At 51.2% G+C, this 57,671-nt stretch carries 49 protein-coding genes and 1 other RNA gene (2 of these 50 only partly in view); 33 read left to right on the top strand and 17 right to left on the bottom strand.

The features are described 5' to 3' along the window. The 3 genes from ACJJI6_RS21985 to ACJJI6_RS21995 form a co-directional block, all read right to left on the bottom strand. Positions 1–175, bottom strand: the 5' end (the start) of a protein-coding gene (locus ACJJI6_RS21985) for a nuclear transport factor 2 family protein (protein WP_445362327.1). 254 nt of this gene lie to the left of the window's left edge; 175 of the gene's 429 nt are visible here — the first part of the coding sequence; its start codon is at positions 173–175; its stop codon lies beyond the left edge, outside the window. Positions 176–195: 20 nt separating this feature from the next. Beyond that, complete coding sequence (locus ACJJI6_RS21990) at positions 196–1,338, bottom strand: trypsin-like peptidase domain-containing protein (RefSeq protein ID WP_444925710.1); 1,143 nt, start codon at positions 1,336–1,338, stop codon at positions 196–198. Between the two features lie 270 nt (positions 1,339–1,608). Further along, on the bottom strand, positions 1,609–4,290 hold the full coding sequence (locus ACJJI6_RS21995) for a hypothetical protein (protein ID WP_475712055.1): 2,682 nt from the start codon (positions 4,288–4,290) through the stop codon (positions 1,609–1,611). 407 nt (positions 4,291–4,697) lie between these two features. Here ACJJI6_RS21995 and sat point away from each other — a divergent pair, with 407 nt between their 5' ends. Continuing rightward, complete coding sequence (gene sat, locus ACJJI6_RS22000) at positions 4,698–5,888, top strand: sulfate adenylyltransferase (protein ID WP_444925708.1); 1,191 nt, start codon at positions 4,698–4,700, stop codon at positions 5,886–5,888. Positions 5,889–5,974: 86 nt separating this feature from the next. Here sat and ACJJI6_RS22005 read toward each other — a convergent pair whose 3' ends face one another. Beyond that, positions 5,975–6,415, bottom strand: a complete 441-nt coding sequence (locus ACJJI6_RS22005) for a Z-ring associated ZapG family protein (protein ID WP_157954137.1) — start codon at positions 6,413–6,415, stop codon at positions 5,975–5,977. A gap of 350 nt (positions 6,416–6,765) precedes the next feature. Here ACJJI6_RS22005 and zapE point away from each other — a divergent pair, with 350 nt between their 5' ends. The 9 genes from zapE to ACJJI6_RS22050 all read left to right on the top strand — a co-directional run bounded on the left by zapE (position 6,766) and on the right by ACJJI6_RS22050 (position 15,183). Further along, positions 6,766–7,890, top strand: a complete 1,125-nt coding sequence (gene zapE / locus ACJJI6_RS22010; protein ID WP_475712056.1) for a cell division protein ZapE — start codon at positions 6,766–6,768, stop codon at positions 7,888–7,890. A 114-nt stretch (positions 7,891–8,004) separates the two neighbouring features. Continuing rightward, positions 8,005–8,433, top strand: a complete 429-nt coding sequence (rplM, locus tag ACJJI6_RS22015) for a 50S ribosomal protein L13 (RefSeq protein WP_108734214.1) — start codon at positions 8,005–8,007, stop codon at positions 8,431–8,433. A gap of 15 nt (positions 8,434–8,448) precedes the next feature. Next, positions 8,449–8,841: a 30S ribosomal protein S9 gene (gene rpsI, locus ACJJI6_RS22020; RefSeq protein ID WP_413663030.1), complete on the top strand. Its 393-nt coding sequence runs from the start codon at positions 8,449–8,451 to the stop codon at positions 8,839–8,841. Between the two features lie 303 nt (positions 8,842–9,144). After that, positions 9,145–9,744: a ubiquinol-cytochrome c reductase iron-sulfur subunit gene (gene petA, locus ACJJI6_RS22025; RefSeq protein ID WP_413663029.1), complete on the top strand. Its 600-nt coding sequence runs from the start codon at positions 9,145–9,147 to the stop codon at positions 9,742–9,744. Beyond that, positions 9,741–11,975 (top strand): ubiquinol-cytochrome c reductase, encoded by a 2,235-nt coding sequence (locus tag ACJJI6_RS22030; protein ID WP_444893022.1) that lies wholly within the window; start codon positions 9,741–9,743, stop codon positions 11,973–11,975. Before petA ends, ACJJI6_RS22030 begins: the two co-directional genes overlap by 4 nt. Before the next feature lie 107 nt (positions 11,976–12,082). Continuing rightward, a complete protein-coding gene (locus ACJJI6_RS22035; protein WP_108734210.1) occupies positions 12,083–12,709 on the top strand; it encodes a glutathione S-transferase N-terminal domain-containing protein in 627 nt (208 codons plus the stop codon). 25 nt (positions 12,710–12,734) lie between these two features. Next, positions 12,735–13,130 carry a ClpXP protease specificity-enhancing factor gene (locus ACJJI6_RS22040; RefSeq protein ID WP_108735312.1) on the top strand — a complete coding sequence of 132 codons (396 nt, stop codon included), beginning with the start codon at positions 12,735–12,737 and terminating at the stop codon, positions 13,128–13,130. Between the two features lie 134 nt (positions 13,131–13,264). Then, complete coding sequence (locus ACJJI6_RS22045) at positions 13,265–14,452, top strand: GGDEF domain-containing protein (RefSeq protein ID WP_475712057.1); 1,188 nt, start codon at positions 13,265–13,267, stop codon at positions 14,450–14,452. A gap of 107 nt (positions 14,453–14,559) precedes the next feature. Beyond that, positions 14,560–15,183, top strand: coding sequence for a Yip1 family protein (locus ACJJI6_RS22050; protein WP_413663026.1), 624 nt, complete (start codon positions 14,560–14,562; stop codon positions 15,181–15,183). A 38-nt stretch (positions 15,184–15,221) separates the two neighbouring features. On the opposite strand, the gene ACJJI6_RS22055 is transcribed toward ACJJI6_RS22050, so the two are convergent. Both ACJJI6_RS22055 and ACJJI6_RS22060 read right to left on the bottom strand, forming a co-directional pair. Continuing rightward, on the bottom strand, positions 15,222–17,129 hold the full coding sequence (locus ACJJI6_RS22055; protein WP_475712058.1) for a M48 family metallopeptidase: 1,908 nt from the start codon (positions 17,127–17,129) through the stop codon (positions 15,222–15,224). Between the two features lie 2 nt (positions 17,130–17,131). Then, positions 17,132–17,728, bottom strand: coding sequence for a LemA family protein (locus tag ACJJI6_RS22060; RefSeq protein WP_475712059.1), 597 nt, complete (start codon positions 17,726–17,728; stop codon positions 17,132–17,134). A gap of 174 nt (positions 17,729–17,902) precedes the next feature. On the opposite strand from ACJJI6_RS22060, the gene ACJJI6_RS22065 reads away from it, so the two are divergent. Further along, a complete protein-coding gene (locus ACJJI6_RS22065; protein ID WP_475712060.1) occupies positions 17,903–19,093 on the top strand; it encodes an acetyl-CoA C-acyltransferase in 1,191 nt (396 codons plus the stop codon). A gap of 70 nt (positions 19,094–19,163) precedes the next feature. Here the strand turns inward: ACJJI6_RS22065 and ACJJI6_RS22070 are convergent, their stop codons facing one another. From ACJJI6_RS22070 to ACJJI6_RS22085, 4 genes are all read right to left on the bottom strand, one after another. Further along, a complete protein-coding gene (locus ACJJI6_RS22070) occupies positions 19,164–19,754 on the bottom strand; it encodes a BON domain-containing protein (RefSeq protein ID WP_475712061.1) in 591 nt (196 codons plus the stop codon). 3 nt (positions 19,755–19,757) lie between these two features. Then, complete coding sequence (locus ACJJI6_RS22075) at positions 19,758–20,348, bottom strand: SIS domain-containing protein (RefSeq protein WP_108734203.1); 591 nt, start codon at positions 20,346–20,348, stop codon at positions 19,758–19,760. Between the two features lie 64 nt (positions 20,349–20,412). Then, positions 20,413–20,775 (bottom strand): YraN family protein, encoded by a 363-nt coding sequence (locus ACJJI6_RS22080; protein ID WP_413663021.1) that lies wholly within the window; start codon positions 20,773–20,775, stop codon positions 20,413–20,415. Continuing rightward, positions 20,762–22,675: a penicillin-binding protein activator gene (locus ACJJI6_RS22085; protein ID WP_475712062.1), complete on the bottom strand. Its 1,914-nt coding sequence runs from the start codon at positions 22,673–22,675 to the stop codon at positions 20,762–20,764. Before ACJJI6_RS22085 ends, ACJJI6_RS22080 begins: the two co-directional genes overlap by 14 nt. Positions 22,676–22,714: 39 nt before the next feature. Here ACJJI6_RS22085 and rsmI point away from each other — a divergent pair, with 39 nt between their 5' ends. The 21 genes from rsmI to mutT all read left to right on the top strand — a co-directional run bounded on the left by rsmI (position 22,715) and on the right by mutT (position 47,888). Further along, positions 22,715–23,557 carry a 16S rRNA (cytidine(1402)-2'-O)-methyltransferase gene (gene rsmI / locus ACJJI6_RS22090; protein WP_444911383.1) on the top strand — a complete coding sequence of 281 codons (843 nt, stop codon included), beginning with the start codon at positions 22,715–22,717 and terminating at the stop codon, positions 23,555–23,557. Positions 23,558–23,616: 59 nt separating this feature from the next. After that, positions 23,617–23,973, top strand: an RNA gene (rnpB, locus tag ACJJI6_RS22095) — RNase P RNA component class A. Between the two features lie 455 nt (positions 23,974–24,428). After that, positions 24,429–24,872 carry a division/cell wall cluster transcriptional repressor MraZ gene (gene mraZ / locus ACJJI6_RS22100; RefSeq protein WP_282933875.1) on the top strand — a complete coding sequence of 148 codons (444 nt, stop codon included), beginning with the start codon at positions 24,429–24,431 and terminating at the stop codon, positions 24,870–24,872. A 12-nt stretch (positions 24,873–24,884) separates the two neighbouring features. Further along, complete coding sequence (rsmH, locus tag ACJJI6_RS22105; protein ID WP_475712063.1) at positions 24,885–25,817, top strand: 16S rRNA (cytosine(1402)-N(4))-methyltransferase RsmH; 933 nt, start codon at positions 24,885–24,887, stop codon at positions 25,815–25,817. A gap of 4 nt (positions 25,818–25,821) precedes the next feature. Beyond that, positions 25,822–26,097, top strand: a complete 276-nt coding sequence (gene ftsL, locus ACJJI6_RS22110) for a cell division protein FtsL (protein WP_445362315.1) — start codon at positions 25,822–25,824, stop codon at positions 26,095–26,097. A gap of 188 nt (positions 26,098–26,285) precedes the next feature. Beyond that, a complete protein-coding gene (locus ACJJI6_RS22115) occupies positions 26,286–28,043 on the top strand; it encodes a peptidoglycan D,D-transpeptidase FtsI family protein (protein ID WP_475712064.1) in 1,758 nt (585 codons plus the stop codon). After that, positions 28,040–29,572 (top strand): UDP-N-acetylmuramoyl-L-alanyl-D-glutamate--2,6-diaminopimelate ligase, encoded by a 1,533-nt coding sequence (locus tag ACJJI6_RS22120; protein ID WP_475712065.1) that lies wholly within the window; start codon positions 28,040–28,042, stop codon positions 29,570–29,572. Before ACJJI6_RS22115 ends, ACJJI6_RS22120 begins: the two co-directional genes overlap by 4 nt. Then, positions 29,565–30,944 (top strand): UDP-N-acetylmuramoyl-tripeptide--D-alanyl-D-alanine ligase, encoded by a 1,380-nt coding sequence (locus tag ACJJI6_RS22125; protein ID WP_444915749.1) that lies wholly within the window; start codon positions 29,565–29,567, stop codon positions 30,942–30,944. The genes ACJJI6_RS22120 and ACJJI6_RS22125 overlap by 8 nt, the downstream gene beginning before the upstream one ends. Continuing rightward, a complete protein-coding gene (mraY, locus tag ACJJI6_RS22130) occupies positions 30,944–32,029 on the top strand; it encodes a phospho-N-acetylmuramoyl-pentapeptide-transferase (protein WP_444893034.1) in 1,086 nt (361 codons plus the stop codon). Before ACJJI6_RS22125 ends, mraY begins: the two co-directional genes overlap by 1 nt. Before the next feature lie 8 nt (positions 32,030–32,037). Beyond that, the gene (gene murD / locus ACJJI6_RS22135; RefSeq protein WP_475712066.1) at positions 32,038–33,420 is read left to right on the top strand and encodes a UDP-N-acetylmuramoyl-L-alanine--D-glutamate ligase; all 1,383 of its coding nucleotides are present in this window, start codon (positions 32,038–32,040) and stop codon (positions 33,418–33,420) included. Beyond that, positions 33,417–34,640, top strand: coding sequence for a putative lipid II flippase FtsW (ftsW, locus tag ACJJI6_RS22140; RefSeq protein ID WP_475712067.1), 1,224 nt, complete (start codon positions 33,417–33,419; stop codon positions 34,638–34,640). The genes murD and ftsW overlap by 4 nt, the downstream gene beginning before the upstream one ends. Beyond that, positions 34,640–35,737, top strand: coding sequence for an undecaprenyldiphospho-muramoylpentapeptide beta-N-acetylglucosaminyltransferase (gene murG, locus ACJJI6_RS22145; RefSeq protein WP_475712068.1), 1,098 nt, complete (start codon positions 34,640–34,642; stop codon positions 35,735–35,737). Before ftsW ends, murG begins: the two co-directional genes overlap by 1 nt. Positions 35,738–35,766: 29 nt before the next feature. Then, complete coding sequence (murC, locus tag ACJJI6_RS22150) at positions 35,767–37,230, top strand: UDP-N-acetylmuramate--L-alanine ligase (RefSeq protein WP_475712069.1); 1,464 nt, start codon at positions 35,767–35,769, stop codon at positions 37,228–37,230. A gap of 132 nt (positions 37,231–37,362) precedes the next feature. Further along, the gene (locus tag ACJJI6_RS22155) at positions 37,363–38,049 is read left to right on the top strand and encodes a cell division protein FtsQ/DivIB (protein ID WP_475713475.1); all 687 of its coding nucleotides are present in this window, start codon (positions 37,363–37,365) and stop codon (positions 38,047–38,049) included. Positions 38,050–38,164: 115 nt separating this feature from the next. After that, on the top strand, positions 38,165–39,400 hold the full coding sequence (gene ftsA, locus ACJJI6_RS22160) for a cell division protein FtsA (RefSeq protein ID WP_282933862.1): 1,236 nt from the start codon (positions 38,165–38,167) through the stop codon (positions 39,398–39,400). 88 nt (positions 39,401–39,488) lie between these two features. Continuing rightward, positions 39,489–40,730: a cell division protein FtsZ gene (gene ftsZ / locus ACJJI6_RS22165; protein WP_444915754.1), complete on the top strand. Its 1,242-nt coding sequence runs from the start codon at positions 39,489–39,491 to the stop codon at positions 40,728–40,730. A gap of 394 nt (positions 40,731–41,124) precedes the next feature. After that, on the top strand, positions 41,125–42,039 hold the full coding sequence (gene lpxC / locus ACJJI6_RS22170; RefSeq protein WP_282933860.1) for a UDP-3-O-acyl-N-acetylglucosamine deacetylase: 915 nt from the start codon (positions 41,125–41,127) through the stop codon (positions 42,037–42,039). Between the two features lie 157 nt (positions 42,040–42,196). Further along, positions 42,197–43,132 carry a M23 family metallopeptidase gene (locus tag ACJJI6_RS22175; protein WP_413663007.1) on the top strand — a complete coding sequence of 312 codons (936 nt, stop codon included), beginning with the start codon at positions 42,197–42,199 and terminating at the stop codon, positions 43,130–43,132. Positions 43,133–43,295: 163 nt separating this feature from the next. Beyond that, positions 43,296–46,046, top strand: a complete 2,751-nt coding sequence (secA, locus tag ACJJI6_RS22180) for a preprotein translocase subunit SecA (protein ID WP_444896374.1) — start codon at positions 43,296–43,298, stop codon at positions 46,044–46,046. Between the two features lie 231 nt (positions 46,047–46,277). Beyond that, the gene (gene argJ, locus ACJJI6_RS22185) at positions 46,278–47,480 is read left to right on the top strand and encodes a bifunctional glutamate N-acetyltransferase/amino-acid acetyltransferase ArgJ (RefSeq protein WP_475712070.1); all 1,203 of its coding nucleotides are present in this window, start codon (positions 46,278–46,280) and stop codon (positions 47,478–47,480) included. Between the two features lie 9 nt (positions 47,481–47,489). After that, positions 47,490–47,888, top strand: a complete 399-nt coding sequence (gene mutT / locus ACJJI6_RS22190) for an 8-oxo-dGTP diphosphatase MutT (protein ID WP_475712071.1) — start codon at positions 47,490–47,492, stop codon at positions 47,886–47,888. A 53-nt stretch (positions 47,889–47,941) separates the two neighbouring features. Here the strand turns inward: mutT and yacG are convergent, their stop codons facing one another. The 5 genes from yacG to pilB form a co-directional block, all read right to left on the bottom strand. Next, positions 47,942–48,157 (bottom strand): DNA gyrase inhibitor YacG, encoded by a 216-nt coding sequence (yacG, locus tag ACJJI6_RS22195; protein ID WP_108734183.1) that lies wholly within the window; start codon positions 48,155–48,157, stop codon positions 47,942–47,944. Positions 48,158–48,209: 52 nt separating this feature from the next. Then, the gene (gene coaE, locus ACJJI6_RS22200; protein ID WP_475712072.1) at positions 48,210–48,818 is read right to left on the bottom strand and encodes a dephospho-CoA kinase; all 609 of its coding nucleotides are present in this window, start codon (positions 48,816–48,818) and stop codon (positions 48,210–48,212) included. A 110-nt stretch (positions 48,819–48,928) separates the two neighbouring features. Continuing rightward, a complete protein-coding gene (locus ACJJI6_RS22205) occupies positions 48,929–49,813 on the bottom strand; it encodes a prepilin peptidase (protein ID WP_475712073.1) in 885 nt (294 codons plus the stop codon). A 3-nt stretch (positions 49,814–49,816) separates the two neighbouring features. Next, positions 49,817–51,031, bottom strand: coding sequence for a type II secretion system F family protein (locus ACJJI6_RS22210; protein ID WP_475712074.1), 1,215 nt, complete (start codon positions 51,029–51,031; stop codon positions 49,817–49,819). A 200-nt stretch (positions 51,032–51,231) separates the two neighbouring features. Next, positions 51,232–52,944, bottom strand: coding sequence for a type IV-A pilus assembly ATPase PilB (pilB, locus tag ACJJI6_RS22215; RefSeq protein WP_475712075.1), 1,713 nt, complete (start codon positions 52,942–52,944; stop codon positions 51,232–51,234). Between the two features lie 391 nt (positions 52,945–53,335). On the opposite strand from pilB, the gene ACJJI6_RS22220 reads away from it, so the two are divergent. Beyond that, on the top strand, positions 53,336–53,806 hold the full coding sequence (locus ACJJI6_RS22220; RefSeq protein ID WP_475712076.1) for a pilin: 471 nt from the start codon (positions 53,336–53,338) through the stop codon (positions 53,804–53,806). A gap of 183 nt (positions 53,807–53,989) precedes the next feature. Here the strand turns inward: ACJJI6_RS22220 and ACJJI6_RS22225 are convergent, their stop codons facing one another. Both ACJJI6_RS22225 and ACJJI6_RS22230 read right to left on the bottom strand, forming a co-directional pair. Continuing rightward, positions 53,990–57,148: an error-prone DNA polymerase gene (locus ACJJI6_RS22225; RefSeq protein WP_475712077.1), complete on the bottom strand. Its 3,159-nt coding sequence runs from the start codon at positions 57,146–57,148 to the stop codon at positions 53,990–53,992. A gap of 82 nt (positions 57,149–57,230) precedes the next feature. Then, positions 57,231–57,671: the 3' portion of a Y-family DNA polymerase gene (locus ACJJI6_RS22230; protein WP_475712078.1), read on the bottom strand. It continues 1,065 nt past the right edge of the window; only the last 441 of its 1,506 coding nucleotides appear in the window; the start codon falls outside the window, past its right edge — the gene reads right to left on this strand; the stop codon is at positions 57,231–57,233.

The following is a 57,671-nucleotide window of genomic DNA, read 5'->3' on the forward strand; positions in this document are numbered from 1 at the left end:
TTCCTCCGGAGCTGGTATATACCAGATCCTCGGCCCAGAAACGTTGATGGGCCTGGGAATCAGTGGCGGCCTTGCCGATAAAGTTTGTCAGCAATTGGTGTAAGTCCTCTCTATCCCCAGCCATTGCGGGCGCAGTAGAGGTAATAAAGAGTAAGGCTAATACCAGTGAGCGCATAGAGACACTTCCTTATGAATTTACTCTATCGTCGTTTTTGTTTGGGGTTCTTCTGAAACAGTTGCTTCAACTGTGTGGGATGCCCCATCACGAATAAAGGTGATGGAGATGGTGTCGCCGGGACGCAGGGTGGCCATAGTTGCTTCTCCTTGCTTGCCATCGCCGATGGGCAAGCCATCCAGGTGCGTGATGACATCCCCTGGTTGAAGGCCAGCAATATGTGCGGGGCCTTCATTGTAGATGGCTGTCACCAATACACCACCCATGGAATTTAAATTGAACTCTTTGGCCATTTGGGGACTAATGCCGGTGGCTTCAATACCCAGCCAGCCGGGCACGACGCGACCGTAAGCGATAATATCCTGCATTACTTTAAAGGCAATATTGGCTGGAATGGCGAAGCTAATACCGCCGGAATAACCGGATTGATTGAGTATTGAGGTATTGATGCCGAGCAGGCGTCCACGGGAATCAACCAGGGCGCCTCCTGAGTTCCCCGGATTGACTGCAGCATCTGTCTGCAAAAAGTTCTGTAAGTAGCTGCCGGTACCTGAGTTTTCAAGGTGACGGCCTTTCGCACTGATAATACCTTGGGTCACAGTTTGTCCAACACCAAAAGGGTTGCCGATTGCGAGGACGACGTCGCCCACTTGCGCCCTGTCGGGCTCACCAACAGAAATAGAAGTCAGCCCGTCTAGATCAATCTTGAGGACGGCTAAGTCAAAATCGGTATCGCTTCCGACAAGCCTTGCTTGTGCTTCCCGTCCATCAGCTAAAAGAATAACAATGGCATCAGCCTGATCGACGACGTGATGATTGGTTAAAATGTAACCGTTGTCGCTGGCAATGACACCTGATCCAAGGTTGGACTGCATCCTCTGCCTTTGTGGCACGTCCATATTGTCGAATAAACGCCTAAAAAGGGGGTCGTTAAATAGAGGGTGCTGGCGTTTAGGCATGGCCATGCGGGTATAGATATTCACAACAGCGGGACCTGCCACATTGACGGCATGGGCATAGGAAACCGGGCCTTGGATACTGCTTACATCTGTCTTGGGGGCGACACCACGCAGTTGAGGGAATATAACCAAGAGCAGGGCGGCCATGGCAAGGCCTATCAGGGCAGGTAGGGCCCAATCTTGTAGAAATCGGTTCTGGGACACTCGTGACTCCTCTTTGCCCTGATTATACACACGTCCTTAGGGAGAATCGCTGTGGACAGCATGAAGAGAGGGAAAATCTTGTCCTCTCTTGTAGAGCTGATGTCACGATGTAATGGGCAATCTAGAGCTCTGTATTGCTTACAGGTTTCCAATTGCTATGTTTCAAGGAATAAGCCTCCTCTAGTTGGTATCTCGTTTGAAGCTTTTGTGTCGGAGGAACCGCCACTAGCGCCTCATGCAAATTGGTGGCGGTTGTCGTTATATCTGTTTCTAGTGGCTATGCGAGGTGTCAAGGCACTGGACGGTCATATTTCTAGCGTATTCAACAGCGATAGGTAAGGCGTAAAGCATGTAGGCGTTGCGAGAAGGCTCTATATGATATTCGGCTTCACGTGCCGTGTCCGTGCCTATATCGTGGTTGTCTTGTAAGTATTGTGATTTAAAGGCAAACCATCCTGATGTGTTGTTCTCGGTCGGCATATCATCAATTCTGCTTTTGAAGTCGACATTATGATCCTTCATTTCCTGAAAGAGCGCGTCTGCCACACTTAAGTTCCACTCTAAAGCAGCTTTACTTTCCTGATTGCAAGTAGCTTGGTAGCCGATGCCATTAAACATGGGGGCCAAACTTTGCGAGACGAAAACGCCTTTGGCAAAGGTGGCATCTGACTCGGGGGTTAGATATACATTGGCTAATTGTTGAGGCAGTAATGACAAGTTAAGGTTATCGCTCGATGCAGGTTCAGTATGAAAGTAGTAGTGTGCATCGAGAAGGGCAGACAGCTTGCGGTCAAGTTTGTAGTGTACCTTTAGGTTGTTGTGGCCTGGATAGTTTTCTTGCCAGTAATCGGGTGATAAAGCAAAGGCTTCATGCTGACTGTAAAAGTGAGGCAGAAACTCCTCTAAAGCATCCCTTATCTTGGTTTCGTGAACTACTTGCCCATTCTCTATTCTGCCTGTGAGGGCTTTGTGGGTACTAAGCATCGCAGACATTGAAGGAAAAGGTGTACTGGTAAAGTAATATTTCTTTATGTGATCCCGCTGTTCTACTGGTGAGGCGTTTGTGGGGTATGGGTATCTATTCATATGGTAGTAGATGAAATCCTGATAACCTTTCAATGTGTCGAAACTGGCAAGGTCATCAAAAAGAAAATACTCATACATAATTGAGGAAAGGTCCTCCCCATCACTTATCTGTTGCATGACGTCTAGTGCAGGTTTTGTCCAATAAAAAGGAAAGCGTGAGTCCTTACCGCCCAGGTATTGACCTGTAAAGTGGGGGGCGTTGGATATATTTGTTTCGAGTTTGTGAGAAAAGTGGAAGTCCCGGGTGTGTCGATTCGCTTTGCGGGCAAAATCTATATATTTTCGGTCTCCAGAGCGGGCCCAGCTGAAGATACTATTGCGAACAATGTGGTAGTGAGAAATGGTTTGCCGATACCAGTTTGGGTAAATATCAAAGTTGCCCTCAGAATTTTGTGATGGATTTTTCATAAACCGGTTGTAAGGTACTCTCCCATAATCGTACCAGCCGCTAAGTGGATACCATTCACTTTGTGCTAAATAATGATCAAACCATTGTGAACGCAAATTCTCGAGATTTTTGTTGTAATCGACCCCTTGGAGGTAGGTAGCCATTACTGGAAATACAGCGTTATCAACATGCGTAATGTATTCGGGGTCAATGTAAGCCAGGTGTGGTGAAATTAGGGTTTGAAGGAGATAGTTTTCTATGATGGTGTTGTCGGAATCTTGGGGGGGGAAGGATATCCGTAATTTGTGAGTGCGGGCAGTGCCTAAATGAAAGGGTTTTTCTTCATAGTGATTGACCACATCCTCAGGGCTGTTGAAGTCTTCCATCTCCGAGATTGTTTGAACATATGTCTTAGGGAAGCTATCAAGAATGGATCTTAGTTTGTAGTCAACGTGTTGAATGTACTCTTCATCTTCAGTGGACCAAAATATGAAAGGGGATGGGGGTGTAGTTAGGCTGCTGTTTTCGGTGGTTAACGTGTTTTCAGCCCGCTCCTGGCTAGATGCAAAGAGCTCAAACTGATCAGTAGGCTCTAACATTATTCCTAGCTCTCTATATTGAATTTTCTCCTTGATGTTAAATAAAGTGTGTTCAATATCGATGATGTCAGAGTTGTGTTTTAGTGTAAATCTGACTTGAGCCTCGGCTAATATTGTATCGCTCTCTGTTACGTAATTCGCTCTTCCGGTGATGATTATTCGTAGAGGACTATCACGTTCAACCTTCCAGTGAACGTTGTCGATTAACTTGGATGTTGTGGTGCAGTCACTTGAATCGCAGTCTGAGCTATCTTTCAAATAAAAGTGAGGAAGTATTGAGGTGCTTAAAATGGGCTCGGGAATTTGACTGCTGGACTGCTCGATGTTCTGAGGAAATAGAGAGGTATTGTTAAATGCTAGTCGAATTTTTCCTGTGTTAATAGTTATGGAATTATCTTCCATATTTTCAATGGTGATCCCACCTTGAAAGGTATTTTCTCTTGGGTTTTGCTGGGGGGCGAGATTGAGCTCACACCCAGAATATTCAGGAGACCACTGGTATTCAACCCAGGCCCAGCGAACACTTCCATCGCTCCAAACATTTTTTACCTCTTGGTGAGAGGGAGCATCTTCTTCCTGTTCCGCCTGAGTACAAGTTACCCGAGTGTTGAGTAAGTCGGATTGACTCATGACACCTTTTCTAAATGGGATGCCAAAGCCGAGTATCGCTGGGAAATTGTTATCACCTCCCCCAAAGCGTTGGTCGGGCAAGGCTACTTCAATGTTAATCTTGCTGGGAAGAGGAGGTGGTTCAGATGTGGCAATAGCATTACCGCTAAAGGTGAGTGAGGCTAGTAGCGCCATCCCTGTAGTTGCGATTGTTTTATGTCTTATAGGCAGCACTTTTACATTCATTGGATTCAAGTTGGTGATCTCCATATTGAGTGTTATCTCAAGATCTAGGTGGCCCCCTTAAAAGTTGGCTAGTCGCCTCTGGGTGCTAGGGGGATTTACCGTGATAGCTGATTACCTCTTGCATCAATTATTGGCACTTACGGGTGTCACTAATTGATAAATAAATAGTAATAATTTGATTAATGAGTTTGGAGTACTGCTGGATTACTGATCATTACACGTCAAAATTGGGGGCATACTAAGTAGGTGGGATTTTCTAGTGCTTAGTGGGCGCTTTGCCCTGCTCTTGGGTGCTGGGGCCTAAAGCTTCTCTATCTGTGCGTATAATATGGCCCATGTATCCTTTTGACATTGGTCGCTTACGATAGGTGCGTATAATGGCCAATCGAAATTTTAAGACTAACCGGTAACTACTGTTTTTGGAGACCTAAATGTCCCTAGTTCGCCCCCATGGCAGCGTTGAACTTCAGCCACGCTTTGTATATGACAGTGAGAGGCATCACCAGCTGATGCATGAGGCGGAGTCCCTGCCGTCAATCGTGGTCAGTTCGGCAGCCGCCGCTAATGCGGTAATGCTCGGGGCAGGATACTTCAATCCGTTGCACGGCTACATGAATCTGGCAGATGCTATGAGTGTTGCTGAAACCTTGCGCACAGTAGATGGCCTGTTCTGGCCGGTGCCAGTTGTCAATGTTGTTAAAGACGCCAGTGAAATTGAGGGCGCCTCCCGTATTGCCCTGCGCGACCCGAATGTCGAGGGTAACCCGGTTCTCGCCGTAATGGATGTTGAGGCGATCGAAACCATTTCAGAAGAGCAAATGGATACCATGGCTGAGCAGGTGTTTGGCACTCTGGATGAGAAACACCCCGGTGTCGCAACCTTTAAATCTGCGGGTCGAACCCTGATATCGGGCCCGATCGAAGTGCTGAACTTTAGCTACTTCCAGAATGACTTCCCAGATACTTTCCGCACTGCGGTAGAGATTCGCAATGAGTTCAAGGAGCGTGGCTGGAATAAGGTTGTAGCCTTCCAGACTCGCAACCCGATGCACCGCGCGCACGAAGAGCTGTGCAAGATGGCCCTAGATGGGGTGGAAGCCGATGGTGTGCTGATTCATATGCTGCTTGGCCAGCTGAAGCCCGGTGATATCCCTGCTCCGGTGCGCGATGCTTCCATTCGCAAGATGGTAGAGCTGTACTTCCCGGCGAATACTGTGATGGTAACCGGCTACGGCTTCGATATGCTGTATGCTGGCCCGCGCGAAGCGGTATTGCATGCGGTATTCCGCCAGAACTGTGGCTGTAGCCACCTGATTGTCGGTCGTGATCACGCCGGCGTTGGCGATTACTACGGCGCTTTCGATGCTCAGACAATCTTCGATGAAAAGGTGCCCGAAGGCGCTCTTGAGATTGAGATTTTCCGTGCCGACCACACCGCTTATTCCAAAAAGTTGAATAAGGTGGTGATGATGCGTGATGTTCCTGATCACACGAAAGAAGACTTTATTCTGCTTTCAGGTACTAAAGTGCGTGAAATGTTGGGTGATGGTATTGCGCCGCCCCCAGAGTTTTCTCGCCCTGAAGTGGCGCAGATTTTGATGGATTACTATCAAAGCCTGTAAGTACTGAATAAAAAAGGCGGGTGATTACCCGCCTTTTTTATTTCTTGGAAATCTGCGTTTCATCATCTCGTACAGCTTGTTAATTATTAGCTGCTCTCATGGGCTTCTTTTTCGAGTCCGTAGTCCTCAGCAAGCGTGCCTTTGGCGCCAGGTTCCTTGGGGGCCCAGTCGCGAGGTGGCTCTATATCCTGTAATTTCTCATCGTTGTCTTTTAATTTTCCACTGCCGGCTTTTAGCATCTGGCGGCCAATATCCTGGCTGGATAAACGCAGCGCACTATTGGATAGGTATTCGTGAACCTCTTTATAGCTCTCGGTGAGGTTGTGAACAAGTTGTGACGTTTGGTCAAAGTGATCGTTGACCTGCAACTGGAAATCTTCGAGTTTGTTGTTGGCTTCGCGGAGTCTCTGCTCCAGTTCCTCTGAGCGCTCCACACTGGTGCGCCCGCGCACAGCCAGGAATGCGAGGAATGCACCCAGGGTCATACCGAGGACGCCAACTAGAATTAATACCGATGTAGAGTGCACTTACTACCTCCTCAACTTGCTTTTTTATTGTACAGATCGCCTCGCGGAGAGATGAGGCTGCCAATTTTGGCCCAGCCGGTTTCTGCACTTTGGGTAGCCCGCGTTCGTGGCTATTGCCCCTCATAATAGAGAGGCCAGTATACGCGATTATTACGCTGACAATTAATGTTGTCGGTCAATTGCGACAGAATGGTTAGTGCCTGGTTCCAGTTTGCGGGGAGGGCTGGCTATTTCGGGTGGTTGCACTGTTGTAAAGGATGCCAGCCCCGTCGCTCTGCGGTCTATGCGTAGATTGGTTGAATTTGATAGAGTGCGCGCCAGTTATTCAGTAGTCGAAGAAATTTTCCTCTATGTTGCCCGCCAAACCACTATTTTCTTCCCCTCTTGAGCGTTATGAGAGTGATCTTCAGCGCCCTGACTTTGTTGAGGATCAATCCCAGCGTCAGGCAGTCGAGGAGTTGCAAGATCTCCATCGGCGTCTGGTGGCCCGGTCTGAGCGCGGTGCGATCGTCAGTTTCTTGTCCCGTATTCGCAGTCGCGCTAATGAGCCCGAGAAGGGCCTCTACTTTTGGGGTGGGGTAGGCCGCGGAAAAACCTACCTAATGGATGCGTTTTTTGAGTCCCTGCCGTTCGCGGAAAAACAGCGCACCCATTTCCATCGCTTTATGCGTCGAGTTCATCAGGATCTAAAGGAGTACGCAGGGGAGAAGAATCCTCTGGAGAAGGTGGCGGATAAGATTGCCCGCCGCGCTCGGGTGCTCTGCTTTGATGAGTTTTTCGTCTCAGATATTGCCGATGCCATGATATTGGCAGGTCTGTTGGATGCGTTGTTCCGTCGGGGAGTAGCCCTGGTGGCGACCTCGAATATTGTGCCCAAAGGCTTATATAAAGATGGGTTGCAGAGGGTACGGTTCCTTCCGGCCATCGATCTGCTGGAGAAGTACACCAAGGTGGTTAATGTCGATAGCGGTACCGATTACCGGCTGCGCACCCTGGAGATATTGGAGTTATATCATTCTCCGCTGGGACCTGAGGCGGATAGCAGTCTGGAGCAGAGTTTTTCGCAGCTGAGTGTTAGCGGCTGCGAAGCTCGTAGCGAAGTTCAGCTGCAAGTGGAGGGGCGCCCAATTCGAGCCTTGAAAGTAGCGGATGATGTTGCGTGGTTTGATTTTGTGGATCTATGCGATGGGCCGCGATCGCAAAATGACTATATCGAGCTGGCCAGGGAGTTCCATACGGTGCTTCTGGGGTCGGTGGTCAAGTTTGATGAGCGTATGGATGCCCAGGCGCGTCGCTTCATTAATCTAGTGGATGAATTTTACGACCGGTGCGTGAAGTTGGTGATTTCTGCGGAGGTTCCAGCTGAGGAGCTGTACGTCGGCCGGAATCTTAAGTTTGAGTTTGAGCGCACGGTGAGCCGGCTTTTGGAGATGCAGTCCCGCGAATATCTGGAGCGACCCCATCGCCCCGAATAAGTCTGTCGAGTCGGGGTAAATTCCGCTTGAAAAGCATACACTCCTTTTGTACTATCCGCGCTCTTTTGTGGGACGGCCCCTAATTCTGGGGGTCATATTACAGGTGTTTATAACATGAAGACTTACAGTGCCAAGCCAGAGGCGGTAAAACGCGACTGGTACATTGTTGACGCTGCGGACAAGACCCTCGGCCGTATTGCTGCCGAGATCGCAACCCGCCTGCGCGGCAAGCACAAGCCTGAATACACGCCCCACGTGGACACTGGCGATTACATCATTGTAATCAACGCAGAAAAGGTTCGCGTGACCGGTAACAAGGCCAAAGACAAGATCTACCACAGCCACTCCGGCTACCCTGGTGGTCTTAAATCCATCAGCTTCGAAAAGCTGATCGAAAAAGCGCCCGAGCGCACCGTTCAAAGCGCCGTTAAAGGCATGCTGCCGAAAGGTCCTTTGGGTCGTGCCATGTTCAAGAAGCTGAAAGTATACAGCGGCAGTGAACATCCTCATGTGGCTCAACAGCCGATTGAACTGGCGATCTAAACGGGAATAAATCTGATGGCAACTACTCAATACTACGGTACCGGCCGCCGCAAGACCTCTACTGCTCGTGTATTCCTCACAGCAGGCGAAGGTAAGATCACCGTAAACGGTCGCACTCTGGACGAATACTTCGGCCGTGAAGTGGCTCGCATGATCGTGCGTCAGCCGCTGGAAAAGGTTGAAATGGTCGAGAAATTCGACATCACTGTTACTGTTAAAGGTGGCGGTTCCTTTGGTCAGGCGGGTGCTATCCGTCACGGCCTGACCCGTGCCCTGATGCAGTACGACGAAGCGCTGCGTCAACCGCTGCGCGCCGCTGGTTATGTTACCCGCGACGCCCGTGAGGTTGAGCGTAAGAAAGTGGGTCTGCGCAAAGCGCGTAAGAAGCCGCAGTTCTCCAAGCGTTAAGCTTTCTTTTTTGGCCCGGCTTTTGCCGGGCTTTTTTATATTCCCGTATCTGTGGTTATCCAGCGCTCTTATGACTTTTGCTGGATTTATCGCGGTTTCGCCGCGTGATTCCCGACGTTCCCCATAGCATTGCCTTGTATCAAATTGGCATTTTCTTTAACATTGCGCCGATTTGTATCCGCTTGATTTGTGGGGTTTATTCGCGCGGGCAATCTGCCGGGGCGGGACTTCTTTCAAGACTTTTTGGGTTTGGGCCAGCGAATCTCCGGGCTATCGGGGTCGCTGTGATGGGAGAACTACGTCATGAGTGATGACGGTGTAAATGTAGGACGGCGCCGTTTTCTAACCGCTGCCACCTCAGTTGTTGGTGGCGCGGGTGCGGTGGGGGTTGCCGTTCCCTTCGTCGCTTCCTGGAAGCCGAGTGCCAAGGCGAAAGCTGCGGGCGCTCCGGTTAAATACAACATTAGCAAAGTTGAACCGGGCCAAATGGTCACTGTAGAGTGGCGAGGTAAGCCGGTCTATGTTGTGCGCCGTACCGATGAAATACTGCAAGACCTGGAGAAAGTGGAGCCTCTACTGCGCGACCCTAACTCCGAGGAATCTATCCAGCCAGCTTATGTAGATCCGGAAAACCGCTCTATCAAGCCAAAGCTGTTGGTGTTGGTTGGTCTGTGTACGCACCTTGGCTGCGCGCCTATGTACCGCCCGGAAGTGGGTGCTGCCGATCTGGGTGGCGATGAGTGGATGGGTGGCTTCTTCTGTCCCTGTCACGGTTCCAAATACGATATGGCTGGCCGTGTTTATACCGGTGTTCCCGCGCCTACCAACCTGGAGGTGCCGCCTTATTCCTATGAAAACGACGATGTAATCGTGATTGGCGTAGACCAGGAGGGCACCGCATGAAATGGCTCGCAGATTTCGGTGATTGGGTAGATCAGAGACTACCCATTTACCAGGCCTGGGATAAGCACATGGGCAAGTACTACGCGCCCAAAAACTTTAACCTGTGGTATTTCTTCGGCGTTTTCTCCCTATTGGTCCTGGTCAACCAGCTGTTGACCGGTATTTGGCTCGTTATGAGCTACAACCCCTCTGCCGAGGAGGCATTTGCCTCGGTTGAGTACATCATGCGCGATGTGGAGTGGGGTTGGCTGATACGATATCTTCACTCCACAGGTGCGTCTGCCTTCTTCGTGGTGGTGTACCTGCATATGTTCCGCGGTTTGATGTACGGCTCTTATAAGCCGCCCCGCGAGCTGGTGTGGATCTTCGGTATGTGTATCTACCTGGTGCTGATGGCAGAAGCCTTTATGGGTTACGTATTGCCCTGGGGCCAGATGTCCTACTGGGGTGCCCAGGTAATTGTTTCCCTGTTTGGAGCAATTCCCGGTATTGGCGATAGCCTGGTTGAGTGGATTCGCGGAGACTACCTGATCTCTGGTATTACCCTGACTCGCTTCTTCTCCCTGCACGTTATTGCACTGCCGCTGGTGCTGGTATTGCTGGTAGTTCTGCATATCCTGGCGTTGCACGAAGTGGGTTCCAACAACCCAGACGGCATCGAGATCAAGAAGAACAAGGATGAGAATGGCATCCCCAAAGACGGTATTGCTTTCCACCCTTACTACTCTGTTCACGATCTGGTAGGTATTGCGGTATTCCTGTTTATCTTCGCAACTGTTGTGTTCTTCTTCCCGGAAATGGGCGGCTTCTTCCTGGAGCACGCTAATTTCGAAGAGGCGAACCCTCTGAAGACGCCACCGCATATCGCACCGGTTTGGTACTTTACGCCGTTCTACGCAATCTTGCGTGCCGTAACTATCGATATTGGTCCTCTGCCGGCTAAGTTCCTGGGTACTGTTGCAATGGGTGCTGCTATTGCAATTCTGTTTGTACTGCCTTGGTTGGATAAGAGCCCGGTTCGCTCGATCCGCTACAAAGGGTGGTTGCCCAAGGGCTTGCTGCTCCTGTTTGCCGCAGTGTTTATTATCCTCGGTTACCTGGGTGTTAAATCTCCAACTCCGGGGCGTAACTTCCTGTCTCAGGTGGGAACCCTGTTCTACTTTGCTTTCTTCATGACCATGCCTATTTGGTCTAATCCGAAGGCACGCAAAGGGCTGGGATCGTGGATTGTTAGTGGGGCTTTTGCAGTACTGTTCCTGTGGATGGCATTCGCAAACTTTACTTTTGGCAATGAAGATGCGAGTAAGAACGGTTTTGTGAATACCTTTGTGGGTATTGCAGCCCTGTTGCTGGCTGGATTCTTTGCAATACTGCCTTGGTTGACTAGCCGCGATGAGGTTTACCCAGAGCCCGAGCGTGTAACCAGCCCGTCTGGTGGTAAAACTTTCGGCATCCTGTTTATCGGTATTATCGTTGTTGGCCTGCTGACCTTTATCCCGATTAAAGCGGTAGGTGCAGAATCTGAGGTGGAGCTGGATCACATCAACATCGACCTGCGGGACAAACCGTCCCTGCAGCGCGGTGCCAAGTACTTCGTCAACTACTGCATGGGTTGTCACAGTGCTAATTACTCCCGTTGGGAGCGTGTGGCCACTGACCTGGATATCCCGGTTGAGTTGATGATGGAGAACCTGGTTTTGGGTGACGACAAAATCGGCAGCCTGATGACGATCTCCATGCGTCCAGATGATTCCAAAGTATGGTTCGGCGCCGCGCCGCCGGACCTGACGCTGGTTGCTCGTTCTCGCTCACCGGAATGGCTCTACACTTACCTCCGCAGCTTCTATAAGGACGACAGTCGTGCTACCGGGGTAAATAACAAGGTCTTCCCGAGTGTGGCCATGCCCCACGTTCTGATGGAGCTGCAAGGTTTGCAGGAGTGTGCCCCTGGTCCCAAGCGCGACCACGGCAAAGTTGTCCGCGATGAGCTGGGCAACCCGATTATGGATGCCGCCTGTGGTAGCCTGGAAGTCGGTAAGGTGAAAGGCTCTATGACACCGGAAGAGTTTGATGGGGCAATGTATGACCTCGTCAACTTTATGGAGTACATTGCTGAGCCGATGGCTGAAGATCGCAAACGTGTAGGCTTCTATGTGCTGGCGTTTATTTTTGTGTTCTTTATCTTCGCCTGGTTGCTGAACCGCGAATACTGGAAAGACGTGCACCACTAAAGCCGTCGCTAGTTTGTCTCTAATGGGTGGTGGGTTTACTCACTGCCCTTTTATATTTTGAATAAAAGGTCGGCTCTAGCCGGCTTAAAGTTTGAGGTAGTTTGAACATGGGTGTGCCTACCAACAAGCGCTCCTCGATGACCTTCTTCTCCGATGGTCGCAGCCACTATAGCCACCGAGTACGTATCGTACTTGCAGAGAAAGGGGTTTCCGTCGATATCACCGATGTGGACGCCGATGATAAACCAGCTGAACTCGCTGACCTCAATCCTTACAACTCCCTGCCAACCCTGGTAGATCGCGACTTGGTTCTGTTCGAGACCAAAGTGATGATGGAGTATCTGGACGAGCGTTTTCCGCATCCGCCGCTGCTGCCGGTTTACCCGGTTGCCCGCGCGCAGAGCCGCCAGATCATGCATCGTATCGAGCGCGACTGGTGTCCTTTGGTGGACAAGATCCTTGCCGGTGGTAAGGACGCGGCCTCCGCTCGCAAAGAACTGCGCGACAACCTGGTTGGCATCGCTCCGATGTTTACCGACCTGCCGTACTTCTTTAATGAAGAGTTTTCTCTGGTAGATTGCTGCATGGCTCCGCTGTTGTGGCGCCTCGAGCAGTTTGAAATCAGCCTCCCGAAAACAAAGCAGGTTAAGCCGTTGCTGGACTATATGGACCGCCTGTTTGCCCGCGAGGCATTCCAGCAGAGTCTGACCGAATACGAACGGGAAATGCGTTGAGGGGATACTGGTGAGCAAGCCGGCCATGACATCCAATCGTCCCTATATTCTGCGGGCGTTTTACGAGTGGATAACCGATAACCGGTGCACTCCTTATATTCTGGTTGATACGCACCTCCCCGGTGTTTTGGTGCCGCAACAACATGTGAACGACGATGGTCAGATAGTGCTGAACATCTCGGAATCAGCGGTTGCCAGTCTGACTATGGATAATTACGCCATCAGGTTTAACGCCCGTTTTGGCGGGGTTCCGACAGATATCCAAGTTCCAGTGGGGTCTGTGGTCGGAATCTACGCGCGGGAAAACGGGCAGGGGATGGTATTTGAGGCCGAGGAAACTCCAGAGCCGCCCGAACCGACGCCACCCACCAGTTTGGGTAAAAAATCGGTGAAAAAACCGGCTCTGCGTGTCGTTAAATAGTGCTCCTTTTCGCTGGTAGGGCAGATTTCTGAAGCCCTGCCAGTTCCCTTCCTCCACTTTTGTGACCCGGTTCTGGGTATACGCTTGTCCCAAGTCCGTATAATGTCGCGTTATCTTTTATTGCCGCGAATGTCATGCCGCCGTACCTTCAATGGCTGCGCTTTATTTGGCTGCCAGGGATGCTTCTGGTGCTTCTCGTTGCGCAGTATCTTCCCTGGATCGATCTGACCCACTTATACAGTCCGCAGCTGCCTGTGTTGCTATTGGCTATGGCAGCATTGCTCAGTTTTGGTTTTCGCTCAAGCCGGGTTGCGCTTTCAGCGCTGCTTATCATGACCCTATACATCGCGGCTCACTCCCAGTTGCTCCCCAGCTTGCACAGGGATCTCCCGCTATATCTCTCACTGGTTGCGGTAAATCTTGTTTTGTTTACTTGCAGTCGCGATCGCAGTGTCTTCAGTATTTTTGGGCTGCTGTGGGGCCTGTTTTTGCTGGCTGAGGGGGTGGGTTTTGTCTTGCTCTACGATTGCTGCGCGCCGCTGAAGCTGGCATTTCCGGTCGAGAATTTGCCCAGGGGGTTGTCCGGGTTTTTACCCGACGCATTTTCGTTGCCACAATTGATTGGCAGTGTCTCCGCTCTCGGTGCTTTTGCCTTACTTTTTCTCTACCCTGGCCCCACCGCTATGGGTCTGTTTAGTTGTTCTATTTTGCTGCTGTGTAGTGTTTGGTTGAGCCTTCCTCTCGAGTTTACCGGGTCTGTAGCGGGAATATTGTTGGTCGCTTCGCTGCTTGGGGCCAGTTATGAATTGGCGTTTCGCGATGAACTGACTGGGCTTCATTCCAGGCGGGCCTTCCGCTATCAGATGCTGACGCCAGCATGGAATTACAGTCTTGCCATGGTTGATATCGATCATTTTAAGAAGCTGAATGATCGCTATGGGCACCAAGTGGGTGATCAGGCTTTGCAAATGGTTGCGGCTCAACTCGCGCGCCACTCTCACGGTACCGTGTTTCGCTATGGCGGCGAGGAGTTTGTTATTTATCTTCCGGGCCGCAGTCGCGAGGCGAAAGAAGCTTTATTGGAAAAAATCAGGGAGAAAATCTCAAGCTACCCACTGCGCCTAAGGTCATCGGGGCGTCTTGCCGCAGGGGCCTCGCTCAGGGGGAAGGGTGGAGGGAAGCCAGTAAAAGTTACTGTGAGTATTGGCGTTGCCCACCGCAATAAAAAACTAAAGAAACCCGAGAGTATCCTTAAAGCGGCTGATCAAGCGCTTTATAAAGCAAAGCGCAGCGGGCGAAATTGCCTGTCTGTCCACAGCTGATATAAATCAAGTAAATTTGAAAGTGACGCTTAATTCCCTTTTGGCATTGGTCAATCTGTTGTGCGCCACCGATACTGCAAAGCAGGGTATTGGAAGGGAGATTTGGTGTGCGGATACTCAGTCATACAATAGGTATTCTTACCAACCCGGAAAAAGAGTGGAAAGCGATACGCGCTGATCGACATTCTTTTTTTGAGGTGTTTGTAACTCATGTGCCGCTTCTGGCGTTGATTCCTACCGTGGCCGGTTACTTTGGGGTTACCCGGGTAGGCTTCCAGGTTGGGGGGCATCTGGCAAAGCTGACACCTGAAAGTGCGGCTGTTCTGTCGGTTGTTACTTATTTTGCATTGCTGGTTGGCGTCTATTGCCTCGGAGAGTTTATTAACTGGATGGCACGATCCTACGGGGTTGAGGGCGATGAGCCCACGCGCCATTATGAAGGGACGGCACTTGCGGTGTTTATTACTACGCCAATCTTCCTGGCGAGTATCGTCGTTCTTTATCCACACCCCTGGCTCACGATGGCGTCGGTAGGCATTGCCGGGATGTATTCTATTTACCTGGTCTTTGCCGGCATTCCGATCCTGATGAATATGAATAAGGATCGGGCTTTTCTATATGCTTGTGCAGTATTAACCGTTGCCCTGGTAATGATGGTTACGGTGCTTATTGGCTCCGTCATTTTGTGGAGTGTGGGCATCGGTCCGGTTTATCAGCACCACGCCCATTAAGAGTCTGCAGCGCCAGCATTTGTGCTGGCGTTGTGCGGCTATCTGGCCTTATCGATAATCGGTGGCATAGGGCAGTCCAGGCTGTCAGCGACGGCCCTTAACAGTTCGATCTCCTCCGCTTTAATTACCCCATTGTGATTCAAGGTGATTACAATCGCTTTCAATAAGTTGGGTCTCTCCAGGGGCGGGATAAGGCTGGCGATGGCAATGGCCTTGTCCAGTCGTGGCAGGGTGATATCAGCGATGCCGGGTAGCGGGGTTATTTCAAGGTTGAGAGCATTGAGACCCTTCTCATAAGCACGTTTTGCTGGAAGGTATTGGCTGTTTCCCGCATGGGCGATGGCTGCAATGATAAATCGTGAAGCATCTTTGTTGGCATGTTTGCTATGGGACAGGCGCTGTCGATCTGGAGCGCCGTCGAGCGCGTGCATTAATACCCGGTATAGGGCCCACTCCCAAACTTCAACTTTCCCATCGCTGTGTAGAAGCTTGATAAGGTTTCGTTTAAAGATCTGGTACTGCTGAGGGACTAGGGCGCGCAAGGCAGGGATACATAGGTCTATCAATGCGAGGCGAGCGTTGCTCGGCAGTGATTCCATTTGTGGTGTGAGTTTTTTCATCTCGCGGATAACAGCGGGATGGGCAATTTTCTCCAAGAGGTTTAGCTGTTTGTCTCGCTCGGTTTTATCCTTGTGCAGAAGAAGGTAGTAAACCAGTGCCCGGGCGGTAAAAGGTTCGTGTGCAGCCTGTTGGATCAGAGGTGGAATAGAACCCAGCAATTGATGCCCAAGCTCAACTTGGTGTGTATCTGGTTTGGCAATGCTGTTGTCCACCGCATCCAGAGCAGCCTGGAAAGGCGTTGTAGGAGCGGCCATGGCGAACTGAGGATTTTGCAATTCACTGGGTTTTACAGTCTGGGCTTCACTTTTTACCTGTTCTTCCGTATTGGAGAATAGGCCATTCCAGGCGGGTTCTAGCCTCTTGATGCGCACTGGCAGTGGAGGGTGAGTGGCAAAAAGGCTGAGCAGGGAGCGTTTTACCCCAACCGCGAACAACATATGGTTAAACTCTGCTGCGTTGGGGCTGCTGAGTTCTGAGCCTAAATCGTGGCCACCGATCTTTTTCAGTGCGTTGGCAATGCCGAGGTTGTTGCGAGTAAATTGTACTGCGGAGGCGTCGGCAAGAAACTCCCGTTGCCGACTGACTGCGGCCTTGATCAGGTTGCCGATTAGCGTACCGGCGTAGCCGAGGATAATCAGAGTTATTCCCAGGCCTAGTAGCGGATATCTTATGGGGGTTACGCGCCTGTGGGGCGCCGGGCTTCTGATAAGGAGCTGCCCCAAAAGTCCAATAATTAAGATTCCGTGCAGCAGCCCGGTGATCTGGGTGTTTAGACGAATGTCTCCATTGAGAATATGACTGAACTCGTGGGCAACAACGCCCTGTAGTTCCTCCCGGGTAAGCTTTTCCAGGGAGCCCCGCGTCAGGCCAATAATGGCGTCGGTAGGGTTTTGGCCAGCGGCAAAGGCATTGATGCTGCTGTCCTCAATGATGTAGACATCGGGTACCGGAATACCTGTTGCAATAGCGATCTCTTCCACAACATTGAGTGCTCTCTTTTCCCGCTCAGTCCGCGCGGAAGTATTAAGCTTGTACCCTCCCAGGGATTCCGCCACAGCCTTTCCCCCAGAGGATAATTGATGGAACTTGTACAGACAGCCCAGAATAACGACGGTACCGATAACAAAGGCTATTGAGCCAAGGGTCTCCCAGCCCAGAAGTTGCACAACTTCAAAGGGAGTAAATGGTTGGCCGCGAGACAGTGACACCATGGCTGCTGTAGCCAGGGTACTCAAACTGATTAGGGCAGTGAGGGCCAGGCTGAACAGGAAAACCAGCAAACGACTGCTGTGCTTGGCTTTGTCCTGGTGAACGTAAAAGTTCATATTTAAAACTCGATACGTGGCGCGACTTGAAAGGTTTCTGAGTCTGCAAACTCAAGCAGTTTGGCGTTGGCTCTGTGGCCAAAAAAACCGGCCAGAAATACTGGGGGGAAGCTCTGCTTGTAGATGTTGTAGCTGGTGACGCAGTCGTTAAAAGCTTGGCGTGCAAATGCCACGCGGTTTTCGGTGCTGTTTAACTCCTCGTTGAGTTCGCGAAGGGTCTGGTCGGCTTTCAATTCCGGGTAGGCCTCAATCACCATATTCAGGCGACCCAGAGCGCTGTTGAGAAGGCCTTCTGCGCAGCCGAGCTTATCGATAGCGGCCGGATTGGTAGGGTTTTTAGCGGCAGATTTAAGGTCTGAAATTGCGGTATTACGCGCACTGATTACCGCTTCCAGGGTTTCCCTCTCGTGATTTAGGTATGCCCTGGCACTCTCTACCAGATTTGGTACCAGGTCGTGGCGTCGCTTTAACTGTATCTCTATCTGCGCAAAAGCATTTTCGCTGTGGTTTTTCAGTGAAACCAGTTTGTTAAAGATACTGATGATGAAAAAGAACAGTGCGATGACCACCGCCAGCACAATAAGTTCCGTAGACCCCATAACGCTCCCCTATTTATCCCTGTTGGTGGCGTAAATAGTAACACGATGGGCTGATACTGATACGCACCGGCCGCACCCCTGGCGGAGCGGGGTGGGGCTTCGGCTATAATGCGGCGACATTAAAACAATTGCCGCCACCACAGTGATGACGGCACAGAACTTGGAGCAGCCAGAATGAGTGATGTAACTTCGGACCCTGTAGTGATTGTCGGAATGTCGCGTACGCCAATGGGCGCTATGCAGGGCAGCCTTTCAACCCTCACTGCCCCGCAGTTGGGTGCTGCGGCGATTCGCGCAGCCCTTGAGGACGCGGGTGTGGCACCTGCCGATGTGGATGAAGTGCTGATGGGTTGTGTGCTCCCGGCAGGTGTCGGTCAGGCTCCGGCACGCCAGGCATCACTGGGTGCAGGCATCCCTGTCGGCACTCCTTGCACCACTGTTAACAAGGTGTGTGGCTCCGGAATGAAGACTGTGATGATGGCCCGCGATGCCCTGCTGATGGGTGAGGGTAAGGTTATCGTTGCTGGTGGTATGGAAAGCATGAGCAATGCCCCCTACCTGCTGGCCAAGGCCCGCTCTGGTATGCGCCTCGGTCATGGAGAGGTCAAAGATTCCATGTTCCTGGATGGCCTGGAAAATGCTGCAGATGGCAAGCTGATGGGTACTTTCGCCGAATCTACTGCCGATAAGTACGATTTCACCCGCGAAGAGCAGGACGCTTTTGCCCTGGAATCTCTGGCGCGTGCCCAGGCCGCGATTGAAGGTGGTGATTTTACTCGTGAAATCTCCCCGGTCACGATTGCCTCTCGCAAAGGTGAGATTGAGGTGAGCGTCGATGAGGCCCCAGGTAATGCCCGTCCAGACAAAATCCCTCAGCTAAAACCGGCGTTCCGTAAAGACGGCACTGTAACTGCAGCGAACTCAAGCTCTATTTCTGACGGTGCTGCGGCGCTGGTGTTGATGCGCAAAAGTGAAGCTGAGAAGCGCAGCTTGAAAATTCTGGCTGTTCTCAAGGGGCAATCCCAGTTTGCCCGTGAGCCCGAGTGGTTCACTACGGCTCCGGTCGGCGCTATGCACAAGCTGCTGGAAAATGCCGGTTGGTCTGCGGCGGATGTGGACCTATTCGAGATTAATGAAGCATTTGCGGTAGTGACTATGGCTGCAATGCGTGAGCTCGATTTGCCCTGGGAAAAGGTCAATGTTAACGGTGGTGCCTGTGCCCTCGGCCACCCGTTAGGTGCTAGCGGTGCCCGTATCCTGGTTACCCTGTTGGCAGCGATGGAAAAGCGTGATGCCAAGAAGGGCGTGGCAAGCCTGTGCATTGGTGGCGGTGAGGCTACAGCGGTTGCTATCGAGCGCGTATAAGTTACAGACTTGAGCGCTAACAAAAACGGAGGCAGTTGCCTCCGTTTTTGTTTATGTAGTGCGGGAACTATTAGTTGATGTATTCCACTGCTTTTACAACCTTCTGTACCCCGCCTACCGAGCGGGTCACTTCGGCTGCCCGTTCCGCTTCGGCAGGAGTTAGCAGTCCCATCAAATAAACAACTCCATTCTCGGTCACGATTTTGATGCGACCACTGTCTACTTCCTTATTGGCAAACAGGTTGCTTTTCACCTTGGTGGTTAGCCAGGTATCGCTGGTGCTAGCCAGTAAAGTGACTTTACCGCGCACCTGAATTTCGTTGTAGACCTGGCGAACATTTTGTACTTGTTCCGCTGTGCGTCCGGCGAGCAGGCGCAGTTCCTGGCTGGGCACCTGGCCGGTGAGCAGTACAACACCATTAAAAGAATTGATATTGATATTCGAGGTTTTCAGGTCCGGGTGAGCTTTGTTGATATTGACTGTGGTCACCGTCTCGATACGTTGGTCATCAATATAGGTGCCAAAAGATCGCTCGCCGGGGTCCTGTTGTATGGGGCCGTCATGGGTGGCCTCCAATACAGTGCTGCATCCCGCTAACAAGGTGGTTGTCGCAAGGGCAGCCAGGAGATATTTCCCCAGGGTCAACTTTTTGTTGTTCATCGTTTATTCCTCGTAGCCACCAAACAAACTACTGTCGATTAGGTCGCACAGGCAAAAAATTGTCAGAAGATGTACTTGGTGTACCTCTGCTGCGACATCGGATGGCACCCGTAGTTCAATATCATGGGTATCGAGCAGGGCGGCGCAGTCGCCGCCATCACCGCCGGTCAGTGCGAGTATGCCCATATCCCGGTCCCGAGCCGCACGCATGGCCTGAACCAGGTTTGAGTCGCGTCCATCGCTGCTGATAATTACGAGAAGGTCACCGGGCTGCCCCAGGGCGCGAACCGGGTGTGCGAAGGTGTCTGCACCGCCGTGGTTCGAGGCAACGGTGCCCATGGAGACGCCGTCGCTGTTGAGGGCCATAGCCGGTAGGCCGGGGCGTTCGCGCTGGAAGCCGCCGGTCAGTTGCGAGCTAAAACTTTGCGCCAATGCGCCACTGACACCATTGCCACAGAGCAGGACTTTGCTCTCTGCCAAGAGTGTATGCACCACCATTTCGCTGGCTTCTGCGATCAGCGGGGCCAGTATCTCGCCAGCGTTCATTGTGGCTTCAAGGCTGTGGTGAAAAAGGGTTACGACTCGCTGTTCCATTGTGTCCTTAATTCAGGTGAGCTCGAACTCACCATAACTTGACAGGGTAAATCTCGGTTTTGCCTCAGGCTTCGAAGGCGCTTTTAATCCACTGGATGTTTTGTGCATCGCCATCTATGGCAAGGACATCGAAGCGGCACGGACAGTCCAGTTTATGTTGCTGCAAATAGCGGCTGGCAGTGGCCAGTAGCTTAGCTTGCTTGCGTGAATCCACGCTGGCTGCGGCCCCGCCGAATTGGCTCTTACGGCGGAAGCGCACCTCCACGAACACGACAGTATCGCTTTCACGGGCGATAAGGTCTATCTCTCCGTGTGAACTGCGATAATTGCGCTCCAATAAGGTGAGCCCCGCGCGCTGCAAATAGCGGGCTGCGGCAGCCTCCATTTGGCTGCCGACAGTGCCGCTTGAGCCCTTAAAAAGCCTCACGATTCCCACTTAATTCAATCGGCTCCCGCTGCGGCAACTGGGGCTCGACGGTAGTGATGGGCACCGGCACCCCTTTGTCGATTCGCGCCCACATTTGTTCGCGCACTATGCGGCCATCAGCGCTCAGGCTCAATGCGCCGGTGAGACCGTGTACTTTCTGTTCCGGGAATTGGCGCAGCATCGGCAAGCGCGGGTAGAGGCGGAAGGCATCGGCACCTAGGGCATACAGTCTGGCAAAAGCCGGTGCGGGCGACGCCTGCTCCTCGATATCCTGCTTGGTTTGATTGCTTTCAAATAGCCAGGGCAGGGCGGTAAAGCGAATACCGTTCATATCCCTGTCGCGATTGCGGTTGATGCTGCCACCAAAGACATGAGAGGTAGCGTATACGGGCAGGTCACTGGCGTAGTAGTAGGTCAGCATGGGGTTGAGCTGGCGCGCCTGCTGGGGTTGTGCTGCCAGGAATACCATATCGACATCGTCACGGCGTCTGGGGGTAAATTCCAGCTTTGCCGCCAGGCGACTCTGCAATTCCTTCTTGCGCGCGTTGCTGGCGGGAATTAACAGGGCATCGCTGACCAGGGCTGAGAACTTGCTGTTGTCCTTAAACGTCCGGCGAATGCTAACTGAGCCACCGAGGCGCAGCCACTCTTCTTCAAATGCTTCAGCGCCGCGCTGCCCCCAGCTATTGTCAGCGGTGAGGACCATTGCCTGTCGCTTGCCCTGCCGGTAAGCGTGCTGGGCAATTTGCCGCGCTTCATCTTCTATTGCCAGGCCAAACTGGACCAGGTCTGTGGTCAGGCGCCCCTCATCGCCGTAGTTGAGGGCGAGAGTAGGCACTGGCAGTTTTTCTGTGGCAAGCAGGTTGGCTACCTTGCTCTTATCCAGTGGGCCAACAATCATCTGCGCACCGGCATCTACGGCGCTCTGGTAAATTTCCTCAAATGGCTGATCGGAACCGGTGTCGTAAACCATCACTTTCGGAGTTGCGCCGCCAGCATTCAGAGCGGTGTAGTGGGCGGCCATAAAGCCATCCCGGATTGCCCTGCCGGCGTTGCCCAAGGGGCCGGACAGTGGCAGGAGCAGCGCCACGCGGTCTGCCCGCTGGGCGGCCAAGCGCTCTAACAGCTGCAATGCTTGTGGCGGATGGGAATTGGCACTATGGGCGGGCCAGCGCTCGCGCCAGCGGCTGAGTGCGGTCAGCTGTGAGCTGATATCCGTCTGGGTGTCGCGGCCCAGCAGGGCGAGTTGATACCAGGCGCGCATCTGGGTGTCATTACTTTGGGTGGCGCGAGCCTGCAATTCACTGGAGGGCAGCTGGGTCAAGAGATGCCAAAAACCGTTGTTATTCTCTGTGATCGCTGCGTCGGACTGGGCGATATAGGAGATTTCGCGCCGCTCACTAATTGCGCTGTCGAGATTTCCCAGAAGTCCCCATAGGTCAGCGCGCAGGCTGCGTAGAGGTAAGGCAGTCTTCTGTGGTAACTCCGGCCACACATTTTCCAGGCGTGGAGAGGCTGCCAGGTCGAGGGCCTCAAAGAAGTCGTCGTCTGCGGCAAGTAGGCTGCCATAGACCTGTGCATAGCTGGCGAAGAGGTTGTCGTCCAGCTGTTCGGGCGTAATTTTGATTACCGCCTCTTTTGCCGTCTCTTTATCTCCCAGCTCGTATAGAATAGCGGCCGCTTGCAGGCGCTGTTGATCCCGCGCCGGTGCCGGCAGGGTGTCGGCACTGCGCAGCATACGTACAGCTTCACTGCGGCTTGCGGTGTGGCCGGCCGAATAATCCGGCTGGTAAACGTTTGGCCGGGAAGCCGGTGTCTGGCAAGCAGCCAGTGCGACTGCCAGTGAGGCAGCTGCCATTCTGGTGATTACAGTAGAGGTGCGCCGGGAAGAGGCGGACATAATCTTCTCCCGCAATATTTATATTTGGAGTGAACAGCTATGGGGCCGGATCAGGCGCTGCTTTATATTGTCGCTACGCCCATTGGTAATTTGGCCGATATGGTACCGCGAGCGATCGAAGTTCTACAATGTGCCGACCTGGTTGCGGCGGAGGACACACGTCACAGTCAGCGATTATTTTCCCATTTTAATATCGATACGCCACTGATGGCATATCACGATCACTCGGATGACAAGCGCACAGAGCAGATTTTGCAGCGCTTGGAGCAGGGCCAGACCATTGCCCTGATTTCCGATGCGGGCACCCCACTGATCTCAGACCCCGGTTATCGCCTGGTGCGTGAAGCCCGAGAGCGAGGAATCAAAGTCTCTCCGATACCGGGGGCTTGTGCTTTTGTCTCTGCACTGAGTGCCGCCGGACTCCCCAGTGACAAGTTTAGTTTCGAGGGATTTCTGCCGGCCAAGTCCGGTGCCCGTGAGCGAGCCCTGCAGGAATTGGCCAGTGATACCCGTACCCTGGTGTTCTACGAGGCCCCGCATCGGGTTGCTGATACTCTGGAAGCAATGGCTGTCGTATTCGGCGGTAATCGAGAGGCGGTGATAGCCCGCGAGGTCAGCAAAGCCTTTGAAACTTTTCAATTGATGCCTCTGGCTGAGTTGGTTGAGTGGGTCCGAGCTGACAGCAATCAGCAGCGCGGTGAGATTGTTTTGATGGTGCGTGGTGCAGAGCGCTCTCGCGAAAGTGAGCTGGATGGGGAGGCACAGCGTGTAATGTCGCTGTTGCTGGCGGAGTTACCGCCGAAAAAGGCGGCGGCGATCGCTGCCGAAATTACTGGAGTGAAAAAGAAAGTCCTGTACAACTGGAGCCTGGAGCAAAAATAAGGCACTGATTGCTGCAATTGCCTGTTGCAATCCGTCTGTCGCCTCTTTACTCTTCGCCGCGAGCTGGCCGGGCAATCGCTGTCGCCTTGTGCGATGGAGGAAAGTCCGGGCTCCATAGGGTGGAACGCCAGGTAACGCCTGGGGGGTGCGAGCCTACGGAAAGTGCAGCAGAGAGTAGACCGCCGATGGCTCCTTTTTGGGGAGTACAGGTAAGGGTGAAAGGGTGCGGTAAGAGCGCACCGCGCGGCTGGTAACAGTCCGCGGCATGGTAAACCCCGTTCGGAGCAAGACCAAATAGGCCCTCTATAGGTGTGACCCGCACTGAGGGCGGGTAGGTCGCTTGAGGTGTCTGGTGACAGGCATCCCAGATGAATGATTGTCCTCGACAGAACCCGGCTTACAGGCCAGCTCAACAATTTCAAAAGCCCGGCATTCGCCGGGCTTTTTTGTTTGCCTGATGTGGTGGTCCCGGCTCCGGTAGCCCTCTTTGTATTCGCCTATTTCTTCTCGTTTAATTTCGGCTAAAGCCTCTTCTTGGCGTAAAAAAATTGATTAACTGCTAAGGGGGCGATCGTGCCAGATAGGGCTGTTCCGACTAGTTTCAATGTGCCAATATGCGCCACTTCTCTGGAGGCCGCGATTTTACAAGGGGTTATGGGGACTTTGGGGTCGAATTCCTTGACTTTGTGTCGACCAGTTTTATAGTGTCGAGAGTGGGAAAAAGTGGAAAATCGTGGAAATTTGTGGTTTATTCGCGATAAGTAAGTGGGTGTTCACACCGCCAGGTTAAAGTCGAACATCTTTCTCCATTGACCTGCCATATGGGAGTGAGTCGCGAGAGGCGCGATCTCCAAAGCGAGAACCACTAAACGTGTATTTGGGCAGCCACGCAATCAATATGGACGCCAAGGGGCGTCTGGCAATACCGGCTCGCGTCCGCGATAGGCTGTTGGATGAGTGTGCGGGGTGCTTGGTGGTGACTGCCCATACAGAGGAGCGCTGCTTGTTGGTGTATCCGTCGCCTCAATGGCAGCAAATTCTCCCGAAGATTGAAGCGTTGCCCAGCTTTAACAAAGTGGCTCGGCGCGCTCAGCGCCTGCTGATCGGGTATGCCTGTGAGCTGCAGGTGGATGGCAATGGCAGGGTATTGATTCCGCCAACTCTGCGTGAGTACGCGGGGCTGGAAAAGAAATTGATGTTAGTGGGCCAGGGGAAAAAGCTGGAGCTCTGGAGTGAGGAGCGCTGGATGTCCTGGCTCGATGATAGTGAAGACGAAGAGGGTATGCCTGAGGAAATGGCATCCCTCTCTTTATAAGGGGAGTACCGGGTGTCTCAAGAATTGCATCGCAGTGTGTTGTTACGCGAGGCCGTAGACGCTCTGGTGACTGAGCCGGATGGGTTTTATATCGATGGCACCTTTGGTCGGGGTGGGCATAGCGCCTCAATCCTTGAGCGCTTGGGGCCCAATGGCCAGTTGGTAGGGGTGGATAAAGATCCCCAGGCTGTTGAATTTGCAGAGCAGCGGTTTTCCGGTGAATCCCGTTTTTCCATTTGGCATGGGTCTTTTGCCGATATGGATAAGGCTGCCGGGCAAGCTGCCGGTAAAGTCAGTGGAATATTGCTCGATCTGGGAGTGTCTTCGCCGCAACTGGATCAGGCCGAGCGCGGTTTCAGTTTTATGCAGGATGGCCCCCTGGATATGCGTATGGATACCAGTCGGGGTATCAGTGCAGCGGAGTGGGTCAACACTGAGGCTGAGGCCGAAATGGCCCGGGTGTTTAAAGAGTACGGTGAGGAGCGTTTTGCCCGTCGAATGGCTGCTGCCATTGTAAAGCGCCGGCTGGAAAAACCATTTGAGCGCACCCTCGATTTTGCCGAGGTTGTGAAAGAGGCGAATCCGGCTTGGGAAAAAGGTAAACATCCTGCTACCCGAGTCTTTCAGGCTATTCGTATCCATATTAATGGCGAGTTGGATGATCTGCAGAGCGCATTGGATAAATCCCTGCAGTTGCTGGCACCGGGTGGGCGCCTGGTGATTATCAGTTTCCACTCTCTTGAAGACCGAATGGTGAAGCGTTTTATTCGGGAAAAAGAGCGCGGTCCCCAGTTGCCTCGTGGCCTTCCGGTTATGGATAGTCAGATAGCCAAGTCACTGCGCTCGGTGGGCAAGGCAGTGAAAGCCAACACGGTTGAAGTGGATGAAAATCAGCGGTCCCGCAGTGCAGTAATGCGGGTGGCAGAAAAGCTGGCGGGAAGCTGAGTTTATGTCTGGCAAGGCTCTACTTGGAGTGGGGGTAATGTGGATAGTGGTAATACTGTCGTCGCTATCCGTTATTCATACCACCCAACAGAGTCGAGAGTTAACTGCTGAGCTGGGTAAGGCACAAAAAGCCCACGATGAATTGCGCTATGAGCAGGAGCGTCTCCTTTTGGAAAAAAGTGCCTGGTCTGCCTATAGCCGGGTCGAACAGGTCGCTCGAGAGAAATTAAAAATGCATATGCCAGCACCTTCGGAACAGGTATTGGTAGTGGCGGATTAAGTTTTAACCGCCTTGGATGAAGACGTAAGTACCCCACTGCTTGCCCGGTGGGGTTTCTGCGTTTGGGGGCTTTGGCCTTTAAATAATTATAAAGAATTTTGCGTTAATTGAGTTTTGGAGTTCAGGCCCTGGAGAGTGGCATGCTCAGCCGGGATGCAAAATAAATAGATAACGCCAACTGGGAAAACATGGGCGCAGTCAAAAAAAAGGATATTCAGCCGGGTATAGCCCGCTGGCGCTTTGCGCTGGTGGCGGTCCTGCTGTGCCTGCTCGCTCTTACCCTTGTGTTCCACTTGGCCAAACTGCAGGTAGTGCCTGCTGCTGAGCGCGGATATCGTTTCCTGCAAGACCAGGGCCGGGCCCGCACCTTGCGCACCGAAGAGATTGCTGCCTATCGGGGCTCAATAGTCGATCGAAACGGTGAGCTTCTCGCTGTCAGTACACCGGTACACAGCCTGTGGGCCAATCCCAAGCTGTTGAGTGAAATAAGCGATGCGAATTTAGTGCGCCTGGCTCGCGCGCTGGATTTACCGTCTTCCAAACTGGGCTCTCGCCTAAAGAAATACCGAAACAAAGAATTTATGTACCTGCGCCGGCATCTGTCTCCAGAAGAGGCTGAGAAAGTGCTGGACCTGGGTATTACAGGTGTTTTCAGTAAAAAAGAGTATCGGCGCTTCTATCCTGCTGGGGAGGTCGTAGCCCAACTTCTCGGTTTTACCAACATCGATGATCGCGGCCAGGAAGGAATGGAATTGGCCTACGACGATTGGCTGTCCGGACAGCCGGGATCACGTCAGGTAATTAAAGATCTGAAAGGGCGTACGGTAAGGGATTTGGCAATTCGTCAGGAAGCGCAACCGGGCAGAGATCTGCGTTTGTCTATCGATATGCGCCTGCAATATTTGGCCTACCGGGAATTAAAGCGGGCGGTGTCGGAAAACGGCGCTGCTTCCGGCTTTATGGTGATTCTCGATACTCACAGTGGCGATGTGTTGGCCATGGCCAACCAGCCTTCATTTAATCCCAATGATCGTAAAGGGGTTAAATCGGCGGCTATGCGCAACCGTGCGCTGATCGACCAGTTTGAGCCGGGTTCTACAGTGAAACCCTTAACGGTATTGGCGGCTTTGGAAACCGGGCGCTACACCCCAAGAACAGAAATAAACACCAGCCCTGGATATATTCGCGTGCCGGGAAAAACCCTGGTGGACCCGGTTAATTACGGAAAAATAGACCTCACCAAGATTATTACCAAGTCGAGCCAGGTGGGAATTACAAAAATTGCTCTCGATTTGGAACCAAATTCTCTGCGGGGACTCTTTTATCGCTTGGGTCTGGGCGAGGCAGTGGGCAGTGGCTTCCCCGGTGAAGCACAGGGGATCTTGCCCAGCCGCAGCCGCTGGCACCCAATCGAGCGGGCTAATTTCGCCTTCGGCTACGGTTTAACAGTTAACGCTGTGCAACTGGCACAAGCCTACAGCGTACTGGCGAATGAAGGGGTTAAGCGTCCTGTTTCCCTGGTTTTATCCGGTGACAAAGTGCCGGGCGAGCCTGAGCAGGTTATTGAGCAATCCTTGGTTGGACAGGTTACAGCGATGTTGGAGACGGTGATTTCCCGGGGTACTGGGCGCCTTGCCGCTGTAGAAGGTTATCGTGTCGCCGGCAAGACCGGTACTGTGCACAAAGTTGGCAGTAGTGGTTATGCGGATAATCGCTACCGCTCAGTATTTGCGGGCTTTATCCCCGCTGATAATCCGCGCCTTGCCGCGGTAGTTGTTATTGATGATCCCAGTCATGCCAAATATTACGGTGGTGAAGTTGCTGCACCGGTATTCGGTTCGGTGATGACTGGTGCTATGCGCCTGTTGCAGGTTCCGCCAGAAAAAATTGAATCGGCGGAAGGGCAATTGGCCGCGCAGTTAAGCGAGAGGGGTTCAAAATCGTGAGTCAGCGCGAACAACATTCTGTTTCTATCAAAGAATTAGTGCCGGGTTACGCCGGTATTCCCGATATTTCTGTCACTGGTATTGCCCTGGATAGCCGCAAGATAAAAGCGGGCGATGCATTTATGGCCTTGCGCGGTTCTGTGGTCGATGGTCGGGAATATATCGATGCGGCAATTACTGCAGGTGCTGCGGTAGTGCTTGCCGACGGCGACAAGTTGGAATGTAAAAGCCGTGGTGATATCCAGGTGGTCAGTGTTCCGGGTCTGGCAAAACGGGTAGGGGAAATTGCCGCGCGCTTCCACGGTAATCCCAGTGGTGAAATGCACTTGGTTGGAGTGACTGGCACCAATGGTAAAACCACTTGCGCCTATTTGACTTCCCAATTACTGGCTCGCCACTTTGGCAGTGCAGCATTGATAGGCACCATTGGTAATGGTGTCTGGAAAGATAACCAAATCGAATTGCAGGAAACGGGTTTAACAACGCCTGACCCGGTGAGCTTACAAGCGGACTTTGCAAATTATCGCGATAGTGGCGTTGCCGCTGCCGCAATGGAAGTTTCTTCGCATTCCCTTTCTCAGGGACGTGTGCATGGGCTGATTTTTGATACGGCAATTTTTACCAATTTGAGCCGCGATCATTTGGATTATCACGGCAATATGGCCGTTTACGGCGCAGCCAAAGAGAAACTTTTCGGACTGCCAAAATTGAAGCGAGGAATCATTAACCTGGATGATCCGTTTGGCGCCCAGTTGGCAGAACGCTGCAAATTGCGTGGCCTGCGCGTTATTACTTATGGGCTGCAGGCGGGTGATTTATATGTTGCTGACCTGCGTCGCCATGAGCGCGGTTTTTCTGTAAAGCTAAATTCCCCCTGGGGCAACGGTGAGCTGCACGCACCCTTAATCGGCGATTTCAATATTTACAATGCTCTGGCTGTGGTAGCTGCTGCAGCGGCAGAGGGCATGCCTTTTGAAGATATTCTTGACGCTTTCCCGACTATTAAAGCGGTGCCGGGGCGTATGGAGCGTGTCCTGGTTGAGGGTTCCGATGATGTGGGTGTATTGGTGGATTATGCCCATACACCAGATGCTCTTCGCGCGGCTTTAGCAGCAGCGCGCCCTTACTGTCGCGGTAATTTGTGGTGTGTTTTTGGTTGTGGTGGTGACCGGGATACGGGTAAGCGCGCGGCGATGGGGCGTATTGCCTCCGAGATGGCGGACCGTGCCATTGTGACTAGCGATAACCCGCGCAGCGAGGAGCCACAAAAAATTATCGACGATATTCTCGAAGGGGCTGCCAGTAACATCGAAGTTGAAATTGATCGCGCGACTGCGATATCTCAGGCGGTATCTGCAGCCCAACCGGGGGATATTGTATTGATCGCCGGTAAAGGGCATGAGAATTACCAAATTATCGGCAGTGAAAAAATTCACTTCTGCGATCGTGAGCAAGCTGCTGCAGCTCTCAAAGCCCGCGTGGATGAATCGGGCCAGTCAAGTGAAGGCAAGGAGAGCCAAGGTGATTAATCCCCTTACGTTGCAGCAACTGCAGAGCCGTTTTGGTGGTGAGTTAATCAATGGCTCTGTGGAGTTTGAACTGGTTTGTACGGATACCCGCAAGCTGGACCCCAAATCTTTATTTGTTGCTCTGGTTGGCGAAAATTTTGATGCTCACGACTTTGTCGGTGAGCTGGATGGTCAGGTATTGGGGTTGGTTGTCGATCGTGAAGTGCCTAGTTGCAGTTTACCGCAGTGGCGCGTTGAAGATACGACGGTCGCATTGGGGCAAATTGGCTTACTGTGCCGTGAGCAGTTTGACGGTCCGGTTGTGGCGATCACAGGGTCCTGCGGAAAAACCACCGTTAAAGAGATGCTGTCTGCAATTTTTTCCCAGAGTCATACACCCTGCGTAACCGAGGGAAACCTGAACAACCAGTTCGGTTTACCCATGACTTTGTTTGGGCTGACAGTACAACACGATGTGTTGATTCTCGAAATGGGAGCTAACGGCCCTGACGATATTGGCTACCTGTGTAGTATCGGCAAGCCGCAGGTGACGGCGGTAAATAACGTAATGCCAGCGCATGTCGAAGGCTTTGGCTCTGTTGATGCTATCGCAAAAGCCAAGGGCCAAATTTATACCAGTTTGGATGTATCGGCGACGGCGGTGATCAATACCGATGATGGCTATGCGAATTACTGGTTGGAGAATATGCCCGAAGGGGTAAAGACTCTGGGTATTGGCTTGTCTAATGAGTGTGCTATCCATGCGGATAATATTGTATTGAACCCTAACGGTTGCCCTTCATTTGACTTGGTAATTGAAGGCGTTGCCCACCCTGTTAGCCTGAAATTGCTTGGTGAGCACAACGTTCACAACGCTCTCGTTGCTGCTGGATGTGCTTTTGCTGCGGGAATACCTGCGGTGGAAATAATCAGCGGACTTAACACGGTGACGGGGGTTGCTGGGCGCTTGCAGGAGCAGGCAGGTATAGCCGGTGCAACCGTTATCGATGACAGTTACAACGCGAACCCGGGCTCAGTAGGTGCGGCCATTGAATTGCTGTCACAGCGTTCAGGTAAAAAAATTCTGGTGCTGGGGGATATGGCCGAGTTGGGGCCGGACGCGGAGGAAATGCATAGAAGCGTTGGAGCTTTGGCTCGAGAGCGGGGCTTAGATGCGCTGTTTACCTTGGGGCCGCTGGGTACTGCCGCCAGCATGGCCTTTTCTGCGGGGAGGCAAGAGTCGCTGCGCAATTATCGTGAGAGAGAACCCCTGGTTACTGCTCTCACTCAACAATTGGATGAACAAACCACAGTTTTGGTTAAAGGATCACGCAGCGCCCGTATGGAATTGGTAGCGCAGGCACTGCTTGGCAATAGCAGAGGGGAGAAGTAATGCTGCTTTGGCTAGCGGAGCTATTACAACAACATGTCAGCGGATTTTCGGTATTTAACTATCTGACAGTGCGCGCAATTCTTGCTGCGTTGACGGCTCTGGGTATTTCACTACTTGTGGGTCCGCGCATGATTCATTGGTTGAATCATTTACAGGTGGGACAGGCTGTTCGCGATGATGGTCCGCAAAGCCATTTGAGTAAATCTGGCACCCCGACTATGGGCGGCACCTTGATTCTCGCCTCAATTTTTGCCTCAGCCCTACTCTGGTCTGATCTCAGCAATCGTTACGTGTGGGTTACTTTATTAGTTACCTTTGTTTTCGGTGCTGTGGGCTTCGTGGATGACTATAAAAAAGTCGTTTACAAAAATCCCCGTGGCCTTATTGCTCGCTGGAAATATTTTTGGCAATCCGTTGCCGGGTTGGGTGCAGCTATTTATCTGTATATGAGTGCTTCAAGCCCGGCAGAGACCCAGTTTTTTGTTCCCTTTTTTAAAGATGTTGCGATAAACCTGGGACCGGTATCTTTTATATTGCTGACCTATTTTGTTGTTGTTGGCTCCAGTAATGCGGTTAACCTGACTGATGGTCTCGATGGCTTGGCGATTATGCCTACTGTGATGGTGGGTGGAGCACTTGGGGTGATTGCTTATCTATCCGGCCATATGGAGTTTGCTGACTACCTGCATATTCCCGCAATTCCAGGAGCCGGGGAGTTGGCGGTGTTCTGCGCTGCCCTCGGTGGTGCCGGACTCGGATTCTTATGGTTTAACACTTATCCGGCCCAAGTGTTTATGGGGGATGTGGGCGCTCTGGCACTGGGGGCGGCGCTGGGAATTATTGCGGTAATTACCCGTCATGAAATTATTCTGTTCATTATGGGCGGTGTGTTTGTGATGGAAACAGTTTCCGTAATTTTGCAGGTGGCATCCTTTAAATTAACGGGGAAGAGAATTTTTCGTATGGCGCCTCTGCACCACCACTTTGAGTTAAAAGGGTGGCCGGAGCCTCGAGTCATTGTGCGCTTTTGGATTATTACCGTCATTCTGGTCTTGGCTGGTTTGGCAACACTGAAAATTCGATAAATAGATAAATGAGCCTGATCGCGACTTCTTCACAGCAGAAAGTGGTAATAGGTCTTGGCGCTACCGGAAAGTCGGTGGTGCGCTACCTGCTGCGTCACGGCCATACGCCGATCGTGGCAGATAGTCGCGATAACCCGCCGGGGCTCGAAGCTTTCCGTCAGGAGTTCCCTGAGGTTACGGTGGAAACAGGTCCACTGCGCCCGGGGACAATACTCGCCGCGAGCTTGATTATTGCCAGCCCGGGAGTTGCGCTTGCTGAACCCGTATTGCAGCAGGCGATTGCGGATGGGATTCCTGTGGCTGGGGATATTGAGTTATTTGCCCAGGCTCTGACTCGGATACAGTCGACAGCAAAGCTCGCCGCGATCACAGGCTCCAACGGAAAGAGTACAGTGACCACACTCCTGGGGGAGATGGTTGAAGAGGCAGGGCTGACAGTTGGTGTGGGCGGCAATATCGGTGTGCCGGTGCTGGATTTACTTGAGAAACCTCTGCCGGACATCTTTGTTTTGGAGCTTTCCAGCTTTCAATTGGAAACCACCTACTCGCTGGCACCTACCGTAGCCACCATTTTAAATATGAGTGCGGACCATATGGACCGCTACCCCAGTATGGTGGAGTACCACCGGGCCAAGCAGCGCATTTATCGCGGAGCGGATCAGTTCGTGATAAATCGCGCGGACCCCTTATCCCAGGGGCCTCTTTCCCGAGAGAGACGGGAGTGGAGTTTTGGGCTTGATCAGCCGGATCTCAATCAGTTTGGCCTGCGCTTGCATGAGGGGCAGAACTGGTTGGCTCGAGGCACAGAAGTTTTAATGCCTGAGGCCGATTTGGCTATGGTGGGTAAGCATAATATTGCCAATGGTTTGGCAGCCCTGGCAATGGGTTATGCACTGGGCCTACCCACTGAGGCGATGCTAAAAGTTTTACGCAACTTTCGCGGGTTGAAACATCGCTGTGAGCGCGTGGCTGATTTTGAAGACGTTGTTTATGTTAACGATTCAAAAGGCACCAATGTAGGAGCAACCCAGGCGGCATTGGATGGCTTGGCTACGGCATCCAGTAAAATAGTGCTTATTGCTGGAGGGGATGGCAAGGGTGCTGATTTTGCTCCCTTACGAAAAAGTGCAGGAGCACTCCGGGCCCTGGTTTGTATCGGTGTAGATGGAGACAAAATAGCCGGTGTCTTTGATGGCCTGTGCGAGATTCGCAGGGTTAGCACAATGGCAGAGGCCGTCGCTGAGGCCAGACAATTAGCCAATGGCGGTGACTATGTATTGTTATCACCGGCATGTGCCAGCTTTGATATGTATAAGAATTTTGAAGCCCGCGGTGATGATTTTCGCCAGGCCGTTTTGAAATTATGCGATACCGCTGGAGGCTCCCAGTGAGTGCCCAGGTAATCAAGGCTCAAGGTAGTGAATGGCAGGATGGGCTGCTGCTACTCAGTGTTCTGGTTCTGGCTAGCATTGGTGTGGTGATGGTCGCTTCAGCATCTATCGCTTTTGCTACGGATATTTATGGTGATCCCTGGTATTTCCTTAGGCGTCATTTGGCTTTTTTGATGTTTGGTGGGTTAGCTGGGTTTGTCGTTAGTCAGATTCCCCTGTCAATTTGGTCGCGACTGTCCTGGCCATTATTACTGTTTGCCTGCCTGCTATTGATTGCCGTGCTTGTGCCGGGGATTGGACGGGAGGTGAACGGTAGCCGGCGTTGGCTGGTATTTGCAGGTATAACTGTGCAACCCGCGGAAGTGGCTAAGTTCTGTCTGTTAGTTTTTTTTGCCAGTTTTTTAACTCGTCGAAATAAGCAACTACGCCACTGGACCAGCTTTATGGTGCCAGTGGTGATTCTCGCAACGGTTGCTCTGTTATTGCTTTTACAGCCGGACTTCGGTTCGGTGGTTGTAATTTCAGGCACCATGTTGGCAATGGTTTTTTTGGCGGGAGCGCGTCTTCCCCATACTTTTTTATTGGTAGCTGCGGCTGCGAGTGGACTGGCGCTAATGGCACTGATGAGCCCCTATCGCTTACAGCGATTGCTGACGTTTCTGGATCCTTGGGGGGATCAGTTTGCCAGTGGCTACCAACTTACCCAGTCCCTGATTGCATTTGGTCGCGGAGAGTGGTTTGGAGTTGGTTTGGGCAATAGTGTGCAGAAACTGTTTTACCTGCCTGAGGCACATACGGATTTTATTTTCGCCATTCTGGCAGAGGAATGGGGAATGTTGGGTGGCGTAGTGCTGGTAGGGCTTTTTGTTGTTCTCACCTACTCACTGCTCCGCCTGGTAAAAGAGGCCCTGGTGCAGGAGAAGTTTTTCGCTGCACTTCTAGCTTTTGGTATGGCAGTGCTATTGGCAGGACAAGCTTTCGTGAATATGGGCGTTGCTTCAGGCCTGTTGCCGACTAAAGGGCTAACGCTGCCATTTGTCAGCTCTGGTGGCAGTAGCCTGATTGTATGTTGTGCATTACTCGGCTTGGCGATGCGGATTCGGGCTGAACTAAAAGAGCCTGCTGAAAACGGAAGCGGGGGGCTAGAGCTTTTGCGTCAGCTGCCAATATTCCATTCACCCAAGTCCAGTGTGAAGGGCAGCAACGGAGAAACGGTTTGATGTCTGAAGTAAATAAGCGTTTTTCTGGAAAGAAGTTTTTGCTGATGGCCGGTGGTACCGGCGGTCATGTGTTCCCAGCGTTGGCTGTGGCTAAAGCGTTGCAAGAGCAGGGAGCTGTTGTCGAGTGGTTAGGTACTGCCCGTGGGATTGAATCCCGATTAATACCTGCGGCGAATATTCCTTTGCACCGCATTAAAGTGGAGGGTATTCGGGGGAAGGGAAAGTTGGCCTTACTTAAAGCCCCGTTGCAAATTTTGCGGGCAATTGCTCAGGCCAGGACAGTTGTTAAGCAGGTACAACCTGATGCAGTACTCGGCTTTGGTGGCTTTGCGACCGGCCCAGGGGGCGTTGCAGCCCGTCTCGGGGGGATACCGTTGATTATTCACGAGCAAAATGCTGTTGCCGGAACGACAAACCGCTTGTTAGCGCGGATCTCCAGCCAGGTGCTTGAAGCATTTCCCAGTGGGTTACCCGGTGCCAGGCAGGTGGGCAATCCAGTGCGCAAAGAAATTGCAGAATTGCCTGAGCCAGAAACACGAATTGGCAGCCAGTCGTCTCTGCGCCTTTTGGTATTGGGCGGTAGTCTCGGTGCTGTAGCAATTAATGAACTGGTTCCTAGGGCAATCGCATTGCTGAAACCCTCCCTGCGCCCGGTAGTGGTCCACCAGGCTGGAGAGCGCCACCTTCAGGCTGCCAAAAACGCCTATAAAGAGGCGGCAGTAGAAGCTGAGGTGGTCCCTTTTATTGCGGATATGGCTGAGGCCTACCGCTCTGCGGACCTGATTATTTGCCGCTCCGGGGCTTTGACTGTTTCTGAAATTTCAGCTGCGGGAGTCGGTGCAATCATGGTGCCTTTCCCCTTTGCAATTGATGATCATCAAACGCGTAATGGCGAGTGGTTGCAAAATGCTGGCGGAGCGATTGTTATGCAGCAGCGGGAAATGGACGAGCAAAAGTTATCCGGCTTGTTACAAAGCCTGTTAGAAGATCGCCAGAAACTATTGCAAATGGCGACCTCCGCGCGGCGCGCGGCAAAAACTGATGCGACTGAGCAAGTGGTTAACGCTTGCAGAGAGGAGCTGGCCTCGGCCAGGTAACACAGAATAAGTGGACGAAGGTTAAAGTAATGTCTTCAGTGCGGACAAACGAAGATAAAAGTTATGCGGTACCGGCCATGCGCCGTATCCGCCGTATCCACTTTATTGGGATCGGTGGTGCCGGTATGAGCGGCATTGCAGAAGTATTGCAGAACCAGGGCTACGAAGTCTCAGGTTCTGACCTGCGTGAATCTGCGGTTACTGATAGATTGCGCAAATTGGGCGTTAAGGTCCAAATCGGGCACAGCGAGGATAATGTTCGCGGCGTTGATGTTGTGGTCAATTCCTCTGCCGTACATGGCGATAACCCGGAGCTGATTGAAGCGAGAGAAAAGAGAATCCCTATTGTACGCCGTGCCGAAATGCTCGGTGAACTGATGCGCTATCGCTATGGCATTGCTGTGGCGGGAACCCACGGAAAGACCACCACGACCAGCTTAATCGCCTCAATCTTTGCAGCAGACAAAAAAGATCCGACCTTTGTTATCGGTGGCCTAGTCAACGCTGCCGGTGCCAATGCTGCCTTGGGCGAAAGTCGTTATTTAGTGGCTGAAGCTGATGAGAGCGATGCGTCTTTTATTCACTTACAGCCGATGGTGACGGTGATTACCAATATCGATGCAGACCATATGGAAACTTATGGTGGAGACTTCGAAAAGGTAAAGCAGATCTTTATTGATTTTGTACACAACCTGCCATTTTACGGTCTGGCGGTAGTTTGCGGGGATGATGCCAATGTTCAGGAAGTCATCCCCAAGTTTTCCCGCCCGGTTCTGACCTATGGATTTGATGAGGGTAATGACTACCGCATCGTTGAAGTAAAGCAAGAACCTCTGCGCAGCCATTTCACGGTACAGAGACCCAAGGGTGATCTATTGCAGGTTTCTGTGAATACACCGGGTATTCACAATGTTCTCAATGCGACTGCAGCAATTGCTGTAGCTAGTGATGAAGGCGTTAGTGATGAAGCAATTCGCCAAGGTCTAATAGGCTTCCAGGGCGTTGGTCGTCGATTCCAGATCTACGGTGATTATGCCGTTAGCGATGATACCGAAGCCGATAAGGTGATGTTGGTAGATGACTACGGTCACCACCCACGTGAGGTAGCCGCTACCGTAAAGACAGTTCGAGATGGCTGGCCGGATCGTCGCTTGGTAATGATTTATCAGCCCCACCGTTATACCCGTACACGGGACTTGTTTGAAGACTTTGTTCAGGTCCTCTCTGAAGTGGATAAGTTGATTTTGCTGGATGTATACAGTGCGGGTGAAGCGCCAATTGCCGGTGCCGATGGCAGAACGCTTGCGCGAAGTTTACGCAACAGGGGACAGGTAGATCCGATTTTTATGGAAACTATCGATCAGGTTCCCCCGGTATTAGCTGATCTGTTGGAGCCAGGTGATATTGTCCTGACCCAGGGAGCTGGCAACGTCGGAGCACTTTCGCAAAGGTTGGCTGATTGGCGCTTGGGCGAGCGCAGCGGCGAGGGCTAAGTAGCTAGTGAAAGGAGCTGGAACGAAATCAGCCGGGAGAAAAAAAAGACAGCTCGCGGAGCGAGCCCTCTTGGAACCGATGATCCCGAGAAGCTTCGTCTGAACTGGAAGCGGTGTTTTTTTTTATTGGTGATGTTCGCAGGCTTTAGTGCTTTGCTCTATGGTGCAGTTTGGTTATGGCGATGGGTGCCATCGGTTGAGTTGAGTAATGTTGATGCCCTAGAGCAAGTTGAAGTACGCGGGGCTTTTAATGCGGTAACTGAAGAAGAGTTAAGAGAGGTGCTTCTTCCTCACTTGAAAGCGGGCTTTTTTTCAGCGGACATTCAGGCGATGCAGCAGACATTACTGTCTAACCCCTGGATTACTTCCGCCTCGGTGAGCAGGCGTTGGCCGAAGGGTGTTGAGGTTGATATCACTGAAGCGCAACCTCTCGCGACCTGGGGTAAAGATAAATTGTTGGTAGCGAGTGGGGATCTGCTGCCGCGTCCGTCACATATGGGGGTTCAGTCCCTGCCCGAGCTTGCCGGGGATGAAGAATTGGTAGAGCGGATTATGCTGCAATACCGCGCGCTTGCGGGGTTACTGACCACGCGGGATATGGAGGTTAAGCGGTTGTCATTTGACGACCTAAGCGGTTGGCATCTGGAGTTAGTGTCGGGAATTGAATTAAAACTTGGCCATGATGCTTTATTGGAGCGGGTACACCGTTTTCTGTATTTGAGTCGAGGTGTACTGGAGCCGCACTTGCAAAAAGTTGTCAGCGTCGATACGCGCTACAGCAATGCGGTAGCGGTTCAGTGGAAGGACGAAGAAAAGTAAACATCGAGGCAGCCCGGGTGGCTGTTTTATAGATAAAAGTTTAAAAGCGAATGCTGTGTTCTGGTCCGATAGCAGAACCTGAAACAGAATGCAGCTCAGCGAGGTTGGCACGAAAATGACACAGGTATCCGATCAGCGCATGATTGTTGGACTGGATATAGGCACCTCTAAAGTAGTCGCTATTGTCGGTGAAGCTTCCGGTGATGGGGAACTTAATATTGTCGGTATCGGCTCTCATCGTTCCACTGGAATGAAAAAGGGCGTAGTGGTTAATATTGAATCAACCGTGCAATCTATACAGCGTGCTGTGGAAGAAGCTGAGTTGATGGCGGGTTGTGAAATTCACTCTGTGTACGCAGGGATTGCGGGAAGTCACATTCGCAGCTTGAACTCTCACGGTATAGTTGCGATTAAGGATCGAGAGGTTACCCAACAGGATCTCGATCGTGTTATTGATGCTGCCAGGGCTGTCGCTATTCCTGCGGACCAGAAGATTTTGCACACGCTTCCGCAGGAATACCTGATTGATAATCAGGAAGGGGTAAAAGAACCTCTTGGAATGTCTGGTGTTCGCCTCGAAGCAAAGGTCCATTTGGTCAGCGGAGCGGTGAATGCTGCACAGAATATTGAAAAGTGTATTCGTCGATGTGGTCTGGAAGTAGAAGATGTCATTCTTGAACAATTGGCTTCAAGTTACGCAGTCCTGACCGAAGATGAAAAAGAGTTAGGAGTGTGCATGGTAGATATTGGTGGGGGAACTACCGATATTGCTGTGTTTACTGGTGGATCTATTCGGCATACGGGTGTGATACCAATTGCTGGAGACCAGGTTACCAATGATATTGCCATGGCTTTGCGCACACCGACACCGCACGCAGAAGATTTGAAAATCAAATATGCGTGCGCGTTGGCAAAACTCGCTCGCGAAGGTGAGACCATTAAGGTACCGAGTGTTGGTGATCGCGCGCCTAGGGATTTATCCCGACAGGCATTGGCCGAGGTCGTTGAGCCGCGCTACGACGAATTGTTTACATTAGTACAGGCGGAGTTACGTCGCAGCGGCTTCGAAGATTTGTGTGCGGCGGGTGTAGTACTTACCGGCGGCTCTTCAAAAATGGAGGGCGCGGTTGAACTGGCTGAGGAAATTTTTCATATGCCGGTTCGCCTAGCAGTGCCTCAGGGTATTGCAGGTTTGACGGATATCGTCAGCAACCCAATTTATTCCACTGGAGTTGGATTATTGATGTATGCGATGCAGCAGGAAGAGGCTCGAGAGGGCAAAATACAGCCTGTGCGCAACGATAATCAGTGGTGGGACAAGGTAAAGCACTGGTTTCGCGGAAATTTGTAATAGAGTGCAACCAGATTTAGCCATCCGGTGAAGGATTTTTTTTAGGCATGGCTGTAAAATTCGACATGAGCAAGAAAGGGGAACAGCAATGTTCGAACTAGTTGATAGCGTACAGGATAAGCCTGTCATCAAGGTGATTGGTGTCGGCGGCGGTGGTGGTAATGCTGTTAAGCATATGATCGCCAATGATGTTGAGGGTGTAGATTTTATCTGTGCAAATACAGATGCACAGGCCCTCAAAGATGTTGAGGCCCGCACTATCCTGCAACTGGGTAACACAATTACACGCGGTTTGGGCGCAGGGGCAAACCCGGATATTGGCCGTCAGTCCGCACTTGAAGATCGCGATCGCATTGCTGAGGTATTAACCGGTGCGGATATGGTATTCATCACTGCCGGTATGGGCGGTGGTACGGGTACCGGTGGTGCGCCGATTGTCGCTGAGATTGCAAAAGAACTGGGCATCCTTACCGTTGCGGTAGTTACTCGCCCATTTAAGATCGAAGGGCGCAAACGCACAGTTGTAGCTGAAGAGGGTATCCTCGAGCTGCGCGATAAAGTTGATTCTCTGATTACTATCCCCAACGATCGTTTGCTGGAAGTACTCGGTAGCAAGATCACAATGAAATCTGCTTACAAAGAGGCAGATAACGTTTTATTGGGTGCTGTACAAGGCATTGCCGACCTGATGATTCGTCCGGGCATCATGAACGTGGACTTCGCCGATGTGCGCACCGTAATGTCTGAAATGGGCATGGCGATGATGGGGTCCGGTTCTGCTGTCGGTGAAAACCGTGCGCGCGAAGCGGCTGAGAAAGCTGTGCGAAGCCCACTACTGGATAACGTCAACTTGGCAGGTGCTCGCGGTATCCTGGTGAATATCATCACCGGTAGCGAAGAGGCGGGCTGTCAGGAACTGACCCTGGGTGAGTACTCTGAAGTAGGTGAGATTGTCCAGGAAATCGCCTCCGATGAAGCTACTGTGGTTATCGGTACAGCGGTAGATGATAAGCTCGGTGATGAGATGCGGGTTACCGTTGTGGCCGCAGGTCTTGGCGAGGGTACTCCGGCAGCGCGCCCGGCGAAGGTGGTGGATAACACCCGCCGCCCAGAGCCTCGCGAGCCTGTTCGTGAAACCCGTGAGGTTCGCGATAGTCACAGCGCTCACGCTGGCCACAGCTCTGCGGGACTGGCAAGCCGCGAGGCCATTGATCCGCGCCCTCGTGCTGAAGCGGAGCGCCCCAAGCGCCCGGCTCCTGCCCTGAATCCCGCTGATGCGGATATGGAGTACCTGGATATTCCAGCCTTCCTGCGCCGTCAGGCAGACTAGAAAACGGTACCGCAGAGGCAGAACACCGCTCATGTCTGCCCGGCTCCGGCTGGGTATTGCCGCTGCGGTGCGGCTTTTGCTCGGGTCTACCTTGTCGAATGGGTAGACCCTGGCCGCGTTTGTGTGGATTTTAATCAGAACTGGTGAGTCGCAATAACTATCTAAAATAATTAACAATTATTAACAGCGCTTGCGGAGCTTAGGATCTTAGAATGCTGTCATAGCGACATGCGTTGGCGCTGCAATCTTTGCTTGATCTATCCTCATATAGGTAGGTGGTGCACAGTTGTGGTGACCACTCGCCCAGAATTGGTATTGGCGTCGCAATTGTGCTAGTATCGATGGCTTGCTGCGCCTTAGGGGCGTAGTCCACCGACGGGGAAAAGATAGTTTCATGATCAAACAGCGCACGCTTAAGAATGCTATTCGCGCCACTGGCGTAGGTCTGCACACTGGCAAGAAAGTTGTACTTACCCTTAAACCAGCGCCCGTAGACACCGGTATCGTGTTCCGTAGAACCGATTTGGACCCGGTTGTTGAAATCGAGGCTCGTGCGGAAAATGTCGGCGACACTCTCCTTTCAACCACCCTGGAAAAGGGTGATGTTCGCATTGCTACGGTAGAGCACCTGCTCTCAGCAATGGCGGGCCTTGGCATTGATAACGCGGTTGTCGAGTTATCCGCGCAAGAAGTGCCCATTATGGATGGCAGTGCCGGCCCATTTGTATTTCTAATTCAATCCGCGGGCATCCAGGAGCAAGCAGCTCCGAAGAAATTCCTGCGAATCAAGAAGCCGGTAACTGTAGAGGATGGCGATAAGGTTGCCAGCTTCCTGCCTTTTAATGGCTTTAAAGTGTCCTTCACAATCGACTTTGACCACCCGGTTTTCCAGGGGCGTAACCTGAGTTCATCCGTGGACTTCTCCAGCACCTCCTTTGTGAAGGAAGTGAGTCGCGCCCGTACCTTTGGCTTTATGCACGAGATTGAGTATTTGCGCTCCAAAGGCTTGGTTCAGGGCGGTTCCGTTGATAACGCAATTGTGATTGATCAGTACCGTATTCTGAATGAAGGCGGGTTGCGTTATGAAGACGAATTTGTGAAACATAAAATTTTGGATGCGATTGGCGATCTCTACCTTCTGGGGACCAGCCTGATTGGTGAGTTCAAGGCCTTTAAGTCTGGCCATGCGCTGAACAATAAATCCCTTCGCAACCTGATGGCTCAGGAGGATGCTTGGGAAATGGTCACCTTTGAAGGTGAGCAGGAAGAAGCACCGATCTCCTATATCAAGCCTATTTTGGCAGTTTGATACTTTCGCAAGAAGCCGGCATTATAGTGTCGGCTTTTTTGTATGATTGTTTCACAGAGAAAGCCTATAGATTTTTGGTATCCTTATTGGTTTGGCACCTCGGCTTATGAGCTGGGGACTAACGAAAATTAAAAATGTCGAACTCCTCACAGCTCCTATGAAAGTAATCCTGGTTAATGAGCGCGGTGCGACTCGCAGCTTTAATTTTGGCAGTTTGAGCAAAGCCCTGTTGGGGTTGTGCTTGCTGAGCCTCCCTGTGGGTGCATTTCTGCTGGGGGCGAATTTACCGGTTACTAAAACTGACCTATTTGATTCCCGAACGGCCAAGGCCTGGAGTCGCGCACTGCGCAAACAGCAGGAAGAAATTGCTGAAGCCGATAGAGAGGCGCGGGAGCAGCTGGCAGCTCTTACCGTTAAGCTTGCAGAGTTGCAGGCGCGTTTAACTCGCCTTGATGCGCTAGGTGAGCGTTTAACCTCTGTTGCCAATCTCGATGAAGGAGAGTTTGAGTTTGGCAGTGCACCTGCTATCGGTGGGCCGGAAGACCCCGGAATCGCAGGTGCATCGGAGTTGCCGTATCAGCCACCGGAATTCCTGGATGTTATTGGAGATCTCTCTCATCAGATTGAAGATCGCCAAATGCAGCTGAACACTCTCGAATCCCTGATGGCGAACCTCAAACTTGAGGATGAACAGTTTTTGGCAGGCCGCCCGATCAGCAAGGGGTGGATGTCTTCCCGTTATGGTTATCGCACCGATCCATTCACTGGCCGTAGGACCTGGCACAAGGGGGTGGATTTTGCTGGCAAGATGGGCTCCGATGTTGTCTCAGTAGCCGCAGGTGTTGTCACTTGGGCTGATGAGCGCCATGGTTATGGTCAGTTGGTAGAAATTAATCACGGCAATGGTTATTCAACCCGCTATGGACACAATAGTGAGCTGAAAGTGGGATTGGGTGACGTGGTCAAGAGGGGGCAGACTATTGCCCTGATGGGTTCCAGTGGCCGTTCTACCGGGCCCCATGTTCACTTTGAGATATATAAGAACAACCGCACGGTTGATCCAGCTAGCTATATCCGCCGCACAGGCAGATAAGAACTATCCTTCCTTTACGCGTAATTGTTGGTAGCTTGGCATAAGAGTTGCCAGCGCTTGCGCCTTCCTGTTTACTTGCACCCCTCGCATAAAGGAGCGTCGGTGCATCGATCTGCCCGATATTAGCGCCGACAGCGCAAATAAGATAAGTGGTTTCTAGATAATGATTGGCAAACTGATTAAATCGGTCTTTGGTTCAAAAAATGACCGCGAGCTGAAGCGCATGCGACGCGTCGTGGGAAAGATCAACGCTTTGGAAGAGGATTTCCAGAAGCTTGACGATGCAGGCCTGCGGGCTAAAACGGATGAGTTTAGGCAGCGACTCGCTGACGGGGAAAAGCTCGATCAAATCCTGCCTGAGGCGTTTGCTGCAGTGCGTGAAGCGGGTCGTCGGGCCATGGGCATGCGCCACTTCGATGTTCAGCTGATCGGCGGGATGACCCTGCATGAAGGACGTATTGCAGAAATGCGTACCGGTGAAGGTAAAACCCTGGTTGCAACCCTGCCGGCCTATCTGAATGCACTTGAAGGTAAGGGCGTTCATATTGTTACGGTGAACGATTACCTCGCTTCGCGGGATGCCAATTGGATGCGCCCGGTGTATGAATTCCTGGGTATGACAGTGGGAGTTATTGTTTCCCAGCAGCCACCGGAAGAAAAGAAAGCGGCCTATGAGGCTGACATTACTTACGGCACTAATAACGAATTCGGTTTTGATTACCTGCGTGACAACATGGTGTTGCGCAAAGAGGACCGTACCCAGCGCCCTCAGAACTTCGCTATTGTCGATGAGGTGGATTCCATCCTGATCGATGAGGCGCGTACTCCGTTGATTATTTCTGGAGCCGCTGAAGACTCTTCTCACCTTTATATGGCAATGAATAAGTTGGTTCCCCAGCTGGAGCGTGCCGAAGAAGGTGGTGAGGGGCACTACACCGTTGATGAAAAGACTCGCCAGGTTGAGCTGACGGAGCAGGGCCACTTGTTGATCGAAGACCTGCTGTCACGCAGTGGGTTGATGAAGGAAGATCAGTCCCTTTACGCCCCTGGGAACCTGGGCCTGTTGCACCACGTGCACGCCGCCCTGCGCGCGCATGTGCTGTTTAACCGCGATGTGGATTACATCGTGCAGAACGGCCAGGTGGTGTTAATTGATGAGCACACAGGTCGGACCATGCCCGGTCGCCGTCTCTCCGAAGGCTTGCACCAGGCGCTGGAAGCAAAAGAGAGTGTGCAGATTCAGAGTGAGAGCCAGACCCTCGCTTCTACAACATTCCAGAACCTGTTCCGCTTCTACCCCAAACTTGCGGGAATGACCGGTACTGCGGATACAGAAGCGTTTGAATTCCAGCAAATTTATGGCCTGGACGTGGTGGTGATCCCCACCAATAAGCAAATTCAACGTGAAGATCTCAATGACCTGGTTTACCTGAGCCAGGAAGAGAAGATGGAAGCGATTATTGAGGATGTGAAGCACTGTCGCGAAAAGCAGGCTCCAATCCTTGTCGGTACCGCTTCTATCGAAACCTCTGAAGAAATGTCCCGCAAGTTGCAAAAGGCGGGAATTAAGCATCAGGTTCTCAACGCGAAATACCACGAGCGCGAAGCACAGATTATCGCCCAGGCGGGTCGCCCGGGTGCAGTGACTATCGCTACCAATATGGCTGGTCGCGGTACCGACATTGTTCTTGGCGGTAATTGGGAGGCTGAAGCGGCAGCCCTGGCCCAGGAGAAGGGTAGTGAGCTGACTGAAGCGGAGCTCGCACAAGTCAAGGAAGATTGGAATAAGCGCCACGAGCAGGTGATCGCTGCGGGCGGTCTGCATATTATCGGTACTGAGCGCCATGAGTCCCGCCGTATTGATAACCAGCTGCGAGGCCGTGCAGGTCGCCAGGGTGACCCGGGTGTTACTCGTTTCTACTTATCCCTGGAAGATAACCTTATGCGCATCTTCGCCTCTGACCGGGTGAAGAATTTTATGCAGATGCTGGGTATGGAGCGCGGTGAGGCGATTGAGCACCGCATGGTTTCCAACGCTATCGAAAAAGCCCAACGTCGTGTTGAAGGCCGCAACTTTGATATTCGCAAACAGTTGTTGGAATACGATGACGTGGCCAATGACCAGCGTCAGGTGATTTACGGCCAGCGCAATGAGCTGCTGGAAGCTGAGGTTATCAGTGACACGATCTCTGCCATTCGTGAAGATGTGGTCGATGGTATTGTCTCCGGTTCTATCCCCCCTCAGAGCGTGGAAGAGCAGTGGGATATTCCAGCCCTGGAGCAGCAGCTCTCTGGCGAATTGGGTATCCAGTTGCCGGTTCAGCAGTGGCTCGATGAAGATCGCACTCTGCACGAAGAGAGCCTGCGGAAAAAGATTACTGTCGCCGCGCAGGAAGCCTATGCTGCAAAAGTTTCCCGCATTGGTGAATCTTCCGGTGATGCCAATCTGATGCCGACTATCGAGCGTCAGATTATGCTGCAAGTATTGGATCAGTTGTGGAAGGAGCACCTTTCCAGCATGGACCACTTGCGTGCGGGTATTGGTTTGCGGGCTTACGCCAACAAAAACCCTAAGCAGGAATTCAAGCGCGAGTCTTTCCACCTGTTCCAGAGCATGCTGGAGAACCTCAAGCATGAAGTGGTGCGTATTCTTGCCCACGTAGAGCCGATGACTCGTGAGCAAGCGGAAGAGATGGAGCAGCGTCGCCTGGAAGAGCAGCGCAGGCAGCAGCTTGAGCTGCAACACGCTCAAGCTTCGGCGCTTCCAGAAAGTGAGCCCAAGGAGCAGCAGCCGGCTACCCCGGCACCGGAGCGTCGCGGTCCTAAAGTCGGGCGCAATGATCCCTGCCCCTGTGGCTCCGGGAAAAAGTACAAGCAGTGTCACGGTAAGCTGGCTTCCTCTACCCAGAGCTAATTATTTACTGCTTGAATTCAGAAAGTGCCCCGCTTAGCGGGGTATTTTTTTAATCGGCAAAAGAATTATCTGCGGAAAAAAGTTTCCATTCCGCAGATAAGTCTATTTTTGGCTTGCCTTACTGAGGTTCGGCTTTGATAATGTCGACCGCTCATTTATTTCCGCTAATCCGTTTGGGTGGACCGGGGTCTAGGTTTGCCTGCGCTGTGATAGCCCAAAGTCGTTATTCTTATGCCTGAATTATCCATACCCGTTGTCGAAGGAGTTCGCCTCGCCAGTGTACCTGCCAGGGTCAAAGACTGGGAACGCAATGACCTGTTGTTGGTTGAGCTTGCTGAAGGGACTTCAGTTGCAGCCACTTTTACCCAGAATACTTTTTGTGCGGCTCCAGTAACGGTTGCTAAAGAGCATATCGCCAAAGGAGAAGTGCGAGCCCTGGTCGTTAATGCCGGCAATGCCAATGCCGCTACTGGGGTAAGGGGGCTGGCGGATGCCCGGGCTACATGTGAGGCGGTGGCAGATGCACTGAAGATTTCTGCTGAACAAGTATTGCCTTTTAGTACTGGCGTCATTGGTGAGCACTTACCGATGGAGAGGTTACTCGCTGCTATTTCGGGGTCTGCTGGACAGCTTGATCCCGCCGGATGGGAGTTGGCGGCCGAGTCCATTATGACTACGGACACCCGGCCAAAGATTGCGAGCCGCAAGTTAATGATTAATGGTGAAGAGATTGCCGTTGTCGGTATTGCCAAAGGTTCCGGCATGATCCAGCCGAATATGGCTACCATGCTCGCCTATGTCGCCACTGATGCCGGTGTAACGCAGCCCCTGCTAAATCAAATGGTGCGCGAAGTTGTCGCGGCTTCATTTAATCGAATTAGCGTAGACGGAGATACCTCGACGAATGATGCTTGTGTTTTGATGGCCACAGGTGCGCGGGGGGAGATGATCAGCAGCTCTGAGAACACTGGCTACCTGGAGCTGTACAGAGCAATTTCGGAAATACATATAGAGCTGGCCCAGGCCATTGTCAGGGACGGTGAGGGGGCGACCAAGTTTGTTACCGTACAAGTGGATGGCGCGCTCAGCAGTGAAGAGGCCTTGGCAGTAGCTTTTGAAGTCGGTGATTCTCCGCTGGTGAAAACTGCACTTTATGCTTCAGACCCTAACTGGGGTCGGCTAGTTATGGCGATCGGCAATGCTATCCAAGGCGAGTTAGACACCGATAAGGTGGAGATTTTCCTCGATGATGTACAGGTGGTAAGTGCCGGTGGGCGCGCATCTGGATATCAAGAGCAGGCTGGAGAGCGGGTATTTTCAAAACCCGAATTTAAAATCCGTATAGAGCTGGGTCGCGGTGTCTGCAGTGAGCATATCTGGACCTGTGACTTCTCTCACGAGTATGTCACCATCAACGCAGAATATCGGACTTGAGGTAGTAGAGTGAGTAAGGTTGTCCATGTTGCTGTCGGTGTAGTAACCCGAGGGGATGGCAAAATCCTGATTGCCCGTCGTCCCGACCATTTGCATATGGGAGGGCGCTGGGAATTTCCCGGTGGCAAGGTGGAAGCAGGTGAGTCTGTGCAGGAGGCGCTCTATAGGGAGCTGCTTGAAGAAGTGGCCATTGAAGTACAGGAGTTGCAGCCGCTAGTAGAAATTCGTCACGATTACCCTGAAAAAACCGTGCTGCTGGATACTTGGCAGGTAACGCAGTTCGCGGGTGAGGCCCTTGGACGAGAGCAGCAGGAAATCAAGTGGGTGTCTGCTGGGGAGCTGGATAACTTCCACTTCCCCGATGCCAATCAAGCGATTATTGAAGCGGTAAAAGGGCGTTTATCCTAAGCTTCATCTTGAACAGCTGCTTGCAGGCAGCTGTTCAAGTGAGTTGGATGGCCTTAATGGCGGGGCTTGTTCGGGTCCAGGTCATCGCTCAGCACATCGTCATACACTGACTCCCCGGGAATCTTGTGTCCCTCACTAGCCCATTCGCCGAGATCAATCAGCTTGCAACGTTCGCTACAAAAAGGTTTGAAGGGAAACTTATCGCTCCATTCAATGGGCTTTTTGCAGGTAGGGCAGTTGAGTGTCGGCGTTACGCTAGATTTAGGCATAAGTTAGCTTGGGCTCTAAAGTGATCTGAATCGGAATTGTACTCTAATTAACTTAGCTCGACTGTTCCAGCCGAGCAATCCGTAAGTATTCCCGGTGGAGCTGCTCTACTTGAGCTTTGAGTGAGGCTAAGTCACTAGCGTTATCCAGCACATCATCTGCCTTCTCTAGTCGTTGCTCCCTTGTCAGTTGGGCCGCCATGATTTTGCGAATCTGTTCCTGCTGGCTGTTATCGCGCGCGCTGGCGCGCTCAAGCTGCAAAGCCTCAGGTAGATCGACTACACAAATCCTGTTTACGAGCTCATATTGGCCTGACTCAATCAGGAGGGGGGATTCCAGTATCGCGTAGGGCCCCTGACTTGCGTTCAGTGAGGAGGTTATCTCCTCTCTTATCAGTGGGTGTAATAGACTTTCCAGCCATTGCCGTTCGCCTGGGTCGTCAAATATCAGTGTGCGCAGTTTGCTCCGGTTTAATTCGCCACTTTCCAGTAAGACATCGGCCCCGAAGTGTCGGGCTATCTGTTCCAGAGCGGGCTTTCCCGGTTGTACCACAACCCTTGCCGCCCAGTCTGCATCTACTACATTAATGCCCAGGCCACGGAAATACCCAGCTGCTGCTGACTTTCCGCTACCGATCCCGCCGGTTAAGCCTACGGTAAACAATGGCTGCCCTCCCCAAGAATAAATAGGTTGCGGTATAAATAAAAACCCCGGCCAGATAGCTGGCCGGGGTCATAGTAAAGCAAATAGGTGGAGAATAGTGAGTTGGTCGTTTAGCTGCTAAGACCAGAGATATTGAAATACCAGCTCATGATTTGATCACCCCAAAGCATGGCGATCCAGCCGGCTCCGGCAAGGTAGGGGCCAAAAGCGATGGGCAAGTTGCGATCCCGCCCTACGGCAATACTCCAGGAAATTCCTGCAATAGCCCCCACGACAGCGGAAAGCAGGATGACCATCGGCAGTATTTGCCAGCCAAACCAAGCGCCGATAGCTGCCAGGATTTTAAAGTCACCGGCCCCCATACCTTCTTTGCCGGTAACAATCTTAAAGATGTGGAACACTAGCCAAAGTGATAGATAGCCGGCGATAGCACCGATTACTGCGTCCTGCAGAGAAGCAAACGCTCCCCAAATATTGATTAGCAAGCCGGCCCAGAGTAGTGGAAGGGTGATATTGTCGGGGAGTAACTGTTTGTCAAAATCAATACCCGTTAAAGCAACCAGGGTCCAGGTGAAGAAACATCCGGCCAGTGCCTGCCAAGTGAAGCCCAGCTGCCAGATAACGACAGTGGTCAGAATGCCGGTAATCAGTTCTACCATTGGATAGCGCCAGGAAATAGCGGTGCCGCAGGAGCCGCATTTTCCCCTAAGAAGTAGGTAGCTAATAACTGGGATGTTTTGCCAGGCCTTGATCTCCACTTGGCACTTGGGGCAGTGGGAGTGAGGTAGCACTAGGTTAAAAGGCTGATCTAACTCTTGTTGTTCGGTAGTAGAGGGTTTTGTATTAAAGTAACTATAGAAATCCCGCTTATATTCTCGCTCCATCATCACTGGGAGGCGCAAGATAACAACATTAAGAAAGCTGCCTATGATAAGGCCTAAAATAAAAGCGCCGCATAGTAGCAGCGCAGGATAAGGAAGTAATAAATCTGGCATTAGTTAGACAACTTGTCCGAGCTGGAAGATTGGAAGGTACATGGCAATCATAAGTCCGCCAACCAAAATGCCGAGCACGGCCATAATCATGGGCTCTAGTAGAGTGGTGAGATTGTCTACCATATTGTCGACAGCTTCTTCGTAGTAGTCAGCGGCTTTGCCTAGCATTTCATCTAAAGCGCCAGACTCCTCACCTATAGCCGTCATTTGTACAAGCATGGTGGGAAAGAGGCCTGATGACCGAAGGGCAGCATTGAGTGGAATCCCGGTTGCGACAGAGTCTCTTATTTTAAGTGTTGCTTCAGTGTAAACCGTATTGCCGGTGGCGCCAGCAACAGATTTTAGGGCATCGATTAGGGGCACGCCCGCAGCAAAGGTTGTAGAGAGAGTTCTAGCAAAACGAGCAGAAATCGAGTTATAGGTAATCTGCCCTATGATTGGCACTTTGAGTATAAGGCGGTCAAAGAAGTCTGCCACTTTCTTGTTGCGTTTTTTCAGCTCAAGGGTTCCGCCAATGGAGGCAATAGTAATAATCAGGGCGATGATCCAGTTTGCCTGCATCCACTCGGACATACCTACGACAAGCTGAGTAAAGGCGGGAAGGTCTGCTCCAAAACTGGAAAAAGTTTCGGCAAACTGCGGGACAACCTTAATTAATAGGATCGAAGTAACTACAACCGCTACTACCACTACGGCAATGGGGTAGGTCATTGCCTTTTTGATTTTTGCCTTTAGGGACTCTGTTTTCTCTTTGTAAGTGGCAATTCTATCCAGCATGGTTTCCAGTGCACCAGACTGCTCACCGGAAGCTACGAGATTACAAAATAGCTCGTCAAAATACAGGGGGTGTTTGCGTAGAGCCTCGGCAAATGCTGTACCGGATGCAACATCGTCCCGGACCTTAAATATCAGCTCTTTAACTCCGAGATTGTCCAAGCCATCAGCGACAATATCAAAACTCTGAACCAGCGGGACACCGGCTTTCATCATGGTGGCCATTTGGCGTGTAAATAGGGCAATATCCGCCGGTTTTATTTTCCTGCTCCCTCCGCCAAAGAGGGGTTTAGGTTTTTTTTGTACCCGGTTGGCTATGATCCCCTGTTTGCGTAGCTGGGCCTTAACCAGAGCTGGGCTAGTACCGCTGATCTCCCCCTGAACTTTATTCCCTTTGTTATCTATACCTTTATAGATATATTCAACTGCTGCGGCATTAGACATAGGTGCTCTTCCTGCTTTCTATCTCTTGCATGAAGTTACTAAACTTGCGGGAGCTAACTCTTTATTTTTAAAACTGATCACCGGTACAGCCAGAAGTTAAAGGTTTTTGAAACAAGGGCAATGTTAAACATACCATGTGTTGTTTCTAGAATCTCAACTTTTCTCAGCCGAATACTGGAATCTGTGCTCTACAATTACCCTTAATCCTTAGTCACTCTGTTGGCTTCTTCCAAGCTAGTGACCCCCATTACAACTTTTTGCAGGGCTGATACCCTCAAGTTGTTGAAGCCCTCTTCGCGAGCCTGGTCGGCAATCTGAATAGAGTTCCCTCCCTCCATTATAATTCTGGAGATGCCGTCAGTGATGCGAACCACTTCATACACACCCACGCGCCCTTTGTACCCCTTGGAGCAATGCTCACAACCAACGGGCTGAAAGAGTTTCCACTCTTGCTTTGGGATGCTTACGGTTTCAAACCCTTCGGCGGTCAGAACCTCATCGGGGAGAGTGACAGGCTTCTTGCATTCGTTACATAGTCTGCGTGCTAGGCGCTGGGCAATAATCACACTTACAGAAGTGGCGATATTAAAAGTGGGGACCCCCATATTCATCAGGCGAGTTAGGGTCTCGGGGGCCGAGTTGGTATGTAGGGTTGATAGCACTAAGTGGCCTGTCTGGGCAGCTTTAATCGCAATTTCGGCTGTTTCCAGGTCGCGAATCTCCCCCACCATTACAATGTCTGGATCTTGTCGCAGAAAGGAGCGGAGGGCTTCCGCAAAATTGAGTCCAACTTTTGCAGACACGTTAACCTGGTTTATCCCCTCCAGGTTAATTTCCACTGGATCTTCAGCAGTAGAGATATTGCGCTCCGCTGTATTGAGGATATTGAGCCCGGTATACAGTGAAACCGTTTTTCCGGAGCCTGTAGGTCCGGTAACTAATATCATCCCCTGTGGTTGGGCCAAAGCATCCATATAGATTTTCTTTTGCTCGTCCTCATAACCTAGGGCATCAATGCCGAGCTTGGCTGAAGAGGGGTCGAGAATTCGCAAGACAATTTTCTCCCCCCAGAGGGTGGGTAAGCTATTCACGCGAAAATCAATGGCTTTGGTCTTGGACAGCTTCATTTTAATACGGCCGTCCTGGGGTACCCGCTTTTCCGAGATATCCATCTTAGACATCACTTTCAGGCGGGCAGATAGCCGAGTGGCCAACTGAATGGGAGGTTTGGCCACCTCGTGTAACACACCATCGGTCCGGAAGCGTACCCGATAGGATTTCTCGTAGGGCTCAAAGTGAATATCAGAAGCGCCGCTACGTATAGCATCCAGTAATACTTTGTTTACAAAACGTACAACTGGAGCTTCGTCACCACCGGGCTCATCCTCATTTCTGGCATCGCTCTCGCCATTATCGATATCGAGTGCTTCCAGGTCCTCATCATCAATCCCCTCGAGACCTGCTCCCATATCGTCGCTTTGCGAGAGGTAGCTCTCAATAGCTTTGGCTAGCTTTTCAGCTTCGACCAGCACGGGGTCAGTATTGAGGCCGGTATTAAAATTGAATTCGTCCAGGGCAGATAAATTAGTGGGGTCGGCGACAGCAACAAAAAGCCGGTTGCCGCGCTGATAAAGAGGTAGGGCAAAATGTTTACTGATTAGTTTTTCGTCAACAATTCCCTTGGGGAGCAGCTCAAAATTGTAGCTGCTCAGCTCAAACAGGGGGGTGCCAAATGCCTGGGAGGCAATACGAGCCAGTTCACGCCCCTTGACAAGTTTGGCCTCGACGAGGTGTTGAGCGAAAGTTTGCCCTTCTCTCTTTGCCGCTTTTAGTGCAGAGGCCGCAGTGGGTTCATCGAGTATTTGATCTGCAACCAGTCGCTTGGCTAGGCCACTGAGGGGAGGGGTTGTCATTACTTACACTGCCACTAATATTTTGTGCGTCACGTCACATATTGATTGCACCACCCATAAAAGCTTGAGTGGAATAAGATGAAACGTGAAATATAGCGAAATAATGGACTTGAGCCAAACTTAAGCGGATTCAGTTAGGTAAAGCGGTGAAGTAAAATTTGTCAGAAGATACTGACAAAATTCGTCACAACTATACCCGCTGTGTCAAACGTTGTTACTCATTCTTGCTCTCTTAGACGAGAAGGTGATGGGTTGCCCACCACTAAAACCTTTACTTCTGTTTGGCTTGCCAACTTTGGCATAATCCTTGTATCGTATTTGGCGATTTCCTCACAGGGCATACACCCTGACGGAATCATACTTTATTAAAGTCTGTATGGAGACGGTTACAATGAAAAAGCAAATGCAAAAGGGTTTTACGCTGATTGAATTGATGATCGTGGTAGCGATCATCGGTATTTTAGCTGCTGTGGCTTTGCCCGCTTACCAGGATTACACGGTGCGCGCAAAGGTATCTGAAGGGATGATTATGGCTAGCTCCCTCAAGATTGGCGTTACTGATATGTTTGCTGATCGTGGTATGGCCGGTATTGGCTCATACAAAACCGTGGTCGAAGGTGATATCGATAACGTCAAGACTGATTTGGTAGGAGATGTAGTGATTACTGCCGGCACTGGTGCGATTTCTCTGACAATGGATGGCATTCCTCAGCTTGGTACTGAAAATGTGCTTACATTTGTACCGAACATTGGTGGTCAACCAATTACAGATGATAACTCCACCGGTACTGTTACCTGGGATTGCAGCACTGACCTCACTACTATTGACGATAAGTTCCTGCCTGCTAACTGTCGTGAGTAATATCTAGCTTTAGATAAGTTATCTAAAAGGCGGGTTATCCCGCCTTTTTTGATGGTGTTTTTCTTTCAGGGTGGATCCCTCTTTTTGTGGTTCTTAGCGGTGTCACGAAAATATTCTTTTCCATATATTGCGGATGCAGTAGCCGTTGCGATAATTAACTTTTGTTTCATCATTGTTTCACATTTACTGGAACTTTCTTGATTTCTGAAGGGGGTTGTAGTCAAGGCATATTATTCTTTCGGCAATTAGGTGGTGGCTTTTATATTTCTTCTCGCCTGAAGATTGGGTGAGTTGCAACTTTCCAGTAATTGTTAATGTATTACCATTTGTAATCTGTGTTTTGTAGATTTCTTGATAAGCCTTATAGATCACTATATTGATACTCCCTGTTTCGTCTTCTAGCGTTAAGAACATGACTCCCGAGGCGCTTCCGGGGCGCTGTCGGCAAGTGACGAGGCCAATCACTTCAATTTTTTCTCTCCCATAGCAGTTTGCAATATCTTTTGCCTGAGTACACCGTTGAAATCTTTTCTGTTTTCTAAGTAGGGCAACGGGGTGCTGATTTAAGGTTAGGCCAGTACTTTTATAATCCCTGTAGGCCTCTTCTTTTTCTGTGCTAGTTGATATGTATTTCTGCTGCTGGTTGTTGTGATTCTGATCTAAAGAAATCCAGCTGTCCTGATGTCGATTGTGAGAGAGGCTAACAAATGCATTGGCGTCGGCAAGGTGAGAGAGTTGCTCGCTGTTAATTTTTGAGAGCTCTTGAAGTTGCGCCAATGATTCGATCTTCATTTTTTGCCTGAGTCTTAAAATATCTTGTTCGGTGGTTTCCTTTAATCCTTTGATTAAGCGCATGCCCAGGCGAAGAGCCGGGCTTCGAATTTGAGAATTTGGGTTTTCCTGTGGCGATGAGTTATTAAGTTCCGGGTGATGATGATCGCTGGGTGTTGTCTCGCGAGAATATGAGGAGGTATGTAGCTCCAAGTGATGCTCCCAAACGCTATAGAGTACGTCAATGGGTAGTACCTTAACCCCATGCCGCTGGGCGTCATAAACCAGTTGTGCCGGTGCATAGAAGCCCATCGGTTGGCTATTGAGTAGTCCGCAGTAAAAGGCCGCTGGATGATGACATTTAATCCAGGCAGAAAAATAGGCTAAAAGCGCAAAGCTTGCAGAGTGAGATTCGGGGAAGCCATAGGAGCCAAACCCCTTCATCTGGTTGAAGAGCTGCTCAGCAAAACTTTCCCTATAGCCATTACTTTGCATTCCCCGCACAAGCTTATCCCTGAATTTATACAAGTCCCCATTTTTTCCCCAGCTGGCCATGGCTCGGCGAAGCTCATCCGCTTCACCACCGCTAAACCCTGCTGCGACCATCGACAGTTGAATAACTTGTTCTTGAAATATAGGCACACCGAGAGTGCGCTCAAGCACTGGGCGTAAACTGTTATGAGGGTAGCGCACGGTCTCCAACCCCTGCTTGCGTTTCAAATAGGGGTGTACCATGCCGCCTTGAATTGGTCCGGGGCGGACAATGGCGATCTCTATAGTAAGCTCATAAAAATTTCGAGGTTGTAACCTTGGCAGCATGCTCATTTGAGCGCGAGATTCAATTTGAAAGACTCCAACGGTATCGGCCTTGCACATCATTTCGTAGACCTGTGGATCTTCGGCGGGAATATCCTGCAATCGCAATTTGGGGCCGTATAGAGCAATATATTTCAGGGATTTACGCAGTGCAGTTAGCATACCCAGCGCGAGCACATCGACCTTCATTAGTTTTAAATCTTCTATATCCTCTTTGTCCCACTGGATTAGGGTGCGATCCTCCATAGCGGCATTTTCAATTGGAACCAGCTGGTGTAATGGTTGTTCTGTAATAACAAAACCGCCTACATGTTGCGATAGATGTCTTGGAAAACCATATATTTGCTGCAGTAACTGTGGGAACATTTTTCCTATTGCACTGCTCGGATCTATTCCCACTTTCTGCATTTGTTGGGGGAAGCTATCTAGAGTGTCCCACCAGGCGCGTTCAGCAATAAGTTGTTCTATTGTGGCAGCGTTGATACCAAGGGCTTTGCCGATATCCCTTACGGCGCTTTTAAAGCGGTAGGTGATCTTACTAGCGGTAAGTCCAGCTCTTTCGCGGCTATATTTTGTGTAAATATACTGAATAACTTCTTCACGTCGTTCGTGCTCAAAGTCTACATCAATATCTGGGGGTTCATTGCGTTCCCGTGAGATAAACCGTTCAAATAGCAATCCAATTTTATGAGGATCTATCTCTGTGATGAATAGGCAGTAGCAAACTACTGAATTGGCTGCGGAGCCACGGCCCTGGTACAAGATATGATTTTCGCGGGCAAACTGGACTATATCGTAAATGGTTAGAAAGTAATGCTCATATTGCAGTTCTGCTATTATTGCGAGTTCTTTATTGATAATCTCATCAATTCTCTTTTCAGGGCCCTGTGGCCAGCGAGCAGCCCTTCCTATTTGTACTAGCTTTTTTAAATAGCTGCTCGCATTACTTTCTTGAGGGATAACTTCTGATGGGTATTCGTAACTGAGTTCGCTCAAGCAAAAAGTACATTGTTTGGCAATGAGGTTGGTATTGTCTATAGACTCTTTGGAGTGTAACGACTGGATATCACCTAAGCTGCGAAGATAACGTTCAGCATTTTGCTCAATACGATACCCTAGATTATCCAGGGTACAGTTATGGTAATTTGCATTGAGTACATCTTGTAGTGGCTTTCGGCTATAGCAGTGCATCAAGACATGATTGGTTGCAACCAAGGAAATATTCTCTCTTCTTGCAAGCTCAGTAACTCTATTGGACTTAAGGCTTTCCTCTGCGTGTAGGTGATTATTGATGGCAATGTAAAGCCGTTCGCTGAAGGTTTTTTTGATTTCTTCAGGTATTTCTATCTCATTAAAATTTGGAATCCAGATGGCAATTAGGTTTTTACATAACTCTACCAAGTCACTTTGATAAGTAATGTAGGTTCCTTTTTTTGCCCTTAAGCGTGATTTTGAAATTAACTGGCATAGCTCGCTGTAGGCAGTTTTGTCCGGAGCTAGTAGAACTATTTCTATGCTGTTATGGAGCCGGAAATAACTGCCAAAAATTAGTTTAAACTCGGGATTTTTAGAGTCTGTAGACTTGATGGTTTCAAGTTCTTTATAGGCTCTAACGGCTCCGGAAAGAGAGCATTCATCGGTGATAGCAAGGGCTGTATATTGCAATTTGTAAGCAGTGTGGACTAATTCCTGCGGATGCGATGCCCCCTGCAGAAAAGAAAAATTGCTTTGACAAAAGAGTTCGGCGTACCTCATGCTGATTCTCTCGGCGTCTATCTGTTGATTGTGATGGGGTTGGGATTTTGGTGAAGATCAGTATTAAGAAGGGGGTTTAGGTTTAGCTATAGACGCCATGTAAAAACCACTCTTCGGTTGTAAGATCCTGAAAGACCCAGTAGAGCTCATCTCTTTTATTTCTTGCGATATAGTAATCCCGCCCATGACGCCCGTGCTGCCACCAATAGCCATCAATTCGCTCTGGCCCCTGTAATAGTTGTAGCTCTCCCTGATAAAATAATTTGTGCCCGCTACTTTCCAGTTTGGTTGGATGAGCTAATAGCCAGTTGGGGCGCGGTGCTTGGATGGGCTTAATTTGCTGTCCCTTAGCGTTACTTTTAATTATCAGAGTATCTGTATTTTGCCAGGCCTGCTCTGGTAGGTAGCTTTCTTTTAGGGCAATTCCCGAGAGTGCTTGATGACCGAGGCGGGCTTTTAATTTGTCTAATAGCTGTTGACTGCGTTTATGTTGGCTGCCTTCACCAAATAAATCTTCATCCAG

This window comes from Microbulbifer maximicatervae (SeqCode), assembly GCF_056232625.1.

Coding starts and splice junctions, on each gene's coding strand:
- ACJJI6_RS22205 (WP_475712073.1), bottom strand. CDS start 49,813: ATGCCAGATTTATTACTTCCTTATCCTGCGCTGCTACTATGCGGCGCT.
- ACJJI6_RS21995 (WP_475712055.1), bottom strand. CDS start 4,290: ATGGAGATCACCAACTTGAATCCAATGAATGTAAAAGTGCTGCCTATA.
- ftsZ (WP_444915754.1), top strand. CDS start 39,489: ATGTTCGAACTAGTTGATAGCGTACAGGATAAGCCTGTCATCAAGGTG.
- rplM (WP_108734214.1), top strand. CDS start 8,005: ATGAAGACTTACAGTGCCAAGCCAGAGGCGGTAAAACGCGACTGGTAC.
- ACJJI6_RS22055 (WP_475712058.1), bottom strand. CDS start 17,129: ATGAACTTTTACGTTCACCAGGACAAAGCCAAGCACAGCAGTCGTTTG.
- ACJJI6_RS22175 (WP_413663007.1), top strand. CDS start 42,197: ATGAAAGTAATCCTGGTTAATGAGCGCGGTGCGACTCGCAGCTTTAAT.
- argJ (WP_475712070.1), top strand. CDS start 46,278: ATGCCTGAATTATCCATACCCGTTGTCGAAGGAGTTCGCCTCGCCAGT.
- murG (WP_475712068.1), top strand. CDS start 34,640: ATGTCTGAAGTAAATAAGCGTTTTTCTGGAAAGAAGTTTTTGCTGATG.
- secA (WP_444896374.1), top strand. CDS start 43,296: ATGATTGGCAAACTGATTAAATCGGTCTTTGGTTCAAAAAATGACCGC.
- yacG (WP_108734183.1), bottom strand. CDS start 48,157: ATGCCTAAATCTAGCGTAACGCCGACACTCAACTGCCCTACCTGCAAA.
- ACJJI6_RS22220 (WP_475712076.1), top strand. CDS start 53,336: ATGAAAAAGCAAATGCAAAAGGGTTTTACGCTGATTGAATTGATGATC.
- murC (WP_475712069.1), top strand. CDS start 35,767: ATGTCTTCAGTGCGGACAAACGAAGATAAAAGTTATGCGGTACCGGCC.
- ACJJI6_RS22040 (WP_108735312.1), top strand. CDS start 12,735: ATGACATCCAATCGTCCCTATATTCTGCGGGCGTTTTACGAGTGGATA.
- lpxC (WP_282933860.1), top strand. CDS start 41,125: ATGATCAAACAGCGCACGCTTAAGAATGCTATTCGCGCCACTGGCGTA.
- ACJJI6_RS22035 (WP_108734210.1), top strand. CDS start 12,083: ATGGGTGTGCCTACCAACAAGCGCTCCTCGATGACCTTCTTCTCCGAT.
- rpsI (WP_413663030.1), top strand. CDS start 8,449: ATGGCAACTACTCAATACTACGGTACCGGCCGCCGCAAGACCTCTACT.
- ftsL (WP_445362315.1), top strand. CDS start 25,822: ATGTCTGGCAAGGCTCTACTTGGAGTGGGGGTAATGTGGATAGTGGTA.
- zapE (WP_475712056.1), top strand. CDS start 6,766: ATGTTGCCCGCCAAACCACTATTTTCTTCCCCTCTTGAGCGTTATGAG.
- petA (WP_413663029.1), top strand. CDS start 9,145: ATGAGTGATGACGGTGTAAATGTAGGACGGCGCCGTTTTCTAACCGCT.
- rsmI (WP_444911383.1), top strand. CDS start 22,715: ATGGGGCCGGATCAGGCGCTGCTTTATATTGTCGCTACGCCCATTGGT.
- ftsA (WP_282933862.1), top strand. CDS start 38,165: ATGACACAGGTATCCGATCAGCGCATGATTGTTGGACTGGATATAGGC.
- ACJJI6_RS22060 (WP_475712059.1), bottom strand. CDS start 17,728: ATGGGGTCTACGGAACTTATTGTGCTGGCGGTGGTCATCGCACTGTTC.
- ACJJI6_RS22065 (WP_475712060.1), top strand. CDS start 17,903: ATGAGTGATGTAACTTCGGACCCTGTAGTGATTGTCGGAATGTCGCGT.
- ACJJI6_RS22070 (WP_475712061.1), bottom strand. CDS start 19,754: ATGAACAACAAAAAGTTGACCCTGGGGAAATATCTCCTGGCTGCCCTT.
- ACJJI6_RS22045 (WP_475712057.1), top strand. CDS start 13,265: ATGCCGCCGTACCTTCAATGGCTGCGCTTTATTTGGCTGCCAGGGATG.
- ACJJI6_RS22225 (WP_475712077.1), bottom strand. CDS start 57,148: ATGAGGTACGCCGAACTCTTTTGTCAAAGCAATTTTTCTTTTCTGCAG.
- ACJJI6_RS22030 (WP_444893022.1), top strand. CDS start 9,741: ATGAAATGGCTCGCAGATTTCGGTGATTGGGTAGATCAGAGACTACCC.
- ACJJI6_RS22085 (WP_475712062.1), bottom strand. CDS start 22,675: ATGTCCGCCTCTTCCCGGCGCACCTCTACTGTAATCACCAGAATGGCA.
- mraY (WP_444893034.1), top strand. CDS start 30,944: ATGCTGCTTTGGCTAGCGGAGCTATTACAACAACATGTCAGCGGATTT.
- ACJJI6_RS22115 (WP_475712064.1), top strand. CDS start 26,286: ATGGGCGCAGTCAAAAAAAAGGATATTCAGCCGGGTATAGCCCGCTGG.
- ACJJI6_RS22075 (WP_108734203.1), bottom strand. CDS start 20,348: ATGGAACAGCGAGTCGTAACCCTTTTTCACCACAGCCTTGAAGCCACA.
- murD (WP_475712066.1), top strand. CDS start 32,038: ATGAGCCTGATCGCGACTTCTTCACAGCAGAAAGTGGTAATAGGTCTT.
- ACJJI6_RS22210 (WP_475712074.1), bottom strand. CDS start 51,031: ATGTCTAATGCCGCAGCAGTTGAATATATCTATAAAGGTATAGATAAC.
- pilB (WP_475712075.1), bottom strand. CDS start 52,944: ATGACAACCCCTCCCCTCAGTGGCCTAGCCAAGCGACTGGTTGCAGAT.
- sat (WP_444925708.1), top strand. CDS start 4,698: ATGTCCCTAGTTCGCCCCCATGGCAGCGTTGAACTTCAGCCACGCTTT.
- ACJJI6_RS22155 (WP_475713475.1), top strand. CDS start 37,363: ATGTTCGCAGGCTTTAGTGCTTTGCTCTATGGTGCAGTTTGGTTATGG.